Origin of the sequence: Oceanicella sp. SM1341, assembly GCF_003448965.1 — a bacterium.
GTDB lineage: Bacteria > Pseudomonadota > Alphaproteobacteria > Rhodobacterales > Rhodobacteraceae > Paroceanicella.
The window spans coordinates 108,598-164,145 of sequence record NZ_QRGC01000006.1; the positions used below are offsets into that span (position 1 = coordinate 108,598).

Below are 55,548 nucleotides of genomic sequence, written 5' to 3' on the forward strand. Positions count from 1 at the left end.
GCATCACCATGGCGATGCGACTGCCGCGCAGGGCGCGCATGCGCCGCTCGGGCAGGGTGAGCAGGTCCTGCCCGTCGAAGCGCATCGCCTTCGCGGTGATGCGGCCGGGCGGGCGGATGAGGCGCAGCACGGAGCGGCCGGTCATCGTCTTGCCCGAGCCGCTCTCGCCCACGATGCCGAGGCGCTCGCGCCCCAGCGAGAAGCTCACCCCGCGCACCGCCTCCACCACGCCGGCGGCGGTGTGGAAGCTCACGTGCAGGTCGTCGACCTCGAGAAGGGGCGTGGTCATCGGCTGGCACTCCTTGGGTCGAGCACGTCGCGCAGCCCGTCGCCGAGCAGGTTGAACCCGAGCGAGACGATGAAGATGGCGAGGCCCGGCATGGTGGCCACCCACCACTGGTCGAAGAGGAACTTGCGCCCCGACGAGATCATCAGCCCCCATTCCGGCAGCGGCGGCTGCGCGCCGAGCCCGAGGAAGCCGAGCCCGGCGGCGGTGAGGATGATGCCCGCCATGTCGAGCGTGACGCGGATGATGACGGAGGGCAGGCACATCGGCATCACGTGGCCGAGGATGATCCGCCCCGGCCCCGCGCCCTGCAGGCGCACGGCGGCGATGTAGTCCGAGTTGCGCACGGTCAGCGTCTCGGCCCGGGCCACGCGGGCGTAGGGCGGCCAGGCCGTGAGGGCGATGGCGAGCACCGCGTTCTCGATGCCGGGGCCGAGCGCCGCCACGAAGGCCAGCGCCAGGATGAGCCGCGGGAAGGCGAGGAAGATGTCGGTGACCCGCATCAGCACCGTGTCGACCCAGCCGCCGAAATAGCCCGAGACCGTGCCGATGATCAGCCCGAAGACCGGGGCGGTCACCGTGACCAGCGCGACGATGTAGAGGGTGATGCGCGCGCCGAACACCAGGCGGGACCAGATGTCCCGCCCGAACTCGTCGGAGCCGAGCAGGTAGCCGCCGGAGCCGGGCGGCTGCAGGCGGCCGGCGAGCTCCTGCGCCACGGGGTCATGCGTGGCGATCAGGGGCGCCGCGGCGGCGGCGAAGAGCAGGGCGAGAACGATGACGAGCCCGGTCATCGCCAGCGGGTTGCGCGCGAAGCGCAGCCAGCCGAGCCAGGCCTGCCCGGCGCGGGCCTGCAGGCGCGAGCGGGGGTTGGGGTCACGCAGCCAGGTGGTGGCGCTCATGTGCGGGCCCTCGGGTCGATCAGCTTGTAGAGCACGTCGGAGATCATGTTCAGCAACACGAAGGTGGCGCCCACGATCACCGTGCCGCCCATCACCGCGTTCATGTCGGCTGAGAACAGCGCGTTGGTGATGTAGAGGCCGAGACCCGGCCAGGCGAAGACGGTCTCCGTGAGCACGGATCCCTCCAGCAGGTTGGCGTAGGAGAGCGCGATCACCGTGATCAGCGGCACCGAGACGTTGCGCAGCGCGTGCACCCAGACCACGCGCCATTCCGGCATGCCCTTCACCCGGGCGGTGGTGACGTATTCCTGGGAGAGCTCGTTCATCATGAAGCTCCGGGTCATGCGGCTGATGTAGGCCATGGAATAGTAGCCCAGCACGCCGGCGGGCAGGATGATGTGGGTGAGCGCGTTGGCGAACACGTCCCAGGCGCCGGCAAGGGCGCTGTCGATCAGGATCATGCCGGTCACCGGGGTGACATCGAGCTCGAAGGTGAACTGGTAGGAGGTGTCGAGCCGGCCCGGGCCGCCCACCCAGCCGAGATTGCCGTAGAACACCAGCAGCCCGATGAGCCCGAGCCAGAAGATCGGCATCGAGTAGCCCGCGAGGCCGATGAGCCGCACCAGCTGGTCGACCCAGCTTCCCGGCCGGGTGGCGGCCAGCACGCCCGCCGGCACGCCGAGGGCCACGCCGAAGATTGTGGCGATGGTCGAGAGCTCCAGCGTGGCGGGAAACACCCGGGCGATATCGCTCAGCACCGGCTGCGAGGTGAGCAGCGAGCGGCCGAAATCGCCGCGCAGCGCGTCGCCAACGTAGATGAGGAACTGGGTGAGCAGCGGCTCGTTGAGGCCGAGCGCCTCGCGCGCCGCCTCGTATTGCGCCGTGGTGGCGCGCTCGCCGACCACGGCGAGAACGGGGTCGATCGGCACCACGCGGCCGATGACGAAGGTCACGGCCAGCAGGCCGAGCAGGGTCACCGCGAGGGTGACGAGGAAGCCGCCCACCTGCCGCGCGGTGCGCAGCAGCGGCGATGTCTCGATGAGGGTGCTTTCAGCCATGAGGGAAACGGCGGGGGCGCGCCGCGGCGCCCCCGGCCATGATCATTTCGTGACCGACCAGTAGAAGGCGGAGTGGATCGAGCCGCCGGCGTTGAACCCCTCCACGTTGGCGCGCAGCGCGTTCTGCTGGATGACCTGGAACATCGGGATGAAGGGCGACTGCGCCTGATGCTTGCGCTGGATGTCGAGGTACATCTCGGCGCGGGTGTCGGAATCCTTCTCCAGCACGGCGGCGTCCACCTCGTCCTGGATGTCCTTGGGCACGGCCCAGGCGGTGCGCCAGGCCAGCAGGCCGGTGAGCTGCGCCTCGTCCGAGTTGTCGGGGTTGCGGGCGAACGTGTCGGCGTTGGTGTGCGGGTCGGGATAGTCCGGGCCCCAGCCCTCGAGGGCGATCTGGTGCTCGCGGGCGCGGTATTCGCCGAGCACTTCCTTGCCGGTGCCCACCTTCAGCTCCACGTTGATGCCGGCCTGGCCGAGGGTGTTCTGCAGCGACTGGGCCATTTCCATGCGGTCCTGGTTGTTGCGCACGGTGAGGGTGAGCGAGAGGTCGGACACCCCGGCCTCCGCCAGCAGGGCCTTGGCCTTCTCCACGTCCAGCGAATAGGGCGTGTCGGACAGCGCGCCGAGGAAGCCGTTGGGCAGGAAGGCCTGGTGCACCTCGTACTGGCCCTTGAGGAAGGTCGAGGCCATGCCCTCGTAATCCACCAGGTACTTGATCGCCTCGATCACCTTCGGGTCGGCCAGCGGCTCGACCTTCTGGTTGAGGGCGAGATACATGATCTGGCCCTTCTCGGTGTCCTCCACCTTCAGGTCCTCGTTGCCGCCGATGCCCTCGATGTCGACCGGGGTGAGCTTGCGGGCGATGTCGATGTCGCCCTTCTCCAGCAGCAGCCGCTCGGTGGCGGGCTCGGGCACGTGGCGCACGAAGACGCGCTTCATCGCCGGGGTGCCGCGCCAGTATTCCTCCTTGGCCTCCAGCACGTAGCTGTCGGCGGGCTTGTAGGTGCGCAGGTAGTAGGCGCCGGAACCGGCGGTGTTGGTCTTGAGCCACTCGTAGCCCATGTCGCCGTCGGTCTCGTGCTCCATCGCGGTCTGCTTGTCGACGATCGAGCCGATGGTGGCGGTGAGGCAGTTGTAGAAGAACGACGGCGCGTAGGGCTGGTCGGTCACGATGGTGAGCGTGTCGCCCTCGGCGGTGATCTTCTCCTCCACGTTCTCGGGGGTGAAGCCGAACTGGGTGAGGATGAAGGAGGGCGTCTTGTCGAGCTTCACGGCGCGCTGCAGGCTCCAGGCGGCGTCCTCGGCGGTCACCGGGTTGCCGGAGGCGAACTTGGCGTCCGAGCGCATCTTGAACGTGTAGGTCACGCCGTCATCGGCCAGTTCCCAGCTCTCGGCGAGGCCGGGCACCAGCGGGCCGAGGTTGGACGGGTCGAGCTCGACCAGCGTGTCGTAGGTGTTGTTGAGCAGGTCGCTGCCGGACCACTCGAAGGCCTCCGCCGGGTCGAGCGAGACGATGTCGTCGATCGCGTCGGCGATCACCAGCGTGTCCGCCGGCGTTTCCGCCATCATGGCCTGCGGTGCGGCACCAAGCAGGAGCGCGGCCATGACGGCCGGCCCCGCCTTCCTGAGGAGGGGGTTGAAGATCATTGGTAGCTCCCTGTTTTTCAGCGGCGGCCCTGCGGCGCGCCTCGGAGGGGAGTTTGACAAGCCCGGCCCCATGTTGTCCAGATGGTCAGGCAGATTGACTAACGCGGAACGCAACGTCGTTCCGCCTCGGCGGGAGCGATCCGATGACCCAGCCGGTCTTCGACGGCCACAACGACCTTCTTCTCCATCTCTGGCGGGCGGGCGACCGCACGGGGCGTGCCTTCTTCGAGGGCCGCGCCGGGCACATCGACCTGGCGAAATGCCGGGCAGGCGGCCTGCAGGGCGGCTTCTTCGCCGTCTTCGTGCCCAACGGCCCGGCCGAGCCGGAGCCCGATGACGGCGATGACGGCGAGGTGCTGGAGATGCCGCCCATCGGCACCGTGGGCGCCACCCAGGCCCGGCGCGGCACGCTGGAGATGGCCTCCATCCTGATCCGCATGGCCGCCGCCCGGCCCGACGCGCTGCGCCTCTGCCGCTCGGCGGCGGAGATCGGGGCGGCGCAGGCGGCCGGCGCCATCGCCGCCATCCTGCATGTGGAGGGCTGCGAGGGCATCGGCGAGGACCTCGACGAGCTGCAGGTGCTGCATGCCGCCGGCCTGCGCTCGCTCGGGCCGGTGTGGTCGCGGCCCAACATCTTCGGGCATGGCGTGCCCTTCCGCTTCCCCTCCTCGCCCGACACCGGGCCCGGCCTCACCGATGCCGGGCGGCGGCTGGTGGCGGAGTGCAACCGGCTCGGCATCGTCGTCGACCTCTCGCATCTCAACGAGGCCGGCTTCCGGGAGGTGGAGAAGCTCTCCGACGCCCCCCTCGTCGCCACGCATTCCAACGTGCACGCGCTCTCCGCCTCCTCGCGCAACCTCACCGACCGCCAGCTCGACGCCATCGCCGCCTCCGGCGGCGTGGTGGGGCTGAACTACGCGGTGAGCTTCCTGCGCGAGGACGGCCGCAAGCGCGCCGACACGCCGCTTGCCACCTGTGTCGCCCATCTCGCCCACATGGTGGAGCGGCTGGGCGAGGGCGGCGTGGCGCTGGGGTCGGATTTCGACGGGGCGCTGGTGCCCGAGGGCATCGGCTCCGCCGCCGGGCTGCAGAACCTCGTGGGCGCCATGCGCGAGGCGGGCTTCGGCGAGGCGCTCATCGCCCGCATCTGCTGGGGCAACTGGCTCGACCTGGTGAAGCGCACCTGCGGGTGATGCGGGGCTTGCCCCGGGGCCGGCGCCGGGGCTAAGCCTGCGGGGCAGTCGCGGAGCAAGGAGAGACCATGCGCAAGGTGTTCATTCTGGGGGCCCACCGCTCCGGAACCTCGAAGCTCGCCTCCTATTTCTCCGAGGTGCTGGGCTTTCGCGGCTGGGCGGAGGGGCACATCTACCGCCTCGTGCCGCACCTGATGCAGGGCAACCGCGCCATCCAGAAGACCATCCCGGAGAATGCCTTCGAGATAAACCGCATCGGCAAGCGCACCATCATCGACCACCTGGTGCGCAGCCTCGACGCGCTCATCTCCGAGCACCACGAGCACCAGGATTATTACGACAAGACCCCCGGCTTCCAGATGCTCGACGCCGCACCGGTCATCCACCGCGTGCTGCCGGAGGCGCGTTTCATCCACGTGCGCCGCAACGGCATCGACAACGTGGCCTCCAACCTGCGCAACTGGGAGCGCCGCGGCTTCAAGGACGCCTGCGGCATGTGGAAATCGGCGCTCGACGCCTGGTTCCGGGTGCAGGAGCGCATCGCTGACCGCACCTGCGAGATCGAGATGGACGACCTGAAGACCGGGAGCTGGCGCATCCACCAGGAGATCTGCGCCCATCTGGGCCTGGAAAACCGCTGGAGCCGCGAGGAGATCGAGGCCTATTTCGGCCAGGGCAGCCCCACCTCCACCGTGCCGCTCGCCCCCCGGGCCGAGACCACGCTGGAGGCGATGGACTGGACGCCCGAGCAGAAGGCGCTCTTCATCGAGACCTGCGGCGAGAACATGCGCCGCTGCGGCTACTGGCCGGCCGAGGAAACCGCGCCCGGGGCCTGAGCCCCCGGCCTGCTGCCCCCGGCCTCAGTCGAGCATCCAGCCGAAGCCGCCGGCGCGCACCGCCGCCTCGAGTGCGCCGTAGTTTTCCACCAGCTCGGAGACCGGCTCGGGGTTCATCCGGGCGTTGGACGGTTTGGGGTCGAGGTCGGTGCGGCCGAGCACCTGGCCGGCGCCGTTCATCACCACGGGGGCGAAGCCGCCGTCGGGGCGGAACATGCCCTCGTAGATCACCTCGCGGCGGTTCGGCACGTTGGCGAACATCAGCTTCGCCGCCCGGTCGTCCTCGATCATGGTGCGGATGCGCATCACGGTCTGCACCGGGTCCACGCTCACCTTGCCCTTTTCCCTGGGCATGTCGCCCTGGTGGCGGGCCGACCATTTGCCGGTCTTCTTCGCCATTTCCTCGGAGATGTGCATGCGCAGCTTGTTGCGCCGGATCACGTGGAACACCGGGTTGCGGCTCTCCTCCATGAAGCGCACCAGCCAGGGCACCTGCCCGGTGAGCGGGCCCTCGGGCGGGATGGCGTTGAGCGCGAAGTACTTCAGGTCGATCACCACCGGGTTGTCGCCCGCCTTGCCGTGCAGCCCGTCGAGGTATTCGCGGAACAGCCAGCCGTGATGGGCGGGGTTCACCAGCCGCGGCTCCTGCGCCACGCGCTCGGCGAGGAAGCCGTAGAAGCGGTTGGGCCGCTCGATCTCGCCGTGGAAGGCCTCGTCGGCGTTGAAGGCGCCGTATTTCATGAAGAGCTCGCGGAGAACGGTGGTGCCGCTGCGCTGGCGGCCGACGATGAAAACTGTCTTCTGCATGAATGATCTGTCCGGGAAGTGGATCTTGCGCCCCGGGCGGGGCGGCTCGGCGGGTGCTGTCGGGGCCCTTCGGGCTGGCCTCGCGGGGCGCGGGGGAGGTTCGAATTCCCTCCCCTGTTACGGCCTGCGGGGGCGGTTTGTCGAGGAAAAGCCGGCCGGGGCCCGGGCGGCGCGGGGCCGCGGCCGGGCTCAGTCCGGCCCGGCGCCGGCGGGCTGGCGCAGGGGGGCGGTGCCGCCGTCGGCCATGCTCTCGGGGCTCACCGGGGCGCCGGCGGCGGCCGGGACGGGTTTCGCCGCCGGTTTCGCCGGAGCGGAGGGGGGCGCAACGGGGGCCTCGTCGTCCGGGGCGTCGAAGGCGCCGGCGTCGCGCAGGGCGGCGGCGCGTTCCTTGCGCAGCACCTCGCGCAGGGTCTCGAAGCGCAGCCGGCTCTCGTTCACGTAGGAGGTGTTGAGATGCACGGCCACCCGGCGGTCCCAGAAGCCGTAGAGATCCTGCACCGTGCGGGCGTCGTGGCGGGCGAAGGCGGCGGTGAGCCGGTCGGCGGCGCGCTCCTCCTTGCCGAGCGAGAGCAGGGCCTGGCGCGCGGCCTCCAGCGCGGAGTGGAAGGTCTCGCGGATCACCACATCGGCGCCGGCGTCCATCAGTTCGTACTGGTGGATGCGGTCATAGGCCCGCGCCAGCACCCGCACCGAGGGCCAGTTGTGCTTGGCGAGCTGCACCAGCCGCACCGCCTTCTCGCGGTCGTCGATGGCCACCACCAGCACCGCGGCATCGGCGATGCCCGAGGCGCGCAGGATCTCCGGGCGCACCGGGTCGCCATAATAGGCCTTCTGGCCGAAATGCCCCACCGCGCCCACGCGCTCGGCGGCGTTGTCGACCACCACCACGGGCACGCCGATGCCGGTCATCATGCGCTGCACGATCTGCCCGAAGCGGCCGATGCCGGCGATGATCACCGTGCCGGTCTCGTCGATCTCGTCGGCCTCGCGCGTGGCGGCGGTGGCGGCGGGGCGGCGCAGGAAGCGCTCGGCCAGCACGAAGAGCAGCGGGCTCGCCAGCATCGACAGCGCCACCACCAGCGAGAGCGGGCCGCTCATGCTCGCCGGCAGCACGTTGGCGCCGGTGGAGAAGGCGATGAGCACGAAGGCGAATTCGCCCGCCTGCGCCAGCCCCAGCGACACCAGCATCGAATCTCCCGAGCCGAGGCGGAACACCCGGGTGAGCAGCAGCACCACGCCGAATTTCACCGCCATCAGCGCCGCGGTGGCGGCGATGATCGGCAGGGGGTCGGCGAAGAGGGCGAACAGGTCGAACCCCGCGCCCACGGTGATGAAGAACAGCCCCAGCAGCAGGCCCTTGAACGGCTCGATATGCGACTCGATCTCGTGGCGATACTCGCTGCCCGAGAGCGCCACGCCGGCGGTGAAGGCGCCGAGCGCGGGGGTGAGGCCCACGTAGCCCATGGCCCAGGCAATGCCGATGATCATCAGCAGCGTGGCGGCGGCGAAGATCTCGGTGAGCTGGCCGCGGGCGATGAAGCGGAACACCGGCCGGCTGAGGTAGCGCCCGCCCACGATGATGGCGGTCATCTCGGCGAGGATGACGAGGGCGCGCGCCCAGTCCGGCAGCTCCGCCACCAGCGAGCCGGTGGAGATCAGCTCCGCCCCCTCGCCGGGCGCCTGCATGGCGAGCAGCGGCAGGAGCGCGATGATCGGGATCACCGCGATGTCCTGGAACAGCAGGATGGCGAAGGCGGTCTGCCCGCCGGGGCGGCGCATCCAGCCGCGCTCGCGCAGGGTCTGCAGCACGATGGCGGTGGAGGAGAGCGCGAGGATGAGGGCGATGGCCAGCGCGTGCTGCCACAGATTTCCCCAGAACAGCACCAGCGCCCCGGTGATCAGCCCGGCGGTGAGGGTGATCTGCAGCCCGCCCAGCCCCAGCAGCCGCGAGCGCATGCGCCACAGCTTGGCGGGGTCGAGCTCGAGCCCGATGAGGAACAGCATCATCACCACGCCGAACTCGGCGAAATGCTGGATGTCGGTCGCCTCCTCCCCGGCCCAGCCGAGGATCGGCCCGATCACCACGCCGGCGATGAGATAGCCCAGCACCGAGCCGAGGCCCAGACGGTTCGACAGCGGCACCGCCACCACCGCGGCGGCGAGGTAGAGGATGGCCTCGAGCAGGATACCTTCCATCAGTCCCCCGGTCCGGTGAGTGTTGCGAGGGTGATCTCCTCCTCCAGCGCGGTGATGGAGGGCACGACCAGCGTGCGCCCCTCGCGGCGGATGAGCCCGGCCTTGAGCATGCGGCCCATCTCGCGCGCCACCGTCTCGCGGTTGGTGGAGAGGTAGCCGGCGATCTCGAGCTGGGTGGGGGGCGAGACGATGCGCGCGCGGTCGGTGCCGCCCAGCCGGTGGTGGCGGGCGAGGCGCAGCACCTCGCGCGCCGCGCGCTGCGGCGCGGTGAGCGAGGAGATGTCGGTCATCCGCTCGGTCATGCCGCGCAGCTTGCCCACCAGGATGCGGCACAGCGCGAAGGAGAAATCGGGCCGCTCGCGCACCAGGTCGCGGAAGGCGGCGGAGGAGATGCGGGCCGCGATGCACTCGCTCTGCGCCACCACGGAGGAGGAGCGCGGCGCGTGGTCGATGGCCGAGAACTCGCCGAAACAGTCTCCGGGCGCGAGGCTGAGGAAGGCCACCTCGCGGCCGCTCTCGGTGAAGACCGTGGCCTTGGCCGCGCCGGTGAGCAGGAACCACACGTCCTGCTCGGGGTCGTCGGCGTTGATCATCAGGCTGTCGACCGGGTAGCTGCGCGCCCGCCAGCGCACGCCGAGCGCATCGAGCGAGGGCTGCTCGAGCATGCTCAGCAGGCTGCCTTCCCTGAACTTCACGCTCAGGCCCCAGAGTTTGCGCCCCGTCGGCTCGGCCATGGCCCGGCTCCCCGTTCCCGCATGTTGAGATCCGGCCGAGGATATTCCGCCGGGCCGAATTCCCGCAATGCATCAAACGTGCGCTTGCGCACAGTTCTGCCCGCGAACGCGTGCCAGAGTTACCTCATTGGGAGCGGCGAGACCAGTGATGTCGGGATCGGATCGTGCCCCGCCTTGTGGGGTCGGCCGCTGGGTGCGTCAACGAGTAAGAGCAGTGCAAGTAGTGCGTAACGCCGTCTGTATAGCTGCAAGCCATTGACACAACTTCATTTTCCGCATGCCGGCCTGCCTTGCGGGTCGGGCGTCGGGCCGGTGCCCTGCTTCCCCGGGGTGCCGGTTCCGGCGGCGGAAGGCGGCGGGCCGTGCCCGGCACGGTTGGATTCCCGCGCCGGTGGCGTATATTTCCCGGCAAACCTCCCCCCGCGCCGGATCGTGCCCCCCGTGAACCGTGTCATTCCCATTGTCCTGTCCGTGGCGCTCTTCATGGAGAACATGGACAGCACCATCCTCTCCACCGCGCTGCCCACCATCGCCGCCGACATCGGCACCAACCCCATCGCGCTCAAGCTCGCCCTCACCAGCTACTACGTGGCGCTGGCGATCTTCATCCCGATCTCCGGCCGGCTGGCTGACCGGATCGGGCCGCGCAAGGTGTTCCGCGCCGCCCTCGGCGTGTTCATGCTCGGCTCGCTGGCCTGCGCCTTCGCCGGCTCGCTGGAAGGCTTCGTGGCGGCGCGGTTCCTGCAGGGCATGGGCGGGGCGATGATGACGCCGGTGGGCCGGCTCCTGCTGGTGCGCTCGGTGCCCAAGGCCGAGCTGGTGACGGCCATGGCCTGGTTCACCATCCCGGCGCTGATCGGGCCGCTGGTGGGGCCGCCTGTCGGCGGGGCCATCGCCACCTGGGCGCACTGGCAGTGGATCTTCCTCATCAACCTGCCCATCGGGGCCATCGGCATCGTGCTCGCCACGCTCTACCTGCCCAAGGTGGAGCGGATGGAGAACATCACCTTCGACTGGACCGGCTTCCTGCTCTCGGGCCTTGCCTGCGCGGGGATCGTCTTCGGCTCCTCGGTGATCTCGCTGCCGGTGCTGCCGCCGGTGGTGGGCATCGCGCTGATGGCGGGCGGCGTGCTGGCGGTGCTGGCCTACCTGCGCCACGCGCGCCGGGTGGAGGCGCCGCTGCTGCGCCTGTCGATGATCCGCGCGCCGGTGTTCGGCGTGGCGCTGCGCGCGGGGTTTCTCTTCCGCATCGGCACCGGGGCGGTGCCCTTCCTGATGCCGCTGCTGCTGCAGCTGGGGTTCAACTTCTCGCCATTCGTCTCGGGCGTGATCACCTGCATGGGCATCGGCGGGGCGATCGCGATGAAGTTCCTTGCCCGGCCGATCCTGCGCGCGCTCGGCTTCCGCCAGACGCTGATCCTCGCCGCGCTGCTCGGCGGGCTGCTGATCGCGCCGCTCGGCTTCTACCGGCCGGAGCTCTCGGTGGCGCTGCTGGTGGCGATGCTGCTGGGTGGCGGCTTCTTCCGCTCGCTGTTCTTCACCGGGGTGAACGCGCTCGCCTTCTCCGACCTCGACGAGAAGCGCTCGGGCGACGGCACGGCGCTGATGAGCGTGTCGCAGCAGCTCTCCATCGCGCTCGCCGTGGCCATCGCCGGGGCGGTGCTGGAGGTGTGCATGGTGCTCGCCGGGCGCGACGTGCCGGCGGTGGGCGATTTCACCGTGGCCTTCCTGCTGATCGGGGTGATCACCGCCTCGGCCTCCGCCCAGTTCCTGGCGCTGGAGCCGGATGCGGGCGCCGAGGTTTCCGGCCACCGGGCGGGCTGAGGCGGGCCGGCCCCGATGGCGCGAGGCCCCGGCTCTGCGGCCGGGGCAGCGGCGCGCGGGGTGTGTGCGGTCAGTCCCAGGCGCAGGGCAGGGTGAGCGGGCCGCGGAACACCCAGCCGCCGCAGTGTACCGGGCCGGCGAGGCGCAGGCGCGGCAGGCGGGCGAAGAGCCGCGGCAGCGCCACCTCGGCCACCTGGGTGCGCGCCACCCAGGCCCCGGCGCAGAAATGCGGCCCGGCGCCGAAGGCCACGTGCTGGCTCTTCTCGCGGGAGAGGTCGAAGCGCTCGGGGGCCTCGAACTTCGTCTCGTCGCGGTTCGCCGAGCCGAAGAGCAGCGCCACCCGGTCTCCCGCCTTCAGGCGCACGCCGGCAAGCTCTGTCTCGCGCGAGACGGTGCGCGGCACCATGCCGATGGGCGAGATCCAGCGGATGTATTCCTCGAAGGCCCGGCCCCAGAGCCCGGCATCCGCCGCCACGAGCGCGCGTTGCGCGGGGTCGGCCAGCAGGGCCCAGGCGAGGCCGGCGATGGCGTCGCGCGGCTCGTTCTGGCCGCCGCCGATGATCACCTTCACGTTGGCGCGGATCAGCTCTGTCGGCATGCCGGCGGCGAGCAGGACGGAGAGCACGCTGCCATCCGGCTCGGCCCTGAGGCGGGGGGTCATCGCGTCGATCGCCGCGTCGATGCCGGCGGTGGCCTCGGCGCCGCGGCGGGCCAGCTCGGGGTCGCCGTGGTAATTGCCCACCGCGTCCATCATCCACTGGCTCCAGCGCGCCATGTCCTGCCAGGCGATGGTGGCAAGGCCCGTCACCTCCACCAGGCTGCGCGCCGCCATGGGGGCTGCGAAATCGGTGAAGAGATCGGCGGCGCCGCGGGGCTCCAGCCCGTTGAGCAGCGCGTCGGCGATGCTCTCGAAGGCGGTGCGCCAGCGCCTCTTCACCGCGGCGGGCGAGAAGGCCGGCATCACCTGGCGGCGGTCGGCGGCATGGTCGTCGCCGTCCTTGCGGATGAAGGCATGGCCCATCACCCGGTGCACCAGGCTCTCCGGCGCGGTGGAGTTGAAGATCTCGCCGTTGCGCTCGGCATGGACCACGTCGTCGAAGCGGGTGAGGAAGTAGTGGCCGGCCGAGGGCACCCAGGCCACCGGGTTTTCGGCGCGCAGCCGGGCGAAGGTGGGGTAGGGGTCGTCCCAGAGCGCGCCGAGGTCGATGTCCTCGGCGATCAGCGTCTGCGCCATCGCGGTGTCCTCCATGTGTTCGCCGGGCGCTTGCGGCCCGTTTCCGCCAGCCTGCGCGCCGGGCTTGATCGGATCAATCCGATGGGCTCAATGTGACTCATGGAGAAATTCGATACGGAGCCCGGTCCCCTCGCCACCGATTTCGCCGCGCTGCGCCTGCTGGCGACGGTGGCGGAGCTGCGCTCCTTCTCGCGCGCGGCGGAGGCGCTGGGGCTGCACCAGTCGACGGTGAGCTACACGGTGGACCGGCTGCGCCGGGTGTTTGCCGACCCGCTGTTCACCCGCGAGGGCCGCGGCATCCGCCCCACGGCGCGCTGCGAGGCGATCGTGGCCGGGGCCGAGCAGCTGATCGACGGGTTCGAGGCGCTGGTGCGCCCGGCCGCCTTCGACCCCGCCACCGCCCGGGCCGAGGTGACCGTGTCGTGCAACCATTACGAGCAGGTGCTGGTGCTGCCCGGGCTCATCCGCCACCTGCGCGCCCGGGCGCCCGGCGTGCGCCTGCGGGTGATCCCCTCGCAGGCCAGCGGCCACGAGCAGCTGCGCCGCGGCGCCTGCGACCTGCTGATGAGCCCGCTCGCCCGCGACGCGGCGGGGCTCTACGTCACCCGCCTGCTCACCGACCGCTATGTCTGCGTGACCGACCCGGCCCGCCCCGGCGCGCTCGACATGGAAGGCTACCTCGCCGCCGAGCATGTGGTGACCGGCTATGGCGGCGGCTGGAAGCCGCTGTTCCTCGACATGCTGGCGGCGCGGGGGCACGGGCTCGCCATCGCGGTGGACCTGCCGAGCTCGGGCTCCATCGCCGAGACCATCCGCGGCACCGACCTGGTGGCGACCACGCTCTCGCTGCTGGCGGGCGCCACCTGCGCCGGGCTCGTGGTGCGGCCGGCGCCCTTCGAGACCGAGCTGCCCATCCGCCTCTACTGGACCGAGCGCACCCATGCCTCGCCCCTGCACGCCTGGCTGCGCGGCGCGCTCACCGAGGTGGCGCGCGGGCTGGAGACCGGCGCGGGCTGAGAGCCACACCCTTCCCCGGCGCGAGCCGAACAGTCTGCGCCCGATCATCTCCCGCTGGCGCTTGCCGCCCGAGAGCGTGCCGGTGCGCCGGCCGCCCGGGCCCCCAGGTGAGGGTTTCTCTGGAGTTGTACGATACGGTACCGTATCAAGTCACCACATCACGTATCGAATCACCCCGCACGGCGGACCACGACAATCGTCTGAGAGGTCACATGACACTTCCTCCGAAAGCCGCGGCCGCTGCCGCAACGATACTCTGGGGGTTCACCTACATCCTCACCACCTCCATGCTGCCGGCGAACCCCTGGTTCATCGCGGCGGTGCGCGCGCTCGGCGGCGCGCTGCCGCTGCTCCTGCTGGCGCGCGAGACGCTGCCGCGCGCCTGGTGGGGCCGGATGGTGGTGCTCGGCACGCTCAACAACGGGCTGTTCTTCGGTCTGCTCTTCGTCGCGGCCATCCGGCTGCCGGGCGGGGTGGCGGCCACATTCCAGGCGCTGGGGCCGCTGTTCATGGTGTTGCTCGCCCTGCCGGTGCTGGGCGCGATCCCGGGGCGGGGCAAGCTCGCGGCGGTGGCGGCGGGGGCCATCGGCGTGTCGATGGTGGTGCTGCGCGGCGGGGCGCAGCTCGATGTCATCGGCGTGCTCGCGGCGCTCGGCGCGGCCTTCTCGGTGGCCCTCGGCGGCACGCTGGTGCACAAGTGGGGCCGGCCGGCCTCGATCATCGGGCTCGCGGCCTGGCAGATGCTCATCGCGGGGGTCGAGCTCGCGGTGGTGGCGGCGCTGCTGGGCGACGTGCCGGACAGGCTCACGGCGCTCAACTTCGCCGGGCTGGCGATCGTGGCGCTGCTGATCACCGCGCTGCCCTTCGTGCTGTGGTTCACCGGCATCCAGGGCGCCGGGCCCTCGGCGGTGGCGCCGATGCTGCTGCTCACCCCGATCACCGCCTTCGTGCTCGACGCGGTGTTCCGCGGCATGGTGCCCACGCCGGTGCAGGCGCTGGGGGTGGCCATCGTCATCGCTTCGCTGTTGTATGGCCAGCACGTGGACCGCAAGGCCTTCCGCATCGCCCACCACCACGCGCCATCGCCCAGGCAGGAGGCAGCCCGGAAATCGACATGACCGAACGCCCGACCCTTACCGCCCGCGGCCTCGCCCGCCAGCAGGCCCTGATGCTTGAGGCGGCGGAGCTGTTTCTCTCGCGCGGTTTCGCCGCGGTGACGGTGGACGAGATCGTGGCCGCGGCCGGCGGGTCGAAGACCAATGTCTACAAGCAGTTCGGCGGCAAGGAGGGGCTGTTCATCGCCGTGGTCGAGCGGCTGAGCGAGGAGTTCCTCTCGCCGCTCGAGCAGCTCGCGCCCGGGCCGGTCGACAGCGGGACCGCTCTCGCGGCGCTGGGGCGCACCCTGCTGCACCAGCTGCTCGCACCGCGGCACATCGCCTTCCAGCGCATGATCATCGCGAGCTCGGACCAGTTTCCCCAGCTCATGGAGCACTGGTATGCGGTGGGGCCGCGGCGCAGCCAGGCGATCATCGCGCGCCACCTGCCCGGCGTGGACGATGCCCCGCGCCTCGCGATGCTGTTCCACGACATGCTGGTGACCGAGCCGGTGCTGCGCGCGATGATGGGCCGGCCCTGCAGCGCCGCCGAGACCGAGGCGCACCTGCTGGACGCCGTGCGCACCATCGCCGGCCGGCTCTGACGCCCGGGCGGCAGGGCCCGGCGCGGCAGCTCAAGCCTCGCGCCAGCGGCCCGCTTCGGTGCGGCGCAGGAGCGGGGTTTCGAAGGCGCCGCGCAGCGGGCCGTCCCACTCGGCGCGGACGGTTTCCTCCCAGCGGCGGGTCTGGATCATCGCCACGGTGACACCCACGGGGATGCAGCCCGCCTTCGCCAGCACCCGCAGCGTGGCGGCGAGGGAGCGGCCGCTGGAGACCACGTCATCGACCACCACCACCCTGCGCCCGGCGAGCACCGGCAGCATGCGCGGGTCGACGTAGAGGCGTTTCTGCTGCTCGGGGCTGGTGATGGAGGACATCGGCTCGGAGTAGCGCTCCTCGTACCAGAACTTGCGCGAGGTGCCGAGGGCGACGTAGCGCCGGTGGCCGAGGGCGCGGGCCACGCCATGCGCCAGCGGCAGGCCCAGCGTGGGCACGCCGACGATGCGCTCGGCGCCCATGGCGCTGGCATGGCCGGCCATCGCGGCGATGAGCTCTTCCTCCACCGCGAAACTGGCCTGGGTGACGATGAGCGAGGCGACGCCGGTGCCCTGGCCGCCGGGCAGCTCGCGGATCGGCATGGCGATCTGGTGGCCGTCGGGGAGCTGTGCGGGGTAGAGCCCGTCGAAATCGCCTGCCGTCTCGAAATGCCCCGGCGCGTAGATGTGCTGCCAGAACTCGTGGGGGGCGAAGTCGGTCACGGGCGGTCTCCTCGCTTGGTCGGGACCTGTGTACCAGACCCCGACGGGGGGTTCCAGTAACCGCCCGGGGGGATGCCCGCCGCGCCGAGGGGGCCTGCCGGCCCCCGCAGCTTGGGCGGGCATGGCGAAGGCCGCTCCGGGCCTCCGCCGGCGCGGGGTGGCGGCCGGGGCTTGTCATCCGGCCGGGGAGGGGGGATTGTCCGGGCCCGCGCCCAGCCTGCCAGCCCGGAGACAGCCGACGATGACCATCCCTCTTGCCGACGACGAACTCGCCCGCCTCACCGCCCTGCGCCGCGACCTGCACGCCCACCCCGAGCTCGGCTTCGAGGAGGAGCGCACGGCCTCCATCGTGGCCGAGCGCCTCGCCGCTGCCGGCATCGCGGTCACCCGCGGGCTGGGGCGCACGGGCGTGGTGGGCACGCTCACCACCGGGCCGGGCCGCGCGGTGGCGCTGCGCGCCGACATGGACGCGCTGGCGATGCCCGAGGTGGGCACGCCGCCCTGGGCCTCCACCGTGCCGGGCAGGATGCATGCCTGCGGCCATGACGGCCACACCACCATGCTGCTGGGCGCGGCCGAGCGGCTGGCCCGCGCGCGGGATTTCACCGGCACGGTGCATTTCGTCTTCCAGCCGGCGGAGGAGGGGCGCGGCGGCGCGAAGGCGATGGTGGAGGACGGGTTCTTCGAGCGTTTCCCGGTGGATGCGGCTTACGGGCTGCACAACATGCCCGGCCTGCCGGTGGACCGGATCGCCGCGGTGCCCGGCCCGCAGCTCGCCTCCTCCGACAGCTGGGAGGTGGTGTTCACCGGCCGGGGCAGCCATGGCGCGAAACCCCACCAGGGGCGCGACGCGGTGACCGCCGCCGGCCATTTCCTCACCCAGCTTTCCATCGTCACCGCCCGGCGGGTGGACCCGCTGGAGCCCGCGGTGGTGAGCGCCTGCGCGCTGGAGGCCGGCGATTTCGCCGCGCTGAACGTGATCCCCGAGACGGTGCGGGTGGGCGGCACGGCGCGGGCCTATTCCGCCCCGGTGCGCGACCTTCTGGAGGAGGAGATCGGCCGGCTGGCGCAGGGCGTGGCGGCCTCCTTCGGCATCCGGGCCGACTACACGTTCCGCCGCCGCATCCCGCCGGTGGTGAACGAGCCCGCCTGCACCGACATCGCCCGCGCCGCCATCGCTGCGGCGCTGGGGCCCGACGCGGTGGTGCCCGCCTTCCCGCCCTCCACGGCGGGAGACGATTTCGCCGAGTTCTCCGCCCGGGTGCCCGGCGCCTATGTCTGGCTCGGCAACGGCCCGGCGGAGGAGGGCGCGCTGCACCACAACGGCCGCTACGATTTCAACGATGCCGCCATCCCCGCCGGGGTGCGCTTCTGGGAAGAGGTGGTCCGGGCCGAGCTGGCCCGCTGAGCCGCGCTTGACCGCGCCGGGCGGCCGTGGCCGGGATCATCTCGGCCACTCGGCCACTCGGCCACTCGGCCACTCGGCCACTCGGCCACTCGGCCACTCGGCCACTCGGCCACTCGGCCACTCGGCCACTCGGCCGGCCCTCCCGCGCACCGCTGCTCCGGCCGCAGAGCCGGAGCCTCGCGGGGCCCGGGCGGAAGGGTCGGCACCCGGGCGGGCGCTCAGTCGCTCAGGTGGCCGGCGAGGGCGGCGAGCACGGCCGGGGCGTCGACCTCCATCAGCACCTCGATGGGGCTGTCGGGGTCGGGCTCGGCGGTGAGGGCACCGGTGTCTCCGTCATGCGCGAGGTTGACCGTGAGGCGCATGCGCTCGCCGCGGAACAGCTCGGGCGCGAGGGCGTAGATCGTCACGCAGGGGTCGTGCAGCGGGCGGGTGACGGAGGTGTCCACCCCCGCGCCGCGCTGGAAGAAGGCCGAGACCAGCTCGGCCGAGGCGCGGGCCACCGGCCCGTCGGAGAGCCCCGCCACCCATTCGGCCGAGGCGCGCACCCGGCGGGTCACGTCGAGCGGGATCAGCACGATCGGCACGCCGGAGGCGAAGACCTCGGCGGCGGACTCGGGGTCGGCGGCGATGTTGAACTCCGCCCTCGGCCCGGAATTTCCCGGCTCGCGGATGGCGCCGCCCATGGCGATGATCCGGTCCGGCCGGGCTGCCGGGTGGTCGCGCAGCATCAGCGCGATGTTGGTGAGGGGCCCGAGCGCGAGGATCTGGGCGTCCTCGGTCACCTGGCCGCCCAGCCAGTCGGCGGCGGGGATGTCGAGCGGGGCCTCCACCGGATCGGGCAGCACCACGGCGCCGAGCCCGTCGTTGCCGTGGATCTCGGTCGCGTCGATGCCGGCCCGGGCGAGGGGCCCCGGCGCGCCGGGGACCACCGGCAGGCCCTCCACCCCCGCGAGGGTGACGAGGCTGCCGGCGTTGCGCGTGGTCTGCGGCAGGCCGATGTTGCCCGCCACCGTGGTGATGCCGCGCACGTCGAGCTCGAGCGCGCGCAGGGCCGCGAGGATGGCCAGCGCGTCGTCGAGCCCGGGATCGGTGTCGATGAAGGTTTTCATCCCGCCTTCTCACCCGCCCGGCGGAGCCGGTCAAGCCCGGCTGCCGGCACGTAAGCCTCCCCGCCGGCCGGCCGCTGTATCCGGGGTTGACATTAATCGCTCGCACATATTGCTGTGCAATGAGTTATTGTAGCCGGCGCCGGCCCGTTTCCGGCTCCTGCAAAGGTCTTGAAAGAACATCCGGAGACTAAGTGCGATGAGCACGACAAAGATCGACCCAGTCGATGTGCGCAACCAGGTTTTTCTGCTCGAGAAGGCGATTTCATCGATGCGTCACTCGATGGATATTCGCATTGCAGAAGCACAGGGCGAGTATCTGCGCGAGAGCCCGAGCCGCCACGTGCCCTCCGCGCTGGAGCATTTCGTGACCCGCGACTCCGGCTTCCCGCCGCGAGAGATCCCGCCGAACTTCCGCGCCGACGAAGGGCTCTGGGTGTCCTGGGACAAGGTGGAGGGCAACGGCTGCGTCCTTCGCGGCGTCTCCTTTCCCGGAATGGCCGGCGCCGGCGCGGCCTCCTCCTGCCTGGTGGTGGCGCCGCGCTTCGGGGGCGAGACGCTGTCGCAATGGGTCTCGCTCTCCACCGTTCTCGACCGCAAGGCGCTGCACGGGCTGAGCGCGGTGACCCTGCGCTTCGTCTGCGGCTTCCGTGACACCGACCCCGCCTCCGCCGAGCCGACCGACCAGCTGCGCGACAATTTCGGACTCGCCCTGCGGGTGTTCGACGCCGAGGGCAAGTTCCGCAACATCCGCATGCAGAGCCTGCCCTCGCTCGACGCGCCGCTGCCCTTCGAGGTGAGCCTGCCCGAAACCGCGATGGAGGCCATCGCCGAGGCGGAGGAGGAGGACGAGATCCGGGTGATATTCAACCTTCCGGTGAACCAGAAGCGCGGCTACGAGTTCACCCTGTCCTCCTTCCGGGTGGACGGAACGGCGTCCTGAGCCGATGCGCATCCTCTACGTGACCAACGAGTCGCCGCTGTTCCCGGCCGGGGGCATCGCCACCTACATTGCCTACATGGCCGAGGCGATGCGGGCGCAGGGGCACGAGGTGTTCCTGCTCTCCTGGCATTTCCGCGACCCCGGCCCGGTGGAGGATTTCAGCCCCTTCGAGCCCTCGCATGTGCGCATCCTGCGGCTATCGCTGCCGCGGCTGCACGCCAAGTTCCCGCATTCGCACCACAATATCGCCACCTCGGCGCTGCTGGAGCCGGAGATCGGCCGGCTGGTGCGCGAATGGCAGATCGACGTGGTCGAGGCGCCGGACTTCCTCTCCCCCGCGCTGAGCTTCTTCCAGGGCTGGCAGAGCCGGGCGGACCGGCCCGACCTGCTCTGCGTCTCCTACAACCACGGCTTCATCGAGGATTTCTACGAGGCCGACCAGATCGGCCCGAAGATCGCCACCCAGAACGACCTGAGCGGCGAGCGCCAGCAGCTGCGCGCCTCCGACCTTGTGATCGCGCCCTCGCAGGTGGCGCTGCGCCGGCTCAATTCCTACGGCATCGTCGACAACGTGAGCCTGGTGCGCGAGCCCTACCGCTTCGAGCGCCGCGCCGGGTTCGACGCGCTGCAGAACGCGCTCACCTACATGGGCCGGGTCTCCATCTCCAAGGGGGTGGACAAGCTGGTGCTCTTCGCCAACGTGATCGACGAGGTGATGCCGCTCGAGACGCTGATGCTCATCGGCCGCAAGGTGAACACGCCCTTCCGCGAGCGCGACATCGAGGCCTACGTGCGCAAGCGCCTCTCGCCCCGGCTGGCGGAGCGGGTGCTGCTCACCGGCATGCTGTCACGCCCGCTGGCGCTGGGGCTGCTGCGGCCGGGCGCCATCGCGCCGAGTTTCGGCGCGGCGGAGACCTTTTCCTACGCCTGTATCGAGGGCATCGACCACGGCCAGTTCCCGGTGGTGCGCAAGGGCACCCCGATGGCGGAGTTCTTCCCCGAGAGCCTGCAGCACCACGTGCTGGAGGAGGACCTCTCGGACCCCCACCACCTCGCCCGGCGCTTCGAGGGCATGATCGCCGAGGCCCCCGCCATCACCGCCGAGCTGCAGGAGGTGAATGCCGAGGCGCTCGACCCCGCGCGCATCGCGGCGCGGATGACCGAGGAATACGACACTGCCCTGCGCGCCAAGCGCGGCTATGCCCGGGTGCAGGTGCAGGTGCGCCGCCCGGCCACGCTGGCGGACGTGACCGTGCTGATGCCGGTTTACCGCCCCGATGCCGGGATCGTCGAGACGATCGAGAGCCTCGCGCAGCAGACCGCGGGCGTGCCCCGGCTGCTGATCTGCGATGACGGCACGCCGCCCGAGGCGCGCCACTGGTTCGACTACGCGCGCATGCGCATTCCCGAATGCGAGGTGATCCGTCAGCCCAACGGCGGGCTGATGGCCGCGCGCGCCACGCTGATCGACCGGGCGCCGAGCCGGCTCTCGCTGTTCCTCGACGCCGATGACATCCTCGACCCGCGCTACCTCGCCCGGGTGCTCGAGGCCTACAACGCCAACGCCCACACCCCCAATGCCGTGCTCACCCACCGCTTCAATTTCCAGCAGAGCGACGAGGTGGTGCTGCGCCATTTGCTGCACGATCACGTGCACATGCTGCGCAACGATTACCGCATGACCGCGCTGGTGGAGACCGAGGCCCTGCGCGCCATCGGCTTCGACGTGACCCGGCGCAACGGCGAGGCGGACGACTGGGTGTTCTGGCTCGAGTTCGCCGCCGCCGGCTACCGGGCCGAGATGGTGCCGGAGCCGCTGTTCCGCTACCGTTTCCGCTCCGGCTCCATGTCCTGGCCCTGGTCCACGGGGCAGATGATCGGCAGCCTGAGCATGGTCCGCCAGGCGCTCACCGCCATGGTGGAGCGCCGGCCGGGACAGGCGCGGGCCCTGTCGCGCGCGCTGTTTGCGAGGATGAGCCTCGATGAATGATCCCCTGTTCGCCCCCGCCGGCCACCCGCCCCTCGCCACCGGCCTGCTGCGCGAGAAGCTCGGCCTGCTGCGCCTGCTGCTGGCCGACACCGCGCCCGGTTGCCCCGCCTCGCTGCTGCGCGAGCCGGACCCGCTGGTGTGCAGCCTGCTGCTGGGCGAGGCGCCCGGCCTGCCCGCGCTGGCGGAGGAGGCGGCCGCCGGCATCCCGCCCGCGCGGCTGATGGTGACCGCCGGTGTGGCCGAGGCGATGCTCTCCGCCCGGCCGGAGGCGCTGCCCCTGGCACTGAGCCTGTTCGGGCTGGAGCGGCTGGTGGTGCTGGTCGACGATGGGGCGGAGGCCGTGGCCGGCCCGCTCACCGCCGCCCTCGCCGGGCTGGAGATCCGCGGCCCGCGCATGGTCTGCGGCGGGGCGCTTTCGGCGCTGCGCGGCGGCCATGCGCTGGGCTACACCTATGCCGGCCCGCGATATCCACGACCCGGCGAGGTCTAGGCGCAGGGGAGGGGCGTAGGGCCCGGCCGGGGCCTCAGGCCTCCTCCACGATCGGTTCGGGCAGGGTGCGCCGCCGCTCGCCGGCCGAGACCAGCGCGGTGATCACCAGCAGCAGCGGGATGGAGATGATCCCGCCGATCGGCCCCCAGAGCCAGATCCAGAACACCAGCGAGATGAACACCAGCAGCGGGTTCACCGTCATCGTGCGGCCGATGATGGCGGGGGTGATGAACTGGCCCTCGAGCAGGTTGAGACACAGGAAGCTCGCCGCCGGCAGCAGGGCGTAGAGCCCGGTGAAATGGATCACCCCGCCGATCAGCAGCATGCCGGTGAACAGCGCCGGCCCCACGTAGAGCACGTAGTTCAGCGCCGCCGCCACCAGCCCCCAGACCATGGCGAAGGGCATGCCCAGCACCGCCATGATCAGCGCCACCATGGTGCCGAGGCAGGCGTTGATCACCGAGATCGACAGGAAGTAGCGCGACACCCGCCCCTCCGCATCCGCGAGGATCTCGGCGAGATGCACCCGCTCCTCCTTGGTGCGGCCCATCTGGGCGATGGTGTTGTAGATGGACTTGCGCGTGAGCAGGAAGAAGAACAGCGCGCCGACGAACACCAGCGTCTGCGCCACCAGCGCCGGCGCGTAGGTGAGCGCGAAGCCCACGCCGCCGCCGCCGTCGAGCTGCACGGTCATCTGGTTCTCGTCGTTCATCGCGGCGGTGAGGCGCTCCTGCACCGTCTGAAGCGAGGAGAGGGCCGAGCGCACGTCGATGAGCACGAGCTGCAGCCGGCTCCAGATCGAGGGCCATTGTTCCACCAGTTCGCTGACCGGTGTGGCGAGCGCGGTGATGACGAGGGCGAGGAAGGTGAGCCCGGCGATCAGCAGGATGAGCGCCACGGCCGCGTCCGACAGGTGGCGCTTGCGCAGCCAGTCCGCCAGCGGGCTCAGCACGATGCCCACCATGATGGCGAGCAGCACCGGCGCGAAGACTTCCTGGGCGACCTGTAGCGTGGCGAGAAGAGCGATGATGAACAGCCCGACCGGAGCCAGATCCACGAGCCTCGCCAGATATTTCATCGCCGTCATTCCCCCGTTGCCACCTGGCGTCGCTGCCCGGCGCGTCCGATATCGCGCGCCAGATCCACCAACGCGCCAAGGCGGAAAAAGTTCCGCGAAGAATCCGTGGTCCGCAACGGGAACCGCCCGGCACCTCCGGGCATTGTACCGGCGAATATCCCTCAGCGAAGGAGAACCACGATGAACATGGATCAGATCAAGGGCAACTGGAAGCAGCTCAGCGGCACCCTGCAGCGCGAATGGGGCGAGCTGACCGACGATGATGTCGCCAAGATCGAAGGCGACCAGACCAAGCTCGCCGGCATCCTGCAGGAGAAGTACGGCATCGCCCGCGACGAGGCCGAGAAGCGCATCGACGACTGGGCCAGCCGCAACTGAGCCCGGGTCGCAGCCCGGCGCCATCCCGCCGGACCGCTCTCCACATGGCCCCCCGCGACCTCCGCGGGGGGCCTTGTCGTGTCGGCGGTAGCCCCGTGGCGGGCCCGCGGCGCCCGTGCGGCGCGCCGCGCCGCAGAGCGCGCCGCCGCCGGGGCAGGACCGGCCTGCCCGGAACATCCGGCCGCGGCGCGATCCCGGCCGGCCCGCCGGGGCCCCGGTTCAGCGCGTCACCCGGCCCTCGAGCCCCTGGCCGGCGCCGGGGGTGGAGCCGGGGATGCGCATCTCGAAGACCTCCGTCACCGAGGTGTAGTCGTAGTAGCCCATGCGGGCGAGCGGGCGGATGGCGGGAATGTCGAGCTTGCCCTGCGGGGTCACCACCCGGTCATCCACGTGGATGCGCACCACCTCGCCGTAGACCACGTCGACCGTGCCCATGGCGCTGCGGCCCTCCAGCCGGTGGGTCTGCAGGTAGCGGCACTCGAAATGACAGGGGCTCTCGGCCACGCGCGGCCCCGGGGCGTCGATGCAGGCGGCCTTGGTCACCCCGGCGCGGTCGAACTCGTCCACCCCGCGGGGCAGGTCCTCGGCCGAGCGGTTCACCGCCTCGCGCAGCTCGTATGTCGCCATGTTCCACACGAACCAGCCGGTTTCCTCGGCGTTCAGCACCGTGTCCTTGCGCCGGCCGTCGCCGTAGAGATTGGCGGCGAACATCACCATCGGCGGGTCGAACGTGAGGTTCTGCCACTGCGAATAGGGCGCGAGATTGGCCTGCCCGTCGGCGGAGATCGTCGACAGCCAGCCGATCGGCCGCGGCACCGTGCAGGCCTTGAAGGGAGAGAACGGCAGCGGGCAGGGCTCGGAGGCCGGGGCGTAATGCATGGAGTGTCCTTCCTGTCGGGTGTTCTTCTTCTCCGGCGCCTGCGAGAGGCGTCGCGTTGCCCCGGCCGCAGAGCCGGGGCCTCCGGGGGCCGCGCGGGAGGCTCCGGGTCAGGCCCGGAGCGCCGCGGCGCGGGGCCCCGTCAGGTGCCGAGGATGCCCGGCAGGCGCAGGCCCTTCTCGCGCGCGCAGTCGAGCGCGCTTTCGTAGCCCGCATCGGCATGGCGCATCACGCCGGTCGCCGGGTCGTTCCAGAGCACGCGCTCGAGGCGGGCGGCGGCCTCGGGCGTGCCATCGGCGCAGATCACCACGCCGGAATGCTGCGAGAAGCCCATGCCCACGCCGCCGCCATGGTGCAGGCTCACCCAGGTCGCGCCCGAGGCGGTGTTGAGGAGCGCGTTCAGCAGCGGCCAGTCCGACACCGCGTCCGAGCCGTCGCGCATCGCCTCGGTCTCGCGGTTGGGGCTCGCGACCGAGCCGCTGTCGAGATGGTCGCGGCCGATGACCACGGGGGCCTTCAGCTCGCCCTTCGCCACCATCTCGTTGAAGGCGAGGCCGAGGCGGTGGCGGTCGCCCAGCCCCACCCAGCAGATGCGCGCCGGCAGGCCCTGGAAGGCGATGCGCTCGCGCGCCATGTCGAGCCAGCGGTGCAGGGGGGCGTTGTCGGGCAGGATCTCCTTCACCTTGGCATCGGTGCGGTAGATGTCCTCCGGGTCGCCCGAGAGGGCCGCCCAGCGGAACGGCCCGACGCCGCGGCAGAACAGCGGCCGGATATAGGCGGGCACGAAGCCGGGGAAGTCGAAGGCGTTCTCCAGCCCCTCCTCGAGCGCCATCTGGCGGATGTTGTTGCCGTAATCCACCGTGGGGATGCCGCGGGCGTGGAAGTCGAGCATCGCCTCCACCTGCACGCGCATCGAGGCTTTCGCGGCCTTCGTGACCGCTTTCGGGTCGCTCTCGCGCATCTCGCGCCACTGGCCGAGGGTCCAGCCGGCGGGCAGGTAGCCGTTCACCGGGTCATGCGCCGAGGTCTGGTCGGTGACGATGTCGGGGCGGATGCCGCGGGCCACGAGCTCGGGGAAGATCTCCGCCGCGTTGCCGAGCAGGCCGACCGATTTCGCCTCGCCCGCCTCGGTCCATTTCTCGATCATCGCCAGCGACTCGTCGAGCGAGGTGGCCTTCTCGTCGACGTATCGGGTGCGCAGGCGGAAATCGATGCGGCTCTCGTCGCATTCCACCGCGAGGCAGCAGGCCCCGGCCATCACCGCGGCGAGCGGCTGGGCGCCGCCCATGCCGCCGAGGCCCCCGGTCAGCACCCAGCGGCCGGTGAGGTCGCCGCCGTAATGCTGGCGCCCGGCCTCGGCGAAGGTCTCGAACGTGCCCTGCACGATGCCCTGCGTGCCGATGTAGATCCACGACCCGGCGGTCATCTGGCCGTACATCATCAGCCCCTTGCGATCGAGCTCGTTGAAATGCTCCCAGGTCGCCCAGTGCGGCACGAGGTTGGAATTGGCGATCAGCACCCGCGGCGCATCCGCATGGGTGCGGAAGATGCCGACCGGCTTGCCGGACTGCACCAGCAGGGTCTCGTTCGCCTCGAGGCTCTTCAGGCTCGCCACGATGCGGTCGAAATCCTCCCAGGTGCGCGCGGCGCGGCCGATGCCGCCGTAGACCACCAGCTCATGCGGGTTTTCCGCCACGTCGGGGTGGAGGTTGTTCATCAGCATGCGCATCGGCGCCTCGGTGAGCCAGCTCTTCGCGCTGATCTCGGGGCCGGTGGGGGGGAATATGTCGCGCAGGTTGTGGCGGGGGTTGGTCATGTCGGGTTCTCCGGAAGCGTCAGGCGCCGAGCGGCGGCACGGCGAGGCCGGAGGCGGCGGCAGCCGCCCCGGAGCGGATCAGCACCGCCGCGGCCTCTAGATCGGGGGCGAGGTAGCGGTCCTCCTGCAGGGGCGGCACCTCCTCGCGCAGCCGGGCGATCACGGCGCGCAGCGGCGCCGAGGTTTCCAGCGGCGCGCGGAAGGCGATGCCCTGCGCGCCGCAGATCAGCTCGATGCCGACGATGCGGCCGAGATTGTCGGCCATGTCCATCAGCCGCCGCGCGCCATGGGCGGCCATCGAGACATGGTCCTCCTGGTTGGCGGAGGTGGGGGTACTGTCGGTCGAGCAGGGGTTGGCGCGCTGCTTGTTCTCGCTCATCAGGGCGGCCGAGGTGACCTCGGCGATCATCAGTCCCGAGTTCAGCCCCGGCGCAGGCGTGAGGAAGGGCGGCAGGTCATGGCTCAGCGCGGGGTCGACCATCAGCGCGATGCGCCGCTGGCTGATGGCGCCGATCTCGGCCAGCGCGAGTGCGATCATGTCGGCGGCGAAGGCCACCGGCTCGGCGTGGAAGTTCCCGCCCGAGACGATGGCGCCCGAGATCACCAGCGGGTTGTCGGTGACGGCGTTCGCCTCGATCTCCAGCGTGGCGGCGGCCTGGCGCATCAGGTCCATCGCCGCCCCGGTCACCTGCGGCTGGCAGCGGATGCAATAGGGGTCCTGCACCCGGGCGTCGCCCTCGCGGTGGCTCTCGCGGATCTCCGATCCGTCGAGCAGCGCGCGCAGGAAGGCGGCGGTTTCGAGCTGGCCGCGATGGCCGCGCAGGGCGTGGATCTCCGGCTCCAGCGGCGCGGTGGAGCCCATGATCGCGTCGGTCGAGAGGGCGGAGGCGACGAGTGCGCCTTCCGCGCACCGCCAGCCCTCGAACAGCCCGGCGAGCGCGAAGGCGGTGGAGAACTGGGTGCCGTTGATCAGGCCCAGCCCCTCCTTGGGGCCCAGCTCCACCGGGGCGATGCCGGCCTCGGCCAGCGCCTCGGCCCCGGGCAGCACCCGGCCGCGAAACTCCGCCTCGCCCGCGCCGATCAGCACCGCGGTCATGTGCGCCAGCGGCGCGAGATCGCCCGAGGCGCCCACCGAGCCCTGCGCCGGGATGACGGGTGTCACGCCCTTCGCCAGCAGCGCCTCGATGCACTCGATCACCTTCCAGCGCACGCCGGAGGCGCCGCGGCCGAGCGAGGCGAGCTTGAGCGCCATCATCAGCCGCGCCACGCGCCGCGGGATGGCCGGGCCCACGCCCGAGCAATGCGACAGGATGAGGTTGCGCTGCAGGGTTGCCGTGTCCTCGGGCGCGATCTTCACCGAGGCGAGCTTGCCGAAGCCGGTGTTCACCCCGTAGACCGCCGCCGAGCCCGCCGCGGCCTCCGCCACCCGCGCGACCGCGGCATCGACCGCCGGTTTCGCCGCCGGGTTCACCGCAACGGCGAGCTCCTCGAAATAGATCCGGGCGAGCGCATCGAGGCTCACCGCGCCGGGGGTCAGCTGCATTCCAAACCTCCGAACCAGCGCGCATGCGCCGGGTTGAAGCCGATACGATAGGCCAGTTCCGCCGGATGGGCCACGTTCCAGGCCACGAGGTCGGCGCGCAGTCCCGGCGCGATCATGCCACAATCGGTGGCGCCGAGGGCGCGGGCCGCCTCGCGGGTGATGCCGGCCAGCGCCTCCTCCGGGGTGAGGCGGAACAGGGTGCAGCCCATGTTGAGCGTGAGCAGCAGCGAGGTGAGCGGCGAGGTGCCGGGGTTGCAGTCCGTCGCGAGCGCTATGGGCACGCCGGCTGCGCGCAGGCCGGCCACCGGGGGCAGCTTCGTCTCGCGCAGGGTGTAGAAGGCGCCGGGCAGCAGCACGGCGACGGTGCCGGCGGCGGCCATGGCGGCGATGCCCTCCTCGCCGAGGTATTCGAGATGGTCGGCCGAGAGCGCGCCGTGCCGGGCGGCGAGCGCGGCGCCGCCGAGGTCGGAGAGCTGCTCGGCATGCAGTTTCACCGGCAGGCCGAGGGCGCGGGCGGTGTCGAACACCCGGCCGATCTCCTCCGGGCTGAAGGCGATGCCCTCGCAGAACCCGTCCACCGCGTCGACCAGCGCTTCGGCATGGGCGGCGCGCAGGGCCGGCAGGCAGACCTCGTCGATATAGGCGCCTGAGCGGCCCTTGTACTCGGCCGGCACGGCGTGGGCGCCGAGGAAGCTGGTGAGCACGCGCACCGGGCGCAGCCGCTCGAGCTGCCGTGCGGCGCGCAGCATGCGCAGCTCGGTCTCGATATCGAGCCCGTAGCCGGATTTCACCTCGATCAGCGTCAGCCCCTCGGCCAGCAGCGCGTCGAGCCGGGGCAGGGCGGCGGCGACCAGCGCCTCCTCGGAGGCCTCCCGCGTGGCCCGCACGGAGGAGACGATGCCGCCCCCGGCCCGCGCCACCTCCTCGTAGCTCGCGCCCTCCAGCCGCATCTCGAACTCGCGCGCGCGGTCCCCGCCGAAGACGATATGGGTGTGGCAGTCGATCAGCCCGGGGGTGAGCAGCCGGCCGCCGAGGTCCTGCACCGGCAGCCGGGCATGCTCGGCCGGCAGCGCCGCCGCGGGCCCGGCGAAGGCGATGCGCCCCTCGCGCAGCGCCACGGCGCCGTTCTCCACCAGCCCGTAGGGCGCTCCGCCCTCCTGCATGGTGGCGAGGGTCGCGTTGGTGAGAATCAGGTCCGGCATCGGCGCGCAATCCCTTGCTGTCGTCGCGGTATGGCGGAAAATGTAGGAGAGTACCCTTTTTATGTCTACACATATTTACCGGATGCCGCGCCCGCGCTAAGCTTCCCCCCAACAGCCAGCAGGAGGCCGCCATGACCCAGACCACCACGCTCATCACCGGCACGCATGCGCTCCTGCCCGGGGGCTGGGCCCGCGACGTGGCGCTGGACGTAGGCCCCGACGGCTCCATCGCCGCGGTGCGCACCGGGGTGGAGGGGGCGGCGCCGCGCATCCTGCTGCCCGCGCCCTCGAACCTGCACAGCCACACCTTCCAGCGCGCCATGGCCGGCATGACCGAGGCCCGCGCCCCGGAGCGTGACAGTTTCTGGACCTGGCGGGTGCTGATGTACCGTTTCCTCGACCTGCTGAGCCCGGAGCAGATCGGGGCTATCGCCGCCATGGCCTTCGTGGAGATGCAGGAGGCGGGTTTCGCCGCGGTGGCGGAGTTTCACTACCTGCACCACCAGCCCGGCGGCGCGCCCTATGAGGACATCGCCGAGACCTCGCGGCGCATCTTCGCCGCGGCGCGCGACACCGGCATCGGCCTCACCCACCTGCCGGTGCTCTACAGCCACGGCGGGCCAGGGGCGCAGCCGCTGGAAGGCGGGCAGAAGCGCTTCGGCAACGACATGGAGCGCTTCTCCCGGCTGATGATGGCGCTCGACCTCGAGGGCATGCCGGGCGACACGCGCATCGGGGTTGCGCCGCATTCGCTGCGCGCGGTCACGACGGATGTCTTCGCGCATCTCTCCTCGCCGGGGCCGATCCACATCCACGCCGCCGAGCAGGAGCGCGAGGTGGAGGAGATCGAGGCCTGGCTCGGCGCGCGCCCGGTGCAATGGCTGCTCGACAATGCCGGGCTCTCCGAGCGCTGGTGCCTGATCCACTGCACCCAGATGCAGCCCGGCGAGACCGAGGCGCTGGCCCGCTCCGGCGCCGTGGCGGGCCTCTGCCCGGTGACCGAGGCGAACCTGGGCGACGGGATCTTCGACGGCCCGCGCTTCCTCGGCGCCGGCGGGCGTTTCGGGGTGGGGAGCGATTCCAACATCCGCGTGAGCCTCGCGCAGGAGCTGCGGGCGCTCGAATACAGCCAGCGCCTGCGCGACCGGGCGCGCAACGTGCTGGCGCCCGAGGGCGGCGGCTCGGTGGGGGAAAACCTGTTCCTGCGCGCGGCCTCGGGCGCGGCCCGTGCGCTCGACCGCGAGGCGGGTGCCCTCGCCCCCGGCCTGCTGGCCGACGTGATGGCCCTCGACGCAGGCGCGCTCACCTTCGCCGGGCTCACGCCGCAACAGTTCGTCGACGGCTGGATCTTCGCCGGGGCGGATGGGCCGGTGGCCGATCTCTGGTCGGCCGGGCGGCACCGGGTTGTGGCCGGTCGCCACGTGGCCCGCACGGAGGTGGAGGCGAACTACCGCGCGGCGATCTCGGCGCTCACCGGCGCGCTGTGATGGCGAGCTTCCGCGACATCAAGGAGGACATCCTGGCGCGGATCTCGGCCCGCGAATGGGCCCCGGGAGACCTGATCCCCAACGAGGCCGAGCTGGCGGAGCGTTACGGCTCGGCGCGTTCCACCGTGAACCGCGCCCTGCGCGAGCTGGCCGAGGCCGGGCTGCTGGAGCGCCGCCGCCGCGCCGGCACCCGGGTGGCCCGGCGCAACTGGCGCGGCGCCTTCTTCGAGATCCCGCTGGTGCGCGCCGAGGTCGAGGGCTCGGGCCGCCGCTATGGCTACCACCTGATCGAGCGCCGCGAGGAGGGTGCCGGCCCCGAGGCCGCGGCCCGGCTGGAGCTGCCGGCCGGCGCGCCGGTGCTGTTCCTGCGCTGCCTGCATTTCGCCGACGGGCTGCCCCACCAGCTCGAGACCCGCTGGATCAACCGCTCCGAGGTGCCCGGCGCCGCCGCCATGCCCTTCGAGGCCGAGGGCCCGAACGAATGGCTGGTGCGCGAGGTGCCCTGGTCGAGCTCGGAGCACGTGTTCTCCGCCGCGATGCCCGACGCGGAGGAGCGCCGGCTGCTGGGCATGGAGGCGGGCGAGCCGCTCTTCGTGCTGGAGCGGCGCACCTGGTCGGCCACGGCCACCATCACCTGGGCGCGGCTGGCCCATCCGGGGGCGCGTTTCCGCATGGTTTCGCGCACCGATCCGACCGGCTGACCCTTCCACGATGGTGAATGGCCCCTTCTCATGAGACCGGGGGATTGACCGCCCCTAGCATCCGGTACGAAATTCCCGTTTCCCCATCCAGTGAGGACATGCCATGAATCGCCGCGAATTCAACCACCTGCTGTTCATGTCCGGCGCGGTTGCCGTCAGCGGCGTCGGCCTGGGCCGCCCCGCCTTCGCGCAGGCCGCCGAGGGCGGGCTCACCGCCATCATCCAGCCCGAGCCGCCGATCCTGCAGCTGGCGCTCAACCAGCAGACCCCCACCGGCGTGGTGGGCGGCAAGATCTACGAGAGCCTGCTGAGCTACGACCTGAAGCTCACCCCCGGCCCGCAGCTGGCCGAGAGCTGGGAGATGTCCGAGGACGGGCTCACCTACACCTTCCACCTGGTGAAGAACGCCAAGTGGCATGACGGCGAGCCCTTCACCGCCGCCGACGTGGTGTTCACCTGCGACGATTTCCTCAAGGAAGTGCACCCGCGCGCCCGCGCCACCTTCGACCGCTGCGAGAGCATCACCGCGCCGGATGACTACACCGTGGTGTTCAAGCTCAAGGAGCCCTTCGCGCCCTTCCTGCTGGCCTTCGAGACCTCCTCGGCCCCGATGGTGCCCAAGCATCTCTACGAGGGCGAGGACTATCGCAACTCCGAGCACAACCAGACCCCGATCGGCACCGGCCCGTTCAAGTTCAACGAATGGGTGCGCGGCAGCCACATCCACCTGCAGGCCTTCGACGAGTATTACGGCGAGGGCCAGCCGCATCTCACCGAGATCTACTACCGGGTGATCCCCGACGCCGCCTCGCGCTCGGTGGCGCTGGAGACCGGCGAGGCCCAGCTCGCCCAGTGGGGCGATGTGGAGACTTTCGACGTGGAGCGCCTCTCCGCGCTGCCGCATCTCACCATGACCACCGAGGGCTACGAGTTCTTCTCGCCCGTCTCCTGGCTGGAATTCAACTGCCGCAACAAACCGATGGACGACAAGCGCTTCCGCCAGGCGGTGATGCACCTGATCGACCGCGAGTTCATCCGCGACCGCATCCTCTTCGGTCTCGCCAGGGTGGCGACCGGGCCCATCGCCTCCACCACCCGGTTCTACGACGGCGACGTGAAGCAGTATGAACTCTCCATCGAGAAGGCCACGGCCCTGCTCGACGAGATGGGCCTCACCCCCGGTTCCGACGGCAACCGTGTCACCATCGACTACCCGGTGCCGCCCTATGGCGAGACCTGGGTGCGCACGGCCGAGTTCATCCGCCAGGCGCTGGCGCAGGGCGGCATCAACGTGAACCTGATCTCGACCGACGTGGCCGGCTGGGCCTCCGCCGTGTCGAACTGGGAGTTCGACATCACCACCAACATGCTCTACCAGTTCGGTGATCCGGCGCTGGGCGTGGCCCGCACCTATGTCTCGTCCAACATCCGCAAGGGCGTCATGTTCACCAACACGGCCGGCTACTCCAACCCCGAGGTCGACCGGCTGTTCGCCGAGGCCGCGGTGGCCACCTCCGACGACACGCGCCAGCAGCTCTACTCCGAGGTGCAGAAGCTGCTCGTGGAGGAGGTGCCGGTGGCCTGGCTGACCGAGAACCAGTACCCGACGATCTACGACAATCGCCTGGAGGATCTCATCGTCTCGGCCACGGGCGCGAACGGCAACTTCGCTTCCGCCAAATACGCAGGATAATCAACGCGTGCTTCAGATACGACGCATCGGTGTGCGGCTGGCCGGGCTGGCCGCCACCATCCTCGTCATCGCGACGATCAACTTCATCCTGGTGCATTCCGCGCCGGGTGACCCGGCCTCGGTGATGGCCGGGCAATCGGGCGCCACGGACGAGAAGTTCCTCGCCGAGGTGCGCGCCGAATACGGGCTCGACCAGCCCTACATCGTCCAGCTCGGCACCTACCTGGGCAAGGTGGTGCAGTTCGATCTGGGCTATTCCTTCCGCCAGCGCCGCGACGTGGCGGACCTGATCATGGAGCGGCTCTGGCCCACGCTGCTGCTCACCCTCACCTCCTTCACCCTGGCGCTCGCCGGAGGCATCTTCCTCGGCGCGCTGGCCGGGCGGCGGGCCGGGCGCTGGTCGGACACGCTGATCTCGATGGGCGCTCTCCTGCTCTACGCCACGCCGGTGTTCTGGCTGGGGCTGATGCTGGTGCTGGTGTTCTCCATCCAGCTCGGCTGGCTGCCGGCCTTCGGCTATGCCTCCATCCGGGCCGACAGTTTCACCACCTGGCACTACATCACCGATGTCGCCTCGCACCTGGTGCTGCCTGCGGTCTCGCTCGCGGCGATCTACATGGCGGTCTACACCCGGCTCATGCGCTCCTCCATCATCGAGGTGAGCCACGAGGACCACGTGAAGACCGCCCGCGCCAAGGGCCTCACCGAGGGCCGCATCCTGCGCCGGCACATGCTGCGCAACGCCTCGCTGCCGGTGATCACCTTCGCCGGCCTGCAGGCGGGCGCGATGATCGGCGGCGCCGTGGTGGTGGAGACGGTCTTCGCCTGGCCCGGCCTCGGCCGCCTCACCTACGACGCGGTGCTGCAGCGCGACTACCCGGTGCTGCTGGGCCTCTTCCTGGTGATGTCGGTGCTGGTCATCCTGGTAAACCTGCTCACCGACCTGATCTACCGGATGATCGACCCGCGGCTCGCGGCGCGCTGAGGGACCCGAACAGATGAACGACACGCTCAAGACCTTCCTCACCCGCAAGACCGGTGTCATCGGGCTGGTGCTGCTCGCCCTCGTGGTGGCGCTCGCCGTGCTGGCGCCGGTGCTCTACCCCGCCTCGCCCTGGGAGATCACCGGCGTGCCCTTCGCCGCGCCCGGCGAATACGGCATGCTGCTGGGCTCCGACACGCTGGGCCGCGACATCGCCTCGGGCATCGCCCACGGCGCGCGCGTCTCGCTGCTGATCGGGGTTGCCTCCACCCTCGCGGCGCTGTGCATCGGCGTGGTGCTGGGCTGCCTCGCCGGCTATTTCGGCGGCTGGGTGGACATGCTGGTGATGCGCTTCACCGAGATCTTCCAGACCATCCCGAACTTCGTGCTCGCCATCCTGCTGGTGGCGATCCTGAACCCCTCGCTCTGGACCATCATCCTCGCCATCGGCATCGTGAGCTGGCCGCCGCTGGCCCGCCTCACCCGCGCGCAGGTGATGACCATCTCCACGCGGGAGTTCATCTCCGCCGCGCGCTGCCAGGGCCAGTCCACCGCCTCCATCGTGCTGCGCCACGTGCTGCCGAACGCGATCTCGCCGATCATCGTCACCGGCTCGCTCACCATCGCCACCGCCATCCTCATCGAGGCGGCGCTGAGCTTCATGGGACTGGGCGACCCGAACAACATGTCCTGGGGCTTCATGGTCGGCGCCGGGCGCACGGTCATCCGCCAGGCCTGGTGGATGAGCGTCTTCCCCGGCCTCGCCATCCTGATCACCGTGGTGGCGATCAACCTCGTGGGCGAAGCCCTCAACGATGCCCTCAACCCCCGGATCTCGCGCTCATGACCCTGCTTTCCATCCGAGATCTCGCGCTCGACCTGCCCGCCGGGGCCGACCGGCCCCGGGCGGTGGACGGCGTGTCCTTCGACATCGCGCCGAACGAGATCGTCTGCCTCGTGGGGGAGAGCGGCTCCGGCAAGTCGATGACCGCGCATGCCATCCTCGGCCTGCTGCCGCCCAAGGTGCGCCCGGGCGGCGGCGAGCTGATGTTCGAGGGCCGCGATCTGCTCAAGGTCTCCGAGGCGGAGATGCGCGCCCTGCGCGGCGCCGGCATCTCGATGATCTTCCAGGAGCCGCTCACCGCGCTCAACCCGCTCAAGCGCGTGGGCGAGCAGGTGGCCGAGGCCATCCTCACCCATGACCCCAAGGCGCGCGACGCGAAGGCCCGCGCCGTGGCGCTCTTCGCCGACGTGGGCCTGCCGGACCCGGCCTCGGCCGTGCGGGCCTTTCCCTTCCAGCTCTCCGGCGGCCAGCGCCAGCGCGTGATGATCGCGATGGCGCTCGCCAACAACCCGCGCCTGCTGATCGCCGACGAGCCCACCACCGCGCTCGACGTCACCACCCAGCGCCAGATCCTCGACCTGATCAAGAAGCTGCAGGCCGAGCGCGGCATGGGGGTGCTGTTCATCACCCATGACATCGGCGTGGTGGCCGATATCGCCGACCGCGTGGTGGTGCTGCGCTACGGCCGCGTGGTGGAGCAGGGGCCGGCGGCCGCCGTGCTCCACACGCCGGCGGAGGAGTACACCCGCCACCTGCTCGCCGCCGTGCCGGGCCGCGGCGCCCCCGCCCATGCCGAGGGGCGCGGCGAGGTGCTGCTCGAGGTGGCCGGGCTGATGAAGACCTTCGTGACCAAGCAGGGGTTCTTCGCGCCCGAGCGCCGGGTGATCGCCGCCGGGGGGCTCGACTTCCGCCTGCGCCGCGGCGACACGCTGGCCGTGGTGGGCGAGAGCGGCTCGGGCAAGAGCACGCTCGCGCGCATGGTGCTGCGGCTGATCGAGGCCGATGACGGCGCCATCCGCTACAAGGGCGAGGACGTGCGGCTGATGCGCGGCGAGGCGCTGCGCCAGTTCCGCCGCCGCGCCCAGATCGTGTTCCAGGACCCCTACGCCTCGCTCGACCCCCGGCTGAAGGTGGGCGAGAGCATCGTGCGCGGGCCGATGGCCTTCGGCACCTCGCGCGCCGAGGCGAGCGCCACGGCGAAGCGCTGGCTCGAGCGGGTGGGCCTCGGCGCCGGGGCGTTCGACCGCTACCCGCACGAGTTCTCCGGCGGCCAGCGCCAGCGCGTGTGCATCGCCCGGGCCCTCGCGCTCGACCCCGAGCTGCTGATCGCCGACGAGGCGGTCTCGGCGCTCGATGTCTCGGTGCAGGCGCAGGTGCTCGACCTGCTGGCGGAGCTGAAGGCGGAGTTCGGCCTGTCGATGATGTTCATCACCCATGACCTGAGGGTGGCGCGCGAGATCGCGGACCGTATCATCGTGATGAAGAAGGGCCTGATCGTGGAGCAGAGCGGCGCTGCCGAGCTGTTCGACGCGCCGAAGGCCGAGTACACCGCCGAGCTGCTGGCCGCGGTGCCGGGACGCGATTTCTTCGACGCCCGCGCCGCCGTCTGAGCCCGGCTGACGCGGCCCGCCCGGCCGCCTGGCAGAGGGGAGACGCCGCATGAGTGACGAGCTGTGGAGCTGGAGCGCCAGCGCGCTGGCGGAGGGGATCGCCGCCGGCGCCATCTCCTCGGAGGAGGCGACGGTGAGCGCCCTCGCGCGGATGGAGGCGGTGAACCCCGCCATCAACGCCGTGGTCGACCCGCTGCCCGAGGCGGCGCTGGAGGCGGCCCGCGCCGCCGATGCCGCCCGGGCCTCCGGCGCCGCCCTCGGGCCGCTGCACGGCGTGCCGGTGACGGTGAAGGTCAACGTCGATTACGGCGGCCGCGCCACCACCAACGGCGTGGTGGCGCTGAAGGACAACATCGCCCCGGATGACGGCACGGTGGTGGCCAACCTGCGCGCCGCCGGCGCGGTGATCATCGGGCGCACCAACACGCCGGCCTTCTCCTACCGCTTCTTCACCGAGAACGACCTGCACGGCGCCACGCGCAACCCCTGGGACGCGGGCGTCACCCCCGGCGGCTCCTCCGGCGGCGCCTCGGCCGCCACCGCCGCCGGCATCGGCGCGATGGGGCACGGCAACGACATCGGCGGCTCCATCCGCTACCCGGCCTATTGCTGCGGGCTGGTGGGGCTCAGGCCCACCTCCGGCGTGGTGCCGGCCTTCAACCCCGGCCAGGCGGCCGAGCGGCCGATGGTGAGCACCATGTCCTCGGTGCAGGGGCCGCTGGCCCGCTCGGTGGCCGACATCCGCCGCAGCATGACCGCGCTCGCGCGGCGCGACGCGCGCGACCCCTGGTGGACCCCCTCCGAGCCGTTCGACGCCACGGCGGTGCGCCGGCCCTGCCGGGTGGCGGTGCTGGCCGAGGCTGAAAGCGGGCCGACCGACCCGGTGGTCTCCGCCGCCATCCGCCGCGCGGCAGGCTGGCTTTCGGACGCGGGCTACGAGGTGGAGGAGGTGGCCCCGCCCTCGCTCGACGAGGCGACCGAGCTGTGGATCCAGGTTCTGGGCAACGAGATGCTGGGCGGCATGCTCGACGCCATCCACGCCCAGGGCGACGACCGGCTGCGCAATTTCGTCGGGCTGATGACCGACCGGGTGAAGCCGCTGGAGCGGGCGGAGTTCATCACCGCCTTCTCCTCGCGCAACACCCTGCTGCGCCGCTGGCTGGGTTTCTTCGAGGAGTGGCCGCTGCTGCTCACCGCCTGTTCCTGGCAGCGCCCCTACCCCCTGGGGCATGACCAGAAGCCGCATGCCGAGCTCGGCACGCTCTTCTCCGAGATGGCGCCGATGACGGCGCCGCCCATCCTCGGCCTGCCCGGGCTCGCCGTGCCGACCGGGGCGGAGGGCGGGCTGCCGACGGGCGTGCAGATCCTCGGCGCGCGCTTCGCGGAAAACCTGATGCTCTCGGCCGGCGCGGTGATCGAGGCCCGCGCCCCGGCCATCCGGCCCGTCGACCCGCGCTGAGCCGTCCTCCCCCGCCGGCCCCGGACCCCCACCGGGGCAGCGCGCGCCTGCACGATATCGTGTGCCTGGCCCGCCGCCGCGCGAACCTTTTGCACTGCAGCGCAGGTTATGCGACCTTGTCGTGGCAAGTATACGACAGGACGGGGTTACGGCAGTGGGAATTCACGAGACGCATATCGGTCCGGCGGCAGGCAGGCCCATGGAGCGGCGTGCCCGGCCGCCCCTGCCCGCGCCGGCTCCGGACGCGGCAGGGTTTCCGGCGGGGGCCACGGTCTCCGAGGGGCGGTTCCGTGCCGGCGGTCCGGAGGAAGCCTGCGCGCTGGTGAGCCGCATCCACGCGCTGCCCGAGCCCTTCATCGGCATCGGGACCCGCTATTCGGGGGCCGCGCTCTCCTCGCGCCACAAGCATGCCCGCGGCCAGCTCACCTGCCCGCTCACCGGCATGATCACCGTGGTGACGGACCGCGGCAGCCAGGTGGTGCCGCCCGGCCATGCGCTGTGGATCCCGCCGGGCACCATGCACCAGGTGCGGGTGCACGGGCCGGTGGAGCTGCGCAGCATCTACGTAGGCGCCGACGCGGCGCTGGAGCGCGCGGCGGACTGTGTGGTGTTCCGCGCCTCGGAGCTGCTGAAGGTGCTGATGGAGGAGGTCGTGCGCCTGCAGGAAACCGGCGCCGGGGCGGAGCATTTCGCCGCCGTGGTGACGCTGGTGAAGCAGGAGATGCGCAGCGCCGGGCGGCGCGAGCTGGCGATGCCGATGCCGAAGGACCGGCGGCTCTACCGCATCTGCCAGGCGATCCTCGCCGAGCCCGGCATCGCGCTGGGCAAGGACGATCTCGCCCGCATCGGCAACGTGAGCCGGCGCACCCTCACCCGGCTGTTCCGCAGCGAGCTGGGGATGACCTGCTCCGAGTGGCGCCAGCAGGCGCTGCTGCACGAGGCGATGGGCCGGCTCGCCACCGGCGCCTCCGTGACCACCGTTGCGCTCGACCTCGGCTACGAGAGCCCGAGCGCCTTCTCGGCGATGTTCCGCCGCGAACTGGGCTTCTGCCCGCGCGACTTCTGCCAGCGCGACGCCTGACGCCCCTGCCGGGCGCCCGGCCCGTGCCGGTGCGCAACGGCGGGGGAAGCGTCTCCGCGCGGGGCTGCGCCCCGCACCCGGGTGCGTGCGCAGCACGCCCCCGGCGATTGCGGCCACGCCGCAATCGGGAGACGCCCGGCGCTCCGCTCCGCAACGCCCGTGCCGGGGGCCGCCGGGCGGGGGGGAGTGCTCCGACCCGCCCGGGGTGCCTTCACTCGGCGGCGATCCAGCCGGCCACCGATTTCACCTCGAGGAAATCCTCCACGCCCCAGGTGCCGCCCTCGCGCCCGTTGCCGGACTGCTTGTAGCCGCCGAAGGGCGCGCCGGAGGCCCGGGTGGCGCCGTTCACGTGCACCATGCCGGCCCGCAGCCGCCGCGCCACGCGCCGGGCGCGCTCGGCGTCGCCGGTCTGCACATAGGCGGAGAGGCCGTAGACCGTGTCGTTCGCGATCGCGATCGCCTCCTCCTCGCTCTCGAACGGGATGAGGGAAAGCACCGGGCCGAAGATCTCCTCGCGCGCGATGGTCATCTCGTTGGTCACGTCGGCGAACACCGTGGGGCGCACGTAGTAGCCGCGGTTGAAGCCCTCGGGCCGGCCCGGGCCGCCGGCGACCAGCCGCGCGCCCTCGGCGATGCCCGTCTCGATCAGCCCCTGGATCTTGCCGAACTGCGCCTCGCTCACCACCGGGCCGATGTGCTTGCCGTCTTCCTTCGGGTCGCCCACCACGGTGTCGCGCGCGGTGGCGGCGGCGATCTCGACAGCCTGCTCGTAGATGCCGCGCTCCACCAGCATGCGCGAGGGCGCGTTGCAGGACTGGCCGGTATTGTTGAAGCACTGCACCACGCCGCGGCGCACGGCGGCGGCCACGTCCGAATCGGCGAAGACCAGGTTCGGGCTCTTGCCGCCCAGCTCCAGCGACACGCGCTTCACCGTGTCGGCGGCGGTCTTCGTGACCGCGATGCCGGCGCGGGTGGAGCCGGTGAGGGACATCATGTCGACGTCCGGGTGGGCGGAGAGCGCGGTGCCCACGCCCGGGCCGTCACCGTTCACCAGGTTGAACACGCCGGCGGGGAAGCCCGCCTCGTGCACCATCTCGGCCACCAGCATGGAGGAGAGCGGCGCCACCTCGGAGGGTTTCAGCACCACGGTGCAGCCGGCGCCGAGCGCCGGGGCGATCTTCAGGATCACCTGGTTCATCGGCCAGTTCCACGGCGTGATGAGCCCGCAGACCCCGATCGGCTCGAGCAGGATATGCTCGCCCATCGCGTCGTCGCGCAGCGGGCGCTCCCACTCGAACTCGGCCAGCACGCGCAGGAACGCGTCGAGATGCGCGAGGCCGGCACCGGCCTGGGCCTGGGTGGCGAGGCGGATGGGCGCGCCCATCTCGGCGCTGATCGCGGCGGCGACATCGTCGATGCGGCTGGCGTAGATCTCGCGCAGGCGGCGCAGCAGGGCGAGGCGCTCGGCCGGCGGGGTTTCGGCCCAGGCCGGGAAGGCGCGCTTCGCCGCGGCCACCGCGCGGTCCACGTCGGCGGCGGAGCCGAGCGAGATCACCGCGCAGGGCTCCTCGGTGGCGGGGTTGATCACGTCCAGCGTGGCGGGAACGGCCGGGGAAACCCAGGCGCCGTCGATGTAGAAATCGGTCTTGCTGAGCATCTCGATGCCCTCCTTCGTCTGGTCTTTCGGGCGGGATCCGGGCCGGTGCTCCGGGGCGGCGGCGCGGGCCGGCCGCGCCCTCCCGGGCATGCGGGCGAACGGATCGGCTCTCTGGCTTCGCTCTGCGCTGCGCTGGAGGACCGGGGCGGCAGACGCCCCGGGACGGACGTTAGGTAGCCCGCAAACAAGTGTCAAACGCGCGATGGCGGGGGCCGGCGTTGCCGCCCGGCGGGGCCTCGGCTAGGGTGCCCCCCGCATCCGAGGAGACCCCGCCATGCCCGACCTGCCAGAGCGCATCCCCGTCACCATCGTCACCGGCTTTCTCGGCGCGGGCAAGACCACGCTGCTCAACCGGCTGATAGCCGCCCCCGGCTTCGGCGATACCGCGGTGATCGTGAACGAGTTCGGCGAGGTGGGGCTCGACGGCGCGCTCATAGCCCGCGCGCCGGAGGACGACCCGCGCGCGATGGCGATGACCACCGGCTGCCTGTGCTGCACGGTTTCGGGCGACGTGCGCGCCACACTGCTGCGCCTGCGCCACGAGGCGGAAACCGGCGCCGGCCCCGCCTTTTCCCGCGTGGTGATCGAGACCACCGGCCTCGCCGACCCCGCGCCTGTGCTGGCCGGCTTCATGATCGACGACGCCATCCTCAACCGCTTCGTGCTTAACGGCGTGGTGACCGTGGTGGACGCGGTGAACGGCGACACGGTGCTCGACCGCTTCGAGGAGGCCCGCCGCCAGGCCGGGGTGGCCGACCTCGTCCTGGTCTCCAAGACCGAGCTCGCCGCCGACCCCGCCTCCCGCGCCGAGCTCACCCGGCTGGAGGCGCGGCTCGCCGGCCTGAACGCCAACGCGCGGCTGATGCGCGCCGGCGAGGTGACCCCGCAGGACCTCTTCTCCCTCGCCGCCTTCGACCCCGCCGGAAAACCCCCCGACGTGGCCGCCTGGCTGCGCGATGCCCGCGACGGGCATGGCCATGACCATCACCACGAGCACGGGCACGGCCATGACCACGCTCATGGGCACGGGCACGCGCATCATCACCACCACGACACTTCCGCGCATGGCGACGACATCACCGCCTTCGGCTTCCGCGCCCGCGCGCCGCTGTCGCCCGGCGCGATCGAGATGACGGTGGACATCCTGCAGCGCAGCCTCGGGCGCGACCTGCTGCGCCTCAAGGGGCTGGTGGCGCTCGACGACGCGCCGGACCAGCCGGTGGTGGTGCACGCGGTGCAGCACCTCAGCCACCCGCCCACGCGCCTGCCGGCCTGGCCCGGGGGGCTCGCCCCGGAGAGCCGGCTGGTGGTGATCGTGGCCGGCCCCGGCCGCGCCGGCGTGGTGCAGCAGGTGCGCGCCTGCCTGCCGCAGTTCGAACCCGCCTGAGCGGCGCGCATGCGGACGGCGCTGTCCTGAGGGGTATGGCCAGGCGGCCGTGTGACCGGGCGCACGCGGGCCGCGCCGGCTCTCTTGCCGCCGGGCCTTGCCCCGGCCTATCCTCGCCGCCCGACTACCCGCCGAGGAGACTGACCGTGGCGCTTTCCGACTGGTTCCGTGACGAGCCCGCCCCCGTGGCCCCCCGGCGCTCCGGCCCCGTGCAGGTGGGCTGGCTGCTGGCCGATGCGAAGGGCGGTGTGGTCTACGACCCGCCGGAGCGCGTGCGCTCGGCCGAGATGAACCGCACCCATGCGAAATCCGCCTCGCGCTGCCCGGCGGTGATCAACATGGAGAGCCGCTACTTCATGATCCGCTGCCCCTTCGACCTGCACCTGCGCTTCGTGCGCTCGAAGGAGGGCAAGCCCGCCATCCGCAACATGCTGGGCGAGGCGAGCCCGGTGCGCTCCTCCAAGCTCGCGCAGCTCATCCATGTCACCGGCGAGGCGGAGTGGCGCTACCGCGACCGCCCCACCATCCAGGTGACCCTGCCCTACATGTTCCTGGCCGACGAGCCGGTGTACATGACCCAGCTCTCGGCCTTCATGCATTACCGAAAGGAGCAGCTGCCGGGCACCATCTTCGGCGGGCGCTTCCCCATCCACCTCTGGCCGCGGCCGCTGATGTGGGCCTTCGAGTGGCACGAGCCGGAAAAGGACATCGTGCTGCGCCGCGGCGAGCCCTGGTTCTACTGCAGCTTCGAGACCGAGCCGCAGGACCGCGCGGTGCAGCTCGTCGAGGCGCAGCGCACCCCGGAGCTGGAGGCGCATATCGACCATGTCTCCGGCGCGGTGAACTACGTGAACCAGACCTTCTCGCTGTTCCGCGCGGCCGCCGCCCACCGCCCCGAGACGCTGCTGGTGCCGGTGAAGCGCTGAGCCTCACTCCTCGGCGCGGCGGGCCAGCGTGTCGAGGCTGCCGGCGCGCCAGTAGTGCAGCTCGCGCACCAGCCGGATCGTGGGCTTGAGCGCGAAGCACACCGAGCCGATGACGAAGAGCCAGGTGCCGGCGGTCTGGGTGGCCTCGCGGAAGAACAGGAAGCTGCCGGCGAGAAACAGCAGCGCCGCGGAAAAATCCACCGCGGTGTAGGCTATCTCGTAGGCGGCGTAGATCTTCTGGTTGCGCTGGCCGGAGAAGCGGGTCTTCGGGTCGAAGAGTTTCACGGGGCGTGGTCCTCCTGTCTGGTGCGGTGCCGGGGCGACGGGCCCATGATAGCGGCCCGGGAGAGTGCGGCAACCCGCGCTCCCGCCCCTCCCGGCGCTTGACATCCTGCCGGTTTGCAACAGCAATACCCAGTTGAATCCGTTGTGCATTGCGGCAGGCGCTTCGGCACCGCCGCATGGCGACAGAAACAAGAACAAGGGGATAGGAAGACGATGCGCAGCTTCAGGAAGATCCTGGTCGCCAACCGGGGCGAGATCGCCATCCGCGTGATGCGGGCAGCCAACGAGCTCGGCAAGCGGACCGTCGCGGTCTACGCGGAAGAGGACAAGCTGGGCCTGCACCGCTTCAAGGCCGACGAGGCCTACCGCATCGGCGAGGGGCTGGGGCCGGTTGCGGCCTATCTCTCCATCCCCGAGATCATCCGCGTGGCGCGCATGTCGGGCGCCGACGCGATCCACCCCGGCTATGGCCTGCTCTCGGAGAACCCCGAGTTCGTGGACGCCTGCGAGGCTGCCGGCATCGCCTTCATCGGCCCGAAGGCCGAGACCATGCGCATGCTGGGCGACAAGGCCTCGGCCCGCCGCGCGGCGGTGGAGGCCGGCGTGCCGGTGATCCCCGCCACAGAGGTGCTGCCCGACGACATGGCCGAGGTGCGCCGCATGGCCGACGAGGTGGGCTACCCGTTCATGCTCAAGGCGAGCTGGGGCGGCGGCGGGCGCGGCATGCGCCCGATCATGGGCCCGGACGAGCTGGAGGAGAAGGTGCTCGCCGGCCGGCGCGAGGCCGAGGCCGCCTTCGGCAACGGCGAGGGCTACCTCGAGAAGATGATCCGCCGCGCCCGCCACGTGGAGGTGCAGATCCTCGGCGACCAGCACGGCGACATCTACCATCTCTACGAGCGGGACTGCTCGGTGCAGCGGCGCAACCAGAAGGTGGTGGAGCGCGCGCCGGCCCCCTACCTCACGCCCGAGCAGCGCGAGGAGATCTGCGGGCTGGGCCTGAAGATCGCCCGCCACGCCGATTACCAGTGTGCCGGCACGGTCGAGTTCCTGATGGACATGGACACGGGCGCCTTCTACTTCATCGAGGTGAACCCGCGCGTGCAGGTGGAGCACACGGTGACCGAGGAGGTGACCGGCATCGACATCGTGCGCGCCCAGATCCTCGTCACCGAGGGCCGCACCCTGGCCGAGGCCACCGGTGTCACCCGGCAGGAAGACGTGGTGCTGCGCGGCCATGCCCTGCAGTGCCGCATCACCACCGAGGACCCGCGCAACAATTTCATCCCCGATTACGGCCGCATCACCGCCTATCGCGGCGCCACCGGCTTCGGCATCCGGCTCGACGGCGGCACGGCCTATTCCGGCGCGGTGATCACCCGCTACTACGACAGTCTGCTGGAGAAGGTCACCGCCTGGGCCCCGACGCCCGAGGGCGCCATCGCCCGCATGGACCGCGCCCTGCGCGAGTTCCGCATCCGCGGCGTCTCCACCAACATCGCCTTCGTGGAGAACCTGCTCAAGCACCCGAAATTCCTGGATTATTCCTACCACACCAAGTTCATCGACGAGACACCGGAGCTCTTCGAGTTTTCCACGCGCCAGGACCGGGCGACCAAGATCCTCACCTTCATCGGCGACATCACGGTGAACGGAAACCCCGAGGTGGCCGGCCTGCCGAAGCCCCCGGCCGACATCCGCGTGCCCAAGCCCCCCGCATTGCGCACCGACATCACCCCCCGCGGCGCGCGCACCCTGCTGCAGGAGGCGGGCCCCAGGGCGGTGGCGGACTGGATGCTGCGCGAGCAGAAGCTGCTCATCACCGACACCACCATGCGCGACGGCCACCAGAGCCTGCTCGCCACCCGCATGCGCTCCATCGACATGCTCAACGTGGCGGAGGCCTATTCCCACAACCTCCCCCAGCTCTTCTCCATGGAGTGCTGGGGCGGTGCCACCTTCGATGTCGCCTACCGCTTCCTGCAGGAATGCCCCTGGCAGCGGCTGCGCGACCTCGACCAGAAGATGCCCAACCTGCTCAAGCAGATGCTGCTGCGCGCCTCCAACGGCGTGGGCTACACCAACTACCCCGACAACGTGGTGCAGGCCTTCATCGCCCGCGCCGCGAAGAGCGGGGTGGACGTGTTCCGCGTGTTCGACCCGCTGAACTGGGTGGAGAACATGCGCGTGGCCATGGACGCGGTGCTGGAGAGCGGCAAGATCCTCGAGGCCACCTTCTGCTACACCGGCGACATCAACGACCCCTCGCGGCCGAAATACTCGCTCGACTATTACGTGAAGCTCGCGCGCGAGCTGGAGGCCGCCGGTGCCCATGTGCTGGGCGTGAAGGACATGGCCGGGCTGATGAAACCCGCGGCGGCGAAGCGGCTCATCACCGCGCTGAAGCAGGAAGTCTCCATCCCGATCCATTTCCACACCCATGACACCTCGGGCATCGCGGCGGCGACCATCCTCGCCGCCGCCGATGCCGGGGTCGACGCGGTGGACGCGGCGATGGACAGTTTCTCCGGCCTCACCTCGCAGCCCTGCCTGGGCTCCATCGTCGAGGCGCTGCGCGGAGAGGCGCGCGACACCGGGCTCGACATCGAGGCGGTGCGCGAGATCTCCGACTACTGGGAGGCCACGCGCCGGCTCTACACCGCCTTCGAGTCCGACATGAAATCCGGCGCCTCGGAGGTCTATCTCCACGAGATGCCCGGCGGCCAGTTCACCAACCTCAAGGCCCAGGCCCGCTCCATGGGCCTCGCCGAGCGCTGGCACGAGGTGGCCAAGACCTACTCGGACGTGAACAAGATGTTCGGCGACATCATCAAGGTGACCCCCACCTCCAAGGTGGTGGGCGACATGGCGCTGTCGATGGTCTCCGCCGGGCTCACCCGCGCCGATGTGGAGAACCCGGACAAGGACGTGGCCTTCCCGGATTCGGTCGTCGGGCTGATGCGCGGCGAGATGGGCCAGCCGGTGGGCGGCTTCCCCGAGGGCATCCAGAAGAAGGTGCTCAAGGGCGAGGCCCCGATGACCGAGCGCCCCGGCGCCACCCTGCCCCCGGTCGACATCGAGGCCGAGCGGGCGAAGGTGGCCGCCGAGCTCGACATGAAGATCGACGACGAGGACCTCTGCGGTTACCTCATGTATCCCAAGGTGTTCACCGACTACATGAAGCGCCATGCCGATTACGGCCCGGTGCGCACGCTGCCCTCGCCGGTGTTCTTCTACGGCATGGAGCCGGGCGACGAGGTGGAGGCCGAGATCGACCCCGGCAAGCGCCTCGTCATCCGCCTGCAGGCGGTGTCGGACACCGACGACAAGGGCGAGGTGCGGGTGTTCTTCGAGCTCAACGGCCAGCCCCGCGTGGTGCGGGTGCCCGACCGCAAGGTGCAGGCCTCCACCATGCGCCGGCCGAAGGCCGAGCCGGGCAATGCCTCGCATGTGGCGGCCCCGATGCCGGGGGTGATTTCCTCGGTCACGGTAAGCCCGGGGCAGGAGGTGAAGCCGGGCGACATGCTGCTCACGATCGAGGCGATGAAGATGGAGACCGCCCTGCACGCCGAGACGGGGGGCAAGGTGAAGGCCATCCACGCCCCGGCCGGCTCCGCCGTCGACGCGAAGGACCTGCTCGTCGAATTCGAGGCCTGAGCCTCAGGGCCGACGCTCCCGGCCCCATGCCTTCCGCCCGGGCGACCAGCCCGGGCCGCGCCCGACCCTCCCCCCGGGAGGGCGCGATGGCGATGCTCTGAGCCGCACAGCCGTCGTCCGGGGCTTTTACGATAAACCGCTCCCCACAAGCGTGATTGCACCCACCCAGGGTCGGGCGCGGCCCTCCGTTCCTGGCAGCGGCGTGGCAGGGGGCGGAGGATGTCGTTGTTTCGGCGGCCCGGCGTCTGCGCTGCAAGGTCCGAACAGACAGTCGCCTCCCGCCACCCTTCCGCCCGGGCGACCAGCCCGGGCCGCGCCCGACCCTCCCCGCGGGAGGGCGCGATGGCGATGCCGCTTACCGCTCAGCCCGCGTCCGGGGCTTCACGATAAACCGCCCCCCACGGGCGGAGCCGCGCCCACCCAGGGTCGGGCGCGGCCCTCTGCGCGGGGCTCGGGCGGTGCGGCTCTTCAGGCCGCGCGGCGGGTGAAGGCGGCCGCCACTCCGGCGGCGATGAGCATCCCCGCGGCGCCGCGGGTGGCGCCGCGCAGCACCGCGGGGCGGCGAATCAGGTCGCGCGCCCGGTTGGCCAGCGCCGCGTAGGCCCAGCTGTTGAGCATGCCGAGCACGGCGAAGGTGACCACCAGAACCGCCGCCTGCGGCACGAAGGGCGCGTCGTGCCGGATGAACTGCGGCACGAAGGCGACGAAGAACAGGATGCCCTTGGGGTTGAACAGCGTCACCAGCGCCGCGTCGCGGAACATCACCCACCGCCGCGCCGGCGCCACCGCGACGCTCAGCGCCCCCTCCGGCGGATGCCGCCACATCTTCACGCCGAGCCAGACGAGATAGGCCGCGCCGGCGAGCTTCATCACCTCGAAGGCCGTGGCCGAGGCCGCCAGCAGCGTGCCGACCCCCAGCAACGACAGCGTGCCGGCGCAGAGATCGCCCAGCCCCACGCCGAGCACGCTCGGCAGCGCGGTGCGCCGGCCATGCGCGAGCGACTGCGAGATGACGGTGAGCACCGTCGGCCCCGGCAGCAGCAGCAGCAGGATGCTCGCGCCCACGAAGGCGAGGAAGGTTCCCGACTCGACCGGCATGTGTTCTCCTGTGCCGCAAGGGTTTCGATACGCCCGGCCGGGTATTCCCGGCGGGGCTTCGGGGCAGGGATTCGTGGCGGGGGCCGCTCCGGGCACTGGTCGCGGCACGAATGTGACTGTATGAGCAATTCCATGACCGATCTAGACCGACTGGTGCTTCCCGTGGCCGATGGCACGGTGGCCCTGCCCGATGGCCCGATGCTGTTCCTCAACGCCCGCTCCGGGCCGGGCCTCGCCGCGCTGGGGCCCGAGCGCCTGCGCTGCGAGCAGGGCTTCCGCCCCGAACATGACGCGCTCGCCGGCGTGAGCGTGGCGCCGCGGGTGGAGGGGGGCGATTTCGCCTCCGCCGCCGTGCTGGTGACCCGCAACCGCGCCGAGACGCTCGGCCTCGTCGCCCGCGCGCTGGGCGCGCTGCCCGAGGGCGGGCTGCTCATCGTCTCCGGCGCCAAGACCGACGGGGTGGACAGCATCCTCTCGCGGGTGAAATCCGCCCTGCCGGTGGAGGGCGGGCTCTCCAAGGGCCACGGCCGCACCTTCTGGCTCACCCGCCCGGCCGACCTGCCCGAGGCGGTCTCCGCCTGGGCCGCGGAAGCCGCGCCGCGCCGCAACGGCGGTGATTTCCTCACCGCGCCGGGCATGTTCAGCCATGACCACCCCGACGCCGGCTCGGAGCTGCTTGCCGCCACGCTGGCCGAGCAGAAGAAGGGGCTGAAGGGCCGGGTGGCCGACCTCGGCGCCGGCTATGGCTGGCTCTCGGCCGCGGTGCTCGCCGCCCATCCGGACATCCGCTCCCTCGCGCTCTACGAGGCCGACCACGCGGCGCTGGAAGCCGCGCGCACCAACGTGACCGACCCGCGCGCCAGCTTCCACTGGGCCGATGCCACCGGGCTGGGCAAGCGCGACGGGCCCTTCGATGTCGTGATCACGAACCCGCCGTTCCACACCGGCCGCGCGGCCGAGCCGGCGCTGGGCCAGGCCTTCATCGCCGCCGCGGCGCGGGTGCTCACCCCCGGCGGGCGGCTGTGGCTGGTGGCGAACCGGCAGCTCCCCTACGAGGCAGCGCTCGACCAGGTGTTCGTGGAGCGCGAGACCGTGGCCAACGCCGGCGGCTTCAAGGTGATGACCGGATTCCGCCCGAGGAAGCGATGAGCAACCGCCAGCCCACCTCCTGGCCGCACGTGGCCGCCGGCCTGTTCGCCGGCGTCTGCATCGCGCTGCTGGTGGGCAAGATGTCCGCCTCGGTGCCGCTGCTGCGCGAGAGCTTCGGCACCGGGCTCACGGCGATGGGCTTCTACATCTCGCTCCTCAGCCTCGCCTTCGCGGTGGGGGGCCTGGGCTTCGGCCTGCTGGTGCGGCGCATCGGGGCGCGGCGCGCGGCGGTGGCGGGGCTGGCGCTGGGGGCGATCGGCTCCGGCCTGGGCGCGCTGGCGCCGAACTTCCCGCTGCTGTTCCTCACCCGGGGCGCCGAGGCGCTGGGCTACTCGCTCACCGTCACCGCCATTCCCTCGCTCATCCAGTCGAAAACCGCCCCGCCGGACCGCTCCTTCGCCATGGCGCTCTGGGGCACCTGGCTGCCCATCGGGGTGAGCGTGATGCTCGCCGTCGCGGCGGTGGCGATCGGGGTGCTGGGCTGGCGCGGCATCTTCCTCGTGGTCGCGGCGGCCAATCTCGCCGCCTGCCTGCTCATCGCCCGGCTCTACCACCGCGACCCGCCGCTGGTGGCCGGGCGCGTGCACCTGCGCGGCACCCTGCGGCGCGACCCGATCCGCCACGTGGTGGCCTTCGTGTGCTTCTCGGCGCCGAGCCTGGTGGTGATGTCCTTCCTGCCCACCCTGCTGCACGACGATTACGGCGTGAGCGTGCGCACCGCCAACGCGGTGGTGACCGGGGCGGTGCTGGCCATGGTGCCGGCCACGCTCTCGGCCGGGCTGCTGCTGGGGCGCGGCATGCGGCCGGGCTACGTGGCGGCGGCAGGGTTCGTGGCCGGCGGGCTGCTGAGCATCCCGCTCTTCGGCGGCTTCCTGCCGCTCTGGGCCGTGGTGGTCTGTGCCGCGGCCTACAACCTCGTGGGCGGGCTGGTTGCGGCGGTGATGTGGAGCGCCGTGCCCCGGATGATGCGCGGCATGGACGAGGCGCCGGTGCTCAACGGCCTGCTGTTCCAGGGCGCGGGCATCGGCCAGCTGATCGGCCCGCCGCTCGCCGGTATCTGCGTGGGCGCGGTGGAGGCCTGGTCTGGCGTGTGGATGTTCATGATCCCCTTCGCGGCCATCGGCTGCTGGCTGTCGCTGAACTTCGGCCGCCGCTGAGGCCGCGGGGCTGGCGGCGCTGCCGCCGCCGCCCTATCCTGCGCCGCAAGGCCGGCCCGGACCGGCTGCGACCAGCGGAGGACACCCCATGCAGCCCAACCCCCACGACCCGCGCCAGCGCACCGACCTCACCCCCAACGAGCGCACGGTGCTGCGCTTCATGGACGAGTGCCTGCACGGCGACAATCTCGAGCTGATCGACGAGCTGGTGGCGGAGGACTACATCCAGCACACGCCGGGCATCGGCCAGGGCCGCGACGGCATCCGCCGCTACTTCCACGAGGTGGCGAGCAAGCGCCCCGGCCGGCGGGACTGGCGCCCGGTGCATCTCTTCGCCTGCGGGGATTTCGTGATCCTGCACAAGCTGCTGCCCACGACGGTGATCGTCGACATCCTGCGCTTCAACGCCGAAGGCAAGCTCGCCGAGCACTGGGACGTGGTGCAGCGCCACCCGGAGCCGGGCTACGACCCGATGAAACGCTCCGAGGAAGACCTCTCCCGCTTCGCGGCGCTTTTCGCCGCCGGTGCCTGATCCCCGGCCGCGGAGCAGGGCGGGACAGGCGCGCCGGCATGCGTGCCGCATGCCGCTTTCCGGCAGGGCCGGAAAGATGATCCGGTGCCCGGATCATGCGCGCCCCGGCGCTCCGCCCCGGCGACCGCGCGGGATGTGTGATCACGCCCGGCGGGGGCGTGTGATCACAACTGGCGCGCCTTCTCCCGCAGCGCGAATTTCTGGATCTTGCCGGTCGAGGTCTTCGGCAGTTCGCCGAACACCACGAAGCGCGGGCACTTGAAGCCGGCGAGCCCGGCGCGGGCATGGGCGATGATCTCCTCCGCCGTCGCCTCGCGGCCCGGGCGCAGCTCGACGAAGGCGCAGGGCGTCTCGCCCCACTTGTCGTCGGGCTTGGCCACCACGGCGCAGAGCGCCACGGCGGGGTGTTTGAAGATCACCTCCTCCACTTCTATCGAGGATATGTTCTCGCCGCCGGAGATGATGATGTCCTTCGAGCGGTCCTTGAGCTGCACGTAACCGTCCGGGTGCTTCACCGCGAGGTCGCCCGACCAGAACCAGCCGTCCTTCAGCGCCTTGTCGGTGGCGGAGGGGTTCTTGAAGTAGCCCTTCATCACCACGTTGCCGCGAAACACCACCTCGCCGAGGGTGGCGCCGTCGGCCGGAACCGGCGCGCCGGTTTCCATGTCGAACACGTCGAGCCCCTCGAGGGCGGCGTAGCGCACGCCCTGGCGGGATTTCAGCCGTGCCTGGGCCTCCGGGTCGAGCGCATCCCACTCGCGCTTCCACTCGTTGATCACCGCGGGGCCGTAGACCTCGGTGAGCCCGTAGACATGAGTGACGCGGAAGCCCGCCTCGGCCATCGCGGCCAGCACGCTCTCCGGCGGCGGGGCGGCGGCGGTGAGGAATTCCACCTGCTGGGGCACCTCGCGCCGCTCGCCCTCGCCCGCGCCGAGCAGGGTAGACATGACGATGGGCGCACCACACATATGCGTCACGCCGTGCTCGACGATCGCGTCATACATCGCCCCCGCCCGCACGGCGCGCAGGCAGACATGGGTGCCAGCCACCGCCGAGAGCGTCCAGGGGAAGCACCATCCGTTGCAGTGAAACATCGGCAGGGTCCAGAGATAGACCGGATGCTGGCCCATGCCGGCATGCAGCGCGTTGCCGGTGGCGAGCAGCGTGGCGCCGCGGTGATGGTAGACGACACCCTTCGGGTCGCCCGTGGTACCGGAGGTGTAGTTGAGCGCGATGGCGTCCCACTCGTCGCGCGGCATGGCCCAGGGGTACTCCGGGTCGCCGCCCTCGAGGAAGGCCTCGTAGCCGGTGCCGCCGAGGCTGTCGGTGCCCGGGGCGGTGGGGTCGTCGTACTCGATGATCACCGGCGAGACGCTGGCGAGGGCCAGCGCCTCTCGCGCCAGCGGCACCAGCTCGCGGTCGAGGATCAGCACCTTCGCCTCGGCATGGTCGAGGATGAAGGCGATGCCGGCGGGATCCAGCCGGGTGTTGATGGCGTTGAGCACGGCGTCGCACATCGGCACGCCGTAATGCGCCTCCAGCATCGGCGGCGTGTTGAACAGCAGGGCCGACACGGTGTCGCCGCGCGCGATGCCGAGCCGGGCCAGAGCCGAGCCCAGCCGGCGGGCGCGGGCGTAGAAGTCGCGGTAGGTCACCCGCTCGGCGCCATGGATGATGGCGCAATGGTCGGGGAACACATGGGCCGCGCGTTCGAGGAGCGTGAGTGGTGTCAGGGGCTGGAAATTGGCCGGCGTGCGCGGCAGGTCCGTGTTGTATGCGGCGTTTGTCATGGGCTCCCTCCGGTATTCGTTGCCGCCATCTTGCCCCGGGCACGGACGGGGTAAAGAAAAGATTGCGGTTTGTGTCATCCCGGCGCTTGGCCTAAGGTCGCGCCGGTGGGGATAAGGGGAAATTCACATGAGCCTGCTCAGTGGCAAGACCGCGATCATCACCGGGGCCGTGACCGGCGTCGGGCTGGCGGTGACGCGGAAGTTCGCGGCGGCCGGCGCACGCCTGGTGCTGACCGACACCAATGACGCCAAGCTGGCGGAGGAGGCGCGCGACCTGCGCGAGGATGGCGCCGAGATCGTCACCTTCTCCTGCGAGCTGAAGGAGAAGCTCTCGGTCAACAACCTCATCGCGCTGGCGCTGGGGAATTACGACGAGATCGACATCCTGGTGAACGCCTCGCGGGTGATGCGCTACGGCGACCCGCTGGAGAACGCCGACGAGGATCTCGACGCGATGATGGACACCAACCTCAAGGGCGCCCTGCGCCTGAGCCAGGCGGTGGCGCGGCGGATGATCGCCCAGGCCGAGGAGCGGACGGACACGCCCGCCGGCGGCAACGGTTCCATCGTCAACATCAGCTCCATCGCCGGGCAGCGCACCCTGCCGGACCTGCTGTCCTACTCGGTGACCTGCGCGGCGCTCGACCAGATGACCCGCAACCTCGCCGTGGCGCTGGCGCCGAGCGGCATCCGGGTGAACGGCGTGGCGCTGGGCGGCGTGATGACCGCGAACCTGCGCGATTCGCTCAAGGCCCAGGAGGAGCTGCGCGCCAAGATGCTGGCCGTGACGCCGCTGGGCCGTGTGGGCGAGGCCAACGAGGCGGCCGACGCGGTGGCCTGGCTCGCCTCCTCGGCGGCGAGCTTCGTGACCGGGCAGATCCTCGCCGTCGACGGCGGGCGCACGGTGCTCGACCCGCTGAGCGTGCCCGCTCACTGACCCACTGGCGACCGGCCGGGGCAGGGCGCCGGGGCGCGCGCGCTCTGCCTGCGGCAGATCGCCTTTCCGGCCCTGCCGGAAAGCGGCATGCGGCACGCATGCCGGCGCGCCGTCCCGCACCGCTCCGGCGCCGGCCGCGGGGTGTCACGCGCCGCATGGACAATGCCCCCGCGAAGGCCATAATGCCGGGCCATGAAACCCGATACGGACGTGCTGATCGCCGGCGGCGGAATCGCCGGCTGCCTCATGGCCCTCGCGCTGGCGCGCGGCGGCCTCTCCAGCGTGCTGTGCGACAGCCTGCCCGCGCAGGCCCGCGGCGCCGCCGGTTTCGACGGCCGCGCCTATGCCATCGCCGCCTCCTGCGCCCGGCTGCTCGACGGCCTCGGCCTGTGGGAGCGGCTGCAGACCTTCGCCGAGCCGATGCGCGACATCGTGGTCTCCGACGGGCGGATCGGCGCCGCGCCCTCGCCGTTCTTCCTGCATTTCGACCACCGCGAGGGCGATGCCGGCCCCTTCGCCTGGATGCTGGAGGACCGCATCCTGCGCCGTGCGGCACTGGAGGCGGTGGCCGAGGAGCCGCTCATCGACCACCGCGCGCCGGTGCGCGTGACCGACCATGAAACCGGCCCCGCCGGCGCCAGCCTCACGCTCGAGGACGGCACCCGCCTCACCGGCCGGCTGATCATCGCCTGCGACGGCCGGCAGAGCGCCATCGCCGCGCGCGCCGGCATCCGCCACATGCGCCGCGACTACGGCCAGACCGGCCTTGTCTGCGCCGTGGCGCATGACCGCCCGCACGAGGGCGTGGCGCACGAGTATTTCCTGCCCGCCGGCCCCTTCGCCATCCTGCCGCTGCCGCGCAACCGCGTCTCGCTGGTCTGGACCGAGACGCCAGCGAACGCGCGGCGGATCATCGGCCTGCCCGACGCTGACTTCCACGACGAGCTGCGCGCCCGTTTCGGCGATTTCCTCGGCGAGACGCGGCTGGAGGGCAAGCGCTACAGCTACCCGCTCACCCTGTCGCTGGCCGAGGAATACGTGCGCCCGCGCCTCGCGCTGCTGGGGGATGCCGCGCATGGCATCCATCCGCTGGCCGGGCAGGGGCTCAACCTCGCGCTGAAGGACGTGGGGGCGCTGGCGGAGGTGCTGGTCGACGCCACGCGCATCGGCGAGGACATCGGCAGCCCGCTCACGCTCGAGCGCTACCAGTCCTGGCGGCGTTTCGACGCCACCGCCGTGGCGCTGGCCTGCGACGGTCTCAACCGGCTGTTTTCCAACGACAATCCGCTGCTGCGCCCGCTGCGCGACATCGGCCTCGGCCTCGTCGGCCGGCTGCCCGCGGCGCGGCGCTTCTTCATGCGCGAGGCGGCGGGCGGCATGGGCGACCTGCCGCGGCTGCTGCGCGGCCGGCCGCTCTGAGCCGCCGGTGACCGGCGCGCTCACCCGGTTCGAGACCGAGCGCCTGCGCATCCGCCCCTATCGGGCGACGGACCTCCCCGCCCACCGCCGCCTGCGCGCCGACCCCGACATCGCCCGTTTCATGCAGTGGAGCGCCGATGCGGAGGCTTTCGAGCGCCATCTCCTCGCCCCCGCGCGCCCCGGCACCGGCCGGGGCTGGGTGAACCTCGCCGTGGCGGACCGCGGCTCCGACGCGCTGCTGGGCGACCACGCGCTGCGGCTCGACGGCGACCTCGCCACGCTGGGCCTCGCCCTCGCGCCCGGGGCGCGGGGCCGCGGCCTCGGGCGCGAGCTGATCATGGCCCGCCTCGCCCGTCTGCCGGCGCAGGTGGCCCGGGTGCGCGCCGAGATCGACACCGACAACCCGCGCAGCCGCGCCCTGTTCGAGGCCTGCGGCTTCACCCTCGAGGCCGAGGAGGAGGACGAGGCCGGGCCCTACCAGGTGTTTTCGCGCGCGCCGCTCAGCGGCGGGGCCTGAGGCCGGGATCTTCCGGCGGTCCTGAAAAGCTTCATGCGATCATCGGGGGCATGCAACGGGTGATGTCCGTGCCACTCCCGCACCTTGCACTCCAGATCGCCGCGACTTCCCTGTTTTCGCAGGACGCAGGACGCAGGACGCAGGACGCAGGACGCAGGACGCAGGACGCAGGACGCAGGACGCAGGACGCAGGACGCAGGAC

At 71.3% G+C, this 55,548-nt stretch carries 47 protein-coding genes (1 of these 47 only partly in view); 28 read left to right on the plus strand and 19 right to left on the minus strand.

The window, feature by feature from the left end; all coding sequences use genetic code 11:
• The 4 genes in view from D3P35_RS08105 to D3P35_RS08120 are tightly spaced (at most 42 nt apart) and all read right to left on the minus strand, a layout consistent with a single transcriptional unit that may run on beyond the window.
• A protein-coding gene (locus D3P35_RS08105) for an ABC transporter ATP-binding protein (RefSeq protein WP_118134210.1) crosses the window boundary here: on the minus strand, window positions 1-289 show its 5' end (the start). 548 nt of this gene lie to the left of the window's left edge; the window shows 289 of its 837 coding nt (coding positions 1-289); its start codon is at window positions 287-289; its stop codon lies beyond the left edge, outside the window.
• Window positions 286-1,188, minus strand: a complete 903-nt coding sequence (locus D3P35_RS08110) for an ABC transporter permease (protein WP_118134211.1) — start codon at window positions 1,186-1,188, stop codon at window positions 286-288. Before D3P35_RS08110 ends, D3P35_RS08105 begins: the two co-directional genes overlap by 4 nt.
• The gene (locus tag D3P35_RS08115) at window positions 1,185-2,246 is read right to left on the minus strand and encodes an ABC transporter permease (protein ID WP_118134212.1); all 1,062 of its coding nucleotides are present in this window, start codon (window positions 2,244-2,246) and stop codon (window positions 1,185-1,187) included. Before D3P35_RS08115 ends, D3P35_RS08110 begins: the two co-directional genes overlap by 4 nt.
• Window positions 2,247-2,288: 42 nt before the next feature.
• On the minus strand, window positions 2,289-3,893 hold the full coding sequence (locus D3P35_RS08120) for an ABC transporter substrate-binding protein (protein ID WP_118134213.1): 1,605 nt from the start codon (window positions 3,891-3,893) through the stop codon (window positions 2,289-2,291).
• Window positions 3,894-4,036: 143 nt separating this feature from the next.
• On the opposite strand from D3P35_RS08120, the gene D3P35_RS08125 reads away from it, so the two are divergent.
• Window positions 4,037-5,086, plus strand: a complete 1,050-nt coding sequence (locus D3P35_RS08125) for a dipeptidase (protein WP_118134214.1) — start codon at window positions 4,037-4,039, stop codon at window positions 5,084-5,086.
• A 68-nt stretch (window positions 5,087-5,154) separates the two neighbouring features.
• Window positions 5,155-5,922 (plus strand): sulfotransferase, encoded by a 768-nt coding sequence (locus D3P35_RS08130; RefSeq protein ID WP_118134215.1) that lies wholly within the window; start codon window positions 5,155-5,157, stop codon window positions 5,920-5,922.
• 24 nt (window positions 5,923-5,946) lie between these two features.
• Here D3P35_RS08130 and D3P35_RS08135 read toward each other — a convergent pair whose 3' ends face one another.
• From D3P35_RS08135 to D3P35_RS08145, 3 genes are all read right to left on the minus strand, one after another.
• Complete coding sequence (locus tag D3P35_RS08135) at window positions 5,947-6,729, minus strand: hypothetical protein (protein WP_118134216.1); 783 nt, start codon at window positions 6,727-6,729, stop codon at window positions 5,947-5,949.
• A gap of 189 nt (window positions 6,730-6,918) precedes the next feature.
• Window positions 6,919-8,925 (minus strand): monovalent cation:proton antiporter-2 (CPA2) family protein, encoded by a 2,007-nt coding sequence (locus D3P35_RS08140; protein ID WP_118134217.1) that lies wholly within the window; start codon window positions 8,923-8,925, stop codon window positions 6,919-6,921.
• Window positions 8,925-9,659: a Crp/Fnr family transcriptional regulator gene (locus D3P35_RS08145; protein WP_118134218.1), complete on the minus strand. Its 735-nt coding sequence runs from the start codon at window positions 9,657-9,659 to the stop codon at window positions 8,925-8,927. Before D3P35_RS08145 ends, D3P35_RS08140 begins: the two co-directional genes overlap by 1 nt.
• A gap of 441 nt (window positions 9,660-10,100) precedes the next feature.
• Between D3P35_RS08145 and D3P35_RS08150 the strand changes: the two genes are divergently transcribed.
• The gene (locus D3P35_RS08150; RefSeq protein WP_118134289.1) at window positions 10,101-11,483 is read left to right on the plus strand and encodes an MFS transporter; all 1,383 of its coding nucleotides are present in this window, start codon (window positions 10,101-10,103) and stop codon (window positions 11,481-11,483) included.
• 70 nt (window positions 11,484-11,553) lie between these two features.
• Here D3P35_RS08150 and D3P35_RS08155 read toward each other — a convergent pair whose 3' ends face one another.
• Window positions 11,554-12,717, minus strand: coding sequence for a cytochrome P450 (locus D3P35_RS08155; RefSeq protein WP_118134290.1), 1,164 nt, complete (start codon window positions 12,715-12,717; stop codon window positions 11,554-11,556).
• A gap of 99 nt (window positions 12,718-12,816) precedes the next feature.
• Here D3P35_RS08155 and D3P35_RS08160 point away from each other — a divergent pair, with 99 nt between their 5' ends.
• The 3 genes from D3P35_RS08160 (at window position 12,817) to D3P35_RS08170 (ending at window position 15,433) form a co-directional block, all read left to right on the plus strand.
• Window positions 12,817-13,734: a LysR family transcriptional regulator gene (locus D3P35_RS08160; RefSeq protein ID WP_118134219.1), complete on the plus strand. Its 918-nt coding sequence runs from the start codon at window positions 12,817-12,819 to the stop codon at window positions 13,732-13,734.
• 212 nt (window positions 13,735-13,946) lie between these two features.
• On the plus strand, window positions 13,947-14,852 hold the full coding sequence (locus D3P35_RS08165) for a DMT family transporter (protein WP_118134220.1): 906 nt from the start codon (window positions 13,947-13,949) through the stop codon (window positions 14,850-14,852).
• On the plus strand, window positions 14,849-15,433 hold the full coding sequence (locus tag D3P35_RS08170; RefSeq protein WP_118134221.1) for a TetR/AcrR family transcriptional regulator: 585 nt from the start codon (window positions 14,849-14,851) through the stop codon (window positions 15,431-15,433). The genes D3P35_RS08165 and D3P35_RS08170 overlap by 4 nt, the downstream gene beginning before the upstream one ends.
• A gap of 30 nt (window positions 15,434-15,463) precedes the next feature.
• On the opposite strand, the gene D3P35_RS08175 is transcribed toward D3P35_RS08170, so the two are convergent.
• Window positions 15,464-16,147 carry a phosphoribosyltransferase gene (locus D3P35_RS08175; protein WP_232830422.1) on the minus strand — a complete coding sequence of 228 codons (684 nt, stop codon included), beginning with the start codon at window positions 16,145-16,147 and terminating at the stop codon, window positions 15,464-15,466.
• Window positions 16,148-16,388: 241 nt separating this feature from the next.
• Between D3P35_RS08175 and D3P35_RS08180 the strand changes: the two genes are divergently transcribed.
• Entirely contained in the window at window positions 16,389-17,555 is a 1,167-nt protein-coding gene (locus D3P35_RS08180) for a M20 aminoacylase family protein (protein WP_118134223.1), read from the plus strand.
• A 218-nt stretch (window positions 17,556-17,773) separates the two neighbouring features.
• Here the strand turns inward: D3P35_RS08180 and D3P35_RS08185 are convergent, their stop codons facing one another.
• Window positions 17,774-18,664, minus strand: coding sequence for a nucleoside hydrolase (locus D3P35_RS08185; RefSeq protein ID WP_118134224.1), 891 nt, complete (start codon window positions 18,662-18,664; stop codon window positions 17,774-17,776).
• Window positions 18,665-18,860: 196 nt separating this feature from the next.
• Between D3P35_RS08185 and D3P35_RS08190 the strand changes: the two genes are divergently transcribed.
• From D3P35_RS08190 to D3P35_RS08200, 3 genes are read left to right on the plus strand one after another with little or no spacing between them, the layout of a single operon-like run.
• Window positions 18,861-19,604 (plus strand): hypothetical protein, encoded by a 744-nt coding sequence (locus D3P35_RS08190; RefSeq protein WP_118134225.1) that lies wholly within the window; start codon window positions 18,861-18,863, stop codon window positions 19,602-19,604.
• A 4-nt stretch (window positions 19,605-19,608) separates the two neighbouring features.
• Entirely contained in the window at window positions 19,609-21,594 is a 1,986-nt protein-coding gene (locus tag D3P35_RS08195; RefSeq protein ID WP_118134226.1) for a glycosyltransferase, read from the plus strand.
• A complete protein-coding gene (locus D3P35_RS08200; protein ID WP_118134227.1) occupies window positions 21,587-22,084 on the plus strand; it encodes a hypothetical protein in 498 nt (165 codons plus the stop codon). The genes D3P35_RS08195 and D3P35_RS08200 overlap by 8 nt, the downstream gene beginning before the upstream one ends.
• 34 nt (window positions 22,085-22,118) lie before the next feature.
• Here D3P35_RS08200 and D3P35_RS08205 read toward each other — a convergent pair whose 3' ends face one another.
• Window positions 22,119-23,162 (minus strand): AI-2E family transporter, encoded by a 1,044-nt coding sequence (locus D3P35_RS08205; protein WP_157982067.1) that lies wholly within the window; start codon window positions 23,160-23,162, stop codon window positions 22,119-22,121.
• A gap of 180 nt (window positions 23,163-23,342) precedes the next feature.
• On the opposite strand from D3P35_RS08205, the gene D3P35_RS08210 reads away from it, so the two are divergent.
• Entirely contained in the window at window positions 23,343-23,540 is a 198-nt protein-coding gene (locus D3P35_RS08210; RefSeq protein WP_118134229.1) for a CsbD family protein, read from the plus strand.
• Window positions 23,541-23,759: 219 nt separating this feature from the next.
• Here D3P35_RS08210 and D3P35_RS08215 read toward each other — a convergent pair whose 3' ends face one another.
• The 4 genes from D3P35_RS08215 to hutI all read right to left on the minus strand — a co-directional run bounded on the left by D3P35_RS08215 (window position 23,760) and on the right by hutI (window position 28,978).
• Entirely contained in the window at window positions 23,760-24,419 is a 660-nt protein-coding gene (locus tag D3P35_RS08215; protein ID WP_118134230.1) for a flavin reductase family protein, read from the minus strand.
• Between the two features lie 140 nt (window positions 24,420-24,559).
• Window positions 24,560-26,233: a urocanate hydratase gene (gene hutU, locus D3P35_RS08220; protein ID WP_118134231.1), complete on the minus strand. Its 1,674-nt coding sequence runs from the start codon at window positions 26,231-26,233 to the stop codon at window positions 24,560-24,562.
• A 19-nt stretch (window positions 26,234-26,252) separates the two neighbouring features.
• Window positions 26,253-27,776 carry a histidine ammonia-lyase gene (hutH, locus tag D3P35_RS08225; protein ID WP_118134232.1) on the minus strand — a complete coding sequence of 508 codons (1,524 nt, stop codon included), beginning with the start codon at window positions 27,774-27,776 and terminating at the stop codon, window positions 26,253-26,255.
• Window positions 27,767-28,978 (minus strand): imidazolonepropionase, encoded by a 1,212-nt coding sequence (gene hutI, locus D3P35_RS08230; protein ID WP_118134233.1) that lies wholly within the window; start codon window positions 28,976-28,978, stop codon window positions 27,767-27,769. The genes hutH and hutI overlap by 10 nt, the downstream gene beginning before the upstream one ends.
• A gap of 131 nt (window positions 28,979-29,109) precedes the next feature.
• On the opposite strand from hutI, the gene D3P35_RS08235 reads away from it, so the two are divergent.
• The 8 genes from D3P35_RS08235 to D3P35_RS08270 all read left to right on the plus strand — a co-directional run bounded on the left by D3P35_RS08235 (window position 29,110) and on the right by D3P35_RS08270 (window position 38,835).
• A complete protein-coding gene (locus tag D3P35_RS08235; RefSeq protein ID WP_118134234.1) occupies window positions 29,110-30,465 on the plus strand; it encodes a formimidoylglutamate deiminase in 1,356 nt (451 codons plus the stop codon).
• Window positions 30,465-31,166, plus strand: a complete 702-nt coding sequence (locus D3P35_RS08240) for a UTRA domain-containing protein (protein WP_232830423.1) — start codon at window positions 30,465-30,467, stop codon at window positions 31,164-31,166. The genes D3P35_RS08235 and D3P35_RS08240 overlap by 1 nt, the downstream gene beginning before the upstream one ends.
• A gap of 103 nt (window positions 31,167-31,269) precedes the next feature.
• Window positions 31,270-32,859 (plus strand): ABC transporter substrate-binding protein, encoded by a 1,590-nt coding sequence (locus tag D3P35_RS08245; protein ID WP_118134236.1) that lies wholly within the window; start codon window positions 31,270-31,272, stop codon window positions 32,857-32,859.
• 7 nt (window positions 32,860-32,866) lie between these two features.
• Window positions 32,867-33,844, plus strand: a complete 978-nt coding sequence (locus D3P35_RS08250) for an ABC transporter permease (RefSeq protein WP_232830424.1) — start codon at window positions 32,867-32,869, stop codon at window positions 33,842-33,844.
• Between the two features lie 13 nt (window positions 33,845-33,857).
• Entirely contained in the window at window positions 33,858-34,688 is an 831-nt protein-coding gene (locus D3P35_RS08255; RefSeq protein ID WP_118134237.1) for an ABC transporter permease, read from the plus strand.
• The gene (locus tag D3P35_RS08260; RefSeq protein WP_118134238.1) at window positions 34,685-36,295 is read left to right on the plus strand and encodes an ABC transporter ATP-binding protein; all 1,611 of its coding nucleotides are present in this window, start codon (window positions 34,685-34,687) and stop codon (window positions 36,293-36,295) included. The genes D3P35_RS08255 and D3P35_RS08260 overlap by 4 nt, the downstream gene beginning before the upstream one ends.
• A 49-nt stretch (window positions 36,296-36,344) precedes the next feature.
• Window positions 36,345-37,754, plus strand: a complete 1,410-nt coding sequence (locus D3P35_RS08265) for an amidase (protein WP_118134239.1) — start codon at window positions 36,345-36,347, stop codon at window positions 37,752-37,754.
• A 199-nt stretch (window positions 37,755-37,953) separates the two neighbouring features.
• Window positions 37,954-38,835: a helix-turn-helix domain-containing protein gene (locus tag D3P35_RS08270; protein WP_118134240.1), complete on the plus strand. Its 882-nt coding sequence runs from the start codon at window positions 37,954-37,956 to the stop codon at window positions 38,833-38,835.
• A 211-nt stretch (window positions 38,836-39,046) separates the two neighbouring features.
• On the opposite strand, the gene D3P35_RS08275 is transcribed toward D3P35_RS08270, so the two are convergent.
• Complete coding sequence (locus tag D3P35_RS08275) at window positions 39,047-40,492, minus strand: aldehyde dehydrogenase family protein (protein ID WP_118134241.1); 1,446 nt, start codon at window positions 40,490-40,492, stop codon at window positions 39,047-39,049.
• 274 nt (window positions 40,493-40,766) lie between these two features.
• Between D3P35_RS08275 and D3P35_RS08280 the strand changes: the two genes are divergently transcribed.
• Window positions 40,767-41,879, plus strand: a complete 1,113-nt coding sequence (locus tag D3P35_RS08280) for a GTP-binding protein (RefSeq protein WP_118134242.1) — start codon at window positions 40,767-40,769, stop codon at window positions 41,877-41,879.
• A 146-nt stretch (window positions 41,880-42,025) separates the two neighbouring features.
• Entirely contained in the window at window positions 42,026-42,805 is a 780-nt protein-coding gene (locus tag D3P35_RS08285) for a hypothetical protein (protein ID WP_232830425.1), read from the plus strand.
• Between the two features lie 3 nt (window positions 42,806-42,808).
• On the opposite strand, the gene D3P35_RS08290 is transcribed toward D3P35_RS08285, so the two are convergent.
• Window positions 42,809-43,090 carry a YrhK family protein gene (locus D3P35_RS08290; RefSeq protein ID WP_232830426.1) on the minus strand — a complete coding sequence of 94 codons (282 nt, stop codon included), beginning with the start codon at window positions 43,088-43,090 and terminating at the stop codon, window positions 42,809-42,811.
• 213 nt (window positions 43,091-43,303) lie between these two features.
• On the opposite strand from D3P35_RS08290, the gene D3P35_RS08295 reads away from it, so the two are divergent.
• Window positions 43,304-46,747, plus strand: a complete 3,444-nt coding sequence (locus tag D3P35_RS08295) for a pyruvate carboxylase (protein ID WP_118134244.1) — start codon at window positions 43,304-43,306, stop codon at window positions 46,745-46,747.
• Between the two features lie 468 nt (window positions 46,748-47,215).
• Here the strand turns inward: D3P35_RS08295 and D3P35_RS08300 are convergent, their stop codons facing one another.
• Entirely contained in the window at window positions 47,216-47,845 is a 630-nt protein-coding gene (locus D3P35_RS08300; RefSeq protein WP_118134245.1) for a LysE family translocator, read from the minus strand.
• 132 nt (window positions 47,846-47,977) lie between these two features.
• On the opposite strand from D3P35_RS08300, the gene D3P35_RS08305 reads away from it, so the two are divergent.
• The 3 genes from D3P35_RS08305 (at window position 47,978) to D3P35_RS08315 (ending at window position 50,683) form a co-directional block, all read left to right on the plus strand.
• The gene (locus D3P35_RS08305; protein WP_118134246.1) at window positions 47,978-48,994 is read left to right on the plus strand and encodes a class I SAM-dependent methyltransferase; all 1,017 of its coding nucleotides are present in this window, start codon (window positions 47,978-47,980) and stop codon (window positions 48,992-48,994) included.
• Window positions 48,991-50,151 carry a CynX/NimT family MFS transporter gene (locus D3P35_RS08310; RefSeq protein WP_118134247.1) on the plus strand — a complete coding sequence of 387 codons (1,161 nt, stop codon included), beginning with the start codon at window positions 48,991-48,993 and terminating at the stop codon, window positions 50,149-50,151. Before D3P35_RS08305 ends, D3P35_RS08310 begins: the two co-directional genes overlap by 4 nt.
• An 88-nt stretch (window positions 50,152-50,239) precedes the next feature.
• Window positions 50,240-50,683, plus strand: a complete 444-nt coding sequence (locus tag D3P35_RS08315) for a nuclear transport factor 2 family protein (RefSeq protein WP_118134248.1) — start codon at window positions 50,240-50,242, stop codon at window positions 50,681-50,683.
• A 164-nt stretch (window positions 50,684-50,847) separates the two neighbouring features.
• On the opposite strand, the gene D3P35_RS08320 is transcribed toward D3P35_RS08315, so the two are convergent.
• Window positions 50,848-52,473 (minus strand): acyl-CoA synthetase, encoded by a 1,626-nt coding sequence (locus D3P35_RS08320; protein WP_118134249.1) that lies wholly within the window; start codon window positions 52,471-52,473, stop codon window positions 50,848-50,850.
• A 127-nt stretch (window positions 52,474-52,600) separates the two neighbouring features.
• Here D3P35_RS08320 and D3P35_RS08325 point away from each other — a divergent pair, with 127 nt between their 5' ends.
• The 3 genes from D3P35_RS08325 to D3P35_RS08340 all read left to right on the plus strand — a co-directional run bounded on the left by D3P35_RS08325 (window position 52,601) and on the right by D3P35_RS08340 (window position 55,346).
• Window positions 52,601-53,410 carry an SDR family NAD(P)-dependent oxidoreductase gene (locus tag D3P35_RS08325; protein ID WP_118134250.1) on the plus strand — a complete coding sequence of 270 codons (810 nt, stop codon included), beginning with the start codon at window positions 52,601-52,603 and terminating at the stop codon, window positions 53,408-53,410.
• A 192-nt stretch (window positions 53,411-53,602) separates the two neighbouring features.
• Window positions 53,603-54,829: an FAD-dependent monooxygenase gene (locus tag D3P35_RS08335; protein ID WP_118134251.1), complete on the plus strand. Its 1,227-nt coding sequence runs from the start codon at window positions 53,603-53,605 to the stop codon at window positions 54,827-54,829.
• Between the two features lie 7 nt (window positions 54,830-54,836).
• On the plus strand, window positions 54,837-55,346 hold the full coding sequence (locus D3P35_RS08340; RefSeq protein ID WP_118134252.1) for a GNAT family N-acetyltransferase: 510 nt from the start codon (window positions 54,837-54,839) through the stop codon (window positions 55,344-55,346).
• Window positions 55,347-55,548: the final 202 nt, after the last annotated feature.

What these genes read in the sequence shown, in the direction of transcription:
- D3P35_RS08110 (WP_118134211.1), bottom strand. Translation starts at nt 1,188, where the DNA reads ATGAGCGCCACCACCTGGCTGCGTGACCCCAACCCCCGCTCGCGCCTG.
- D3P35_RS08115 (WP_118134212.1), bottom strand. Translation starts at nt 2,246, where the DNA reads ATGGCTGAAAGCACCCTCATCGAGACATCGCCGCTGCTGCGCACCGCG.
- D3P35_RS08120 (WP_118134213.1), bottom strand. Translation starts at nt 3,893, where the DNA reads ATGATCTTCAACCCCCTCCTCAGGAAGGCGGGGCCGGCCGTCATGGCC.
- D3P35_RS08125 (WP_118134214.1), top strand. Translation starts at nt 4,037, where the DNA reads ATGACCCAGCCGGTCTTCGACGGCCACAACGACCTTCTTCTCCATCTC.
- D3P35_RS08130 (WP_118134215.1), top strand. Translation starts at nt 5,155, where the DNA reads ATGCGCAAGGTGTTCATTCTGGGGGCCCACCGCTCCGGAACCTCGAAG.
- D3P35_RS08135 (WP_118134216.1), bottom strand. Translation starts at nt 6,729, where the DNA reads ATGCAGAAGACAGTTTTCATCGTCGGCCGCCAGCGCAGCGGCACCACC.
- D3P35_RS08140 (WP_118134217.1), bottom strand. Translation starts at nt 8,925, where the DNA reads ATGGAAGGTATCCTGCTCGAGGCCATCCTCTACCTCGCCGCCGCGGTG.
- D3P35_RS08145 (WP_118134218.1), bottom strand. Translation starts at nt 9,659, where the DNA reads ATGGCCGAGCCGACGGGGCGCAAACTCTGGGGCCTGAGCGTGAAGTTC.
- D3P35_RS08155 (WP_118134290.1), bottom strand. Translation starts at nt 12,717, where the DNA reads ATGGCGCAGACGCTGATCGCCGAGGACATCGACCTCGGCGCGCTCTGG.
- D3P35_RS08160 (WP_118134219.1), top strand. Translation starts at nt 12,817, where the DNA reads ATGGAGAAATTCGATACGGAGCCCGGTCCCCTCGCCACCGATTTCGCC.
- D3P35_RS08165 (WP_118134220.1), top strand. Translation starts at nt 13,947, where the DNA reads ATGACACTTCCTCCGAAAGCCGCGGCCGCTGCCGCAACGATACTCTGG.
- D3P35_RS08170 (WP_118134221.1), top strand. Translation starts at nt 14,849, where the DNA reads ATGACCGAACGCCCGACCCTTACCGCCCGCGGCCTCGCCCGCCAGCAG.
- D3P35_RS08180 (WP_118134223.1), top strand. Translation starts at nt 16,389, where the DNA reads ATGACCATCCCTCTTGCCGACGACGAACTCGCCCGCCTCACCGCCCTG.
- D3P35_RS08185 (WP_118134224.1), bottom strand. Translation starts at nt 18,664, where the DNA reads ATGAAAACCTTCATCGACACCGATCCCGGGCTCGACGACGCGCTGGCC.
- D3P35_RS08190 (WP_118134225.1), top strand. Translation starts at nt 18,861, where the DNA reads ATGAGCACGACAAAGATCGACCCAGTCGATGTGCGCAACCAGGTTTTT.
- D3P35_RS08195 (WP_118134226.1), top strand. Translation starts at nt 19,609, where the DNA reads ATGCGCATCCTCTACGTGACCAACGAGTCGCCGCTGTTCCCGGCCGGG.
- D3P35_RS08200 (WP_118134227.1), top strand. Translation starts at nt 21,587, where the DNA reads ATGAATGATCCCCTGTTCGCCCCCGCCGGCCACCCGCCCCTCGCCACC.
- D3P35_RS08205 (WP_157982067.1), bottom strand. Translation starts at nt 23,162, where the DNA reads ATGAAATATCTGGCGAGGCTCGTGGATCTGGCTCCGGTCGGGCTGTTC.
- D3P35_RS08210 (WP_118134229.1), top strand. Translation starts at nt 23,343, where the DNA reads ATGAACATGGATCAGATCAAGGGCAACTGGAAGCAGCTCAGCGGCACC.
- D3P35_RS08215 (WP_118134230.1), bottom strand. Translation starts at nt 24,419, where the DNA reads ATGCATTACGCCCCGGCCTCCGAGCCCTGCCCGCTGCCGTTCTCTCCC.
- hutU (WP_118134231.1), bottom strand. Translation starts at nt 26,233, where the DNA reads ATGACCAACCCCCGCCACAACCTGCGCGACATATTCCCCCCCACCGGC.
- hutH (WP_118134232.1), bottom strand. Translation starts at nt 27,776, where the DNA reads ATGCAGCTGACCCCCGGCGCGGTGAGCCTCGATGCGCTCGCCCGGATC.
- hutI (WP_118134233.1), bottom strand. Translation starts at nt 28,978, where the DNA reads ATGCCGGACCTGATTCTCACCAACGCGACCCTCGCCACCATGCAGGAG.
- D3P35_RS08235 (WP_118134234.1), top strand. Translation starts at nt 29,110, where the DNA reads ATGACCCAGACCACCACGCTCATCACCGGCACGCATGCGCTCCTGCCC.
- D3P35_RS08240 (WP_232830423.1), top strand. Translation starts at nt 30,465, where the DNA reads ATGGCGAGCTTCCGCGACATCAAGGAGGACATCCTGGCGCGGATCTCG.
- D3P35_RS08245 (WP_118134236.1), top strand. Translation starts at nt 31,270, where the DNA reads ATGAATCGCCGCGAATTCAACCACCTGCTGTTCATGTCCGGCGCGGTT.
- D3P35_RS08255 (WP_118134237.1), top strand. Translation starts at nt 33,858, where the DNA reads ATGAACGACACGCTCAAGACCTTCCTCACCCGCAAGACCGGTGTCATC.
- D3P35_RS08260 (WP_118134238.1), top strand. Translation starts at nt 34,685, where the DNA reads ATGACCCTGCTTTCCATCCGAGATCTCGCGCTCGACCTGCCCGCCGGG.
- D3P35_RS08265 (WP_118134239.1), top strand. Translation starts at nt 36,345, where the DNA reads ATGAGTGACGAGCTGTGGAGCTGGAGCGCCAGCGCGCTGGCGGAGGGG.
- D3P35_RS08270 (WP_118134240.1), top strand. Translation starts at nt 37,954, where the DNA reads ATGGAGCGGCGTGCCCGGCCGCCCCTGCCCGCGCCGGCTCCGGACGCG.
- D3P35_RS08275 (WP_118134241.1), bottom strand. Translation starts at nt 40,492, where the DNA reads ATGCTCAGCAAGACCGATTTCTACATCGACGGCGCCTGGGTTTCCCCG.
- D3P35_RS08280 (WP_118134242.1), top strand. Translation starts at nt 40,767, where the DNA reads ATGCCCGACCTGCCAGAGCGCATCCCCGTCACCATCGTCACCGGCTTT.
- D3P35_RS08295 (WP_118134244.1), top strand. Translation starts at nt 43,304, where the DNA reads ATGCGCAGCTTCAGGAAGATCCTGGTCGCCAACCGGGGCGAGATCGCC.
- D3P35_RS08300 (WP_118134245.1), bottom strand. Translation starts at nt 47,845, where the DNA reads ATGCCGGTCGAGTCGGGAACCTTCCTCGCCTTCGTGGGCGCGAGCATC.
- D3P35_RS08305 (WP_118134246.1), top strand. Translation starts at nt 47,978, where the DNA reads ATGACCGATCTAGACCGACTGGTGCTTCCCGTGGCCGATGGCACGGTG.
- D3P35_RS08310 (WP_118134247.1), top strand. Translation starts at nt 48,991, where the DNA reads ATGAGCAACCGCCAGCCCACCTCCTGGCCGCACGTGGCCGCCGGCCTG.
- D3P35_RS08315 (WP_118134248.1), top strand. Translation starts at nt 50,240, where the DNA reads ATGCAGCCCAACCCCCACGACCCGCGCCAGCGCACCGACCTCACCCCC.
- D3P35_RS08320 (WP_118134249.1), bottom strand. Translation starts at nt 52,473, where the DNA reads ATGACAAACGCCGCATACAACACGGACCTGCCGCGCACGCCGGCCAAT.
- D3P35_RS08325 (WP_118134250.1), top strand. Translation starts at nt 52,601, where the DNA reads ATGAGCCTGCTCAGTGGCAAGACCGCGATCATCACCGGGGCCGTGACC.
- D3P35_RS08335 (WP_118134251.1), top strand. Translation starts at nt 53,603, where the DNA reads ATGAAACCCGATACGGACGTGCTGATCGCCGGCGGCGGAATCGCCGGC.